Below are 57,671 nucleotides of genomic sequence, written 5' to 3'. Positions count from 1 at the left end.
CGCACGGCTGTGGAACAGCCGCTGGCTGCTTGCGGCCGGCGTCGTCGCGGTCGTCGCCGTTTATGCCTTGGCCGGGATTTCAGCCTATATCGTCCTCGCGGCGCTGCTGTTGCTGCTTGCAGCGGCAATACTGCCGGCCGCCGGCGCGCGCCAATCCACCGGCAGCGGAGCTGCCATCGAGGCCACCGGCCTACAGAGGCTCTCGGGTGAATATCTGGCCGCCGCCGTCGCCGATCCGCTGATCATCTTCGACCGGGCTGCCACCATCGTCCATGCCAACGCCGCCGCCTTCGCCGCTTTCGGCGGCATCGCGCCAGGCATGTCGCTGTCGCTGAAATTCCGGGCGCCGGAAATGCAGGCTCTGCTGGATGGCGTGCTATCGGGCGACGTCGCCTCCGATGTCGTCGACTACATGGAGAAGCTGCCGGTCGAACGGGCTTACCGGGTGAGCGTGTCCTCGGTCGGTCATGCCACCGATCTCTATGTGCTGGTGTTCAAGGACCAGAGCGAAACGCGCAGGATCGACCGCATGCGCGCCGACTTCATCGCCAATGCCAGCCACGAACTGCGCACCCCGCTTGCCTCCATCGCCGGCTTTATCGAAACGCTGCGCGGACCAGCCCGCAACGACGCGGCGGCGCGCGACCAGTTTCTGCAGATCATGCAGAGCCAGACCGGCCGCATGGCGCGTCTGATCGACGATTTGTTGTCGCTGTCGCGGCTCGAGATGAAACCCTATCTGAAGCCGGGAACCGAGGTGGACCTGCGCCAGACCGTCGACAGCGTCATCGACTCGCTCGGACCGCTGGCCAGCGAAAACGCCGTTGCCATCGAGCGGCGCTACGCCGACGGACCGCTTCATGTGCCTGGCGATCGCGATGAGCTTTTCCAGGTTTTCGAGAACCTCCTGGAAAACGCCTGCAAATACGGGCAGTCGGGTGGGCGCGTGGTTGTATCCATAGCGCATAGCGATGCCGGACCAGAGCCGGGCATCGACGTCACGATCAGGGACTTTGGCCCTGGCATTCCCGAGGAGCACATTCCGCGCATTACCGAGCGCTTCTACCGCGTCGATGTCGAGACCAGCCGGACCCAGAAAGGCACCGGCCTCGGCCTGTCGATCGTCAAGCATATCCTGACGCGCCACAACGCCCGGCTTTCGATCAAGTCCGAAGTCGGCAACGGCGCGGCATTCTCGGTTCATTTGCCGGCGCACTGATACCGCCCTAATTCAAGGGGACTGTTTCTTTTTTCTGTCATCCGGCTAGCGTATCAGCGGGGATTCGAGGAAACGACTCAAAATCAAAACACCCCGTGGGAAGGCATTTTGCCATGCAGTCCGTGCACATCGTCAGCGCTTATGACGAGGAGTTGAAATATCTGTCGAAGCGCATCGCCGCGATGGGTGGCCATGCCGAGCGCATGGTCGAACAGGCGGTCACCGCTCTCGTCAATGCCGACCCGGGCCTTGCCCAGAAGGTCATCCGCGACGATACCGTACTGGACGAGGGCCAGCGCGAAATCGACGACAAGGCGATCATCATCATTGCAAAGCGTCAGCCGATGGCGGCGGATTTGCGCGAGATCGTCGGGACCATCCGCATCTCCGCCGACCTCGAACGGGTTGGCGATCTCGCCAAGAATGTTGCCAAGCGGGTGGTCGCCGTCACCGACGGACGCCAGCCGACCAGCCTGTTCCGCGGCCTTGAGGCCCTCTCCAACCTGGCGTTGACCCAGCTCAAGGAAGTGCTCGACGTCTACGCGTCCCGTTCGGTGGAGAAGATCGGCTTCGTGCGCGATCGTGACGACCAGATCGACGCCATGTACACATCGCTGTTTCGCGAATTGCTGACCTACATGATGGAAGATCCGCGTAACATCACCCCCTGCACGCATCTGCTGTTTTGCGCCAAGAACATCGAGCGTATCGGTGATCACGCCACCAACATAGCCGAGACCATCTATTACATCGTCACCGGCGATCAGTTGCCGGCTGAGCGGCCCAAGGGCGACAAGACCGACAAAATCAGCCTTTCCGAGACGCAGCCGGTGAAGTGAACGCCGCCTCTCGAACCCTCACCCGATTTACGATAAGCTTTCCGGGCCTTGCCTCTATCCTCGTGCGTGGATTTGCTCCGGGAGGTCGTGATGGAAAATGTTCGGAACCTGACCCCGGCGCCTGCGCCGATATCCGGCATTATCGCTTGCGGCGTTTACACGGCGGGGCGCCGCATCGCCGACATTCCCATCGAGGAAGCCGGCGAATGGGCAAAAAAATCCGGTCATGTCGTCTGGATCGGCCTGTTGGAGCCCGACCGTAACCTGTTGCTGCGCGTCCAGGCGCAGTTTCACCTGCATGAGCTGGCGATCGAGGATGCCGAGCACCCGCACCAGCGACCGAAGATCGAGCAATATGGCGACGCCTTGTTCATCGTCGCCCGCACCGCGCAGCTGATCGAGGGCCGGGTCACCTTCGGCGAGACCCATTTGTTCGTCGGCTCAGGCTACATAGTCAGCGTCAGGCACGGTCCCTCGACGTCCTATGCCGCCGTTCGTCAGCACTGGGAAAGCTGCCCGCACTCGCTGGCCAAGGGCGAGGATTTCGTCCTCTATGCCATCCTCGATTTCATCGTCGACAATTACATGCCGGTGCTCGAGCAGATCGAGGACGAGGTCGAGGCGATCGAGGACAAGGTTCTGCTGAAGCCGATGACCGCTCCCGACATAGAGCGGCTCTATATGCTGCGCCGCGATCTCCTGCGCCTGCGCAATGCCGCGCTTCCGCTGGTCGAAGTCTGCCGAAGGCTGACCAGCGCCGAGCTGCCGCAGATCCACACCGCCATGCATCCGCTGTTCCGCGACGTCACCGATCACATCCGCACCGTTCAGGAGAAGATCGACAGCCTGCGCGAGGTGCTGGCATTCGCTTTCGAGGCGAGCTTGCTGGTCGGCCAGAGTCAGGAAACGGCCAACACCAAGAAGCTCGCTTCCTGGGCCGCAATCCTGGCGGTGCCGACGGCGCTCGCCGGCATTTACGGCATGAACTTCAGCGACATGCCGGAACTGAAGATGGAATACGGCTATCCGGTGGTTCTGGCCACGATCGCGCTGATCTGCGCGTTTCTGTATTGGCGGTTCAGGAAGAATGGCTGGTTGTGAAGTAGGGCAGTAGGGCAGTAGGGCAGTAGGGCAGTAGGGCAGTAGGGCAGTAGGGCAGTAGGGCAGTAGGGCAGTAGGGTGGCATTTCGTGAGCGCGACTTTCCGCGCACATACTGCCCTACTGCCCTATTCCCTTATCTACCTGCTCCGCCGCCGCTCCGATGCCGGCTGGAATGCCACGCGGGCGTGGTACTTGCAGTAGGGACCGGTTTCGGCGGCATCGTTGCCGCAGAAATGGAAGTCCTCTGAAAGCGGATCGCCGTTCGGCCATTTGCAGGTCCGCTCGGTCAGCTCGACCAGCTGCAGATGCCGCGAGATCGGCAGCACGACATTTTCGACCGGGCGGATGTAATGGCGTGCCACGGGTTCGGCGTCGAACTGCGTCTGCAAAGCCGTCGCGCCGACCGATGTGGTGACATGGCGTGCCGTGGTTGCGGCGCGTGATACCGATTTCTGGACGGTCGATCCTTGCGCTGCCTTCTTCTGGCGTGCCGGCGTGGCGGTCGAGCGACCGCGGCCCGACAGTTTCAGCCGATGCACCTTCCCGATGACCGCATTGCGGCTGACCCCTCCAAGCTGCGCAGCAATCTGGCTTGCGCTCAGACCCTCCGACCACAGTTTTCTCAAGAGTTCTACCCGCTCGTCAGTCCAGTTCATGAGACCGCGCTCCTCTAAGCGTGCGGCAATCGGAATCCTTCTCCCGACCCGGCAACATTTGCCAGGGCAGACACCACATATATCTGGTGATTAGGTCCGCCGCACGAAATCTAGTTATTTCTCGACTACAACTACTCTATGCGCTGACTCGGTGACAAGAGTCCCAAGTGCAACACGAATCGGTTTTTTCGGTTTTCCCCAACTTGCCCGGTCGCTTATGAGCCGGCGTCCCGTCGGGGGGCTTGCCGCGCGCCACTACGCGACGTTTTCGTTGACTTCATGGCCGAAAAACAGGATAAGCCGCACAGGCCGCCGCTTTGGCGGCTTTTTTGATTTTCCGGTACCGGAGACGCATATAATGAGCGGTTCGGCGCTTTACGAGACCTTTGCTCGCGCACCCCTGGTCTTCGACCACGGGGAAGGCACATGGCTGATTACCGACAAGGGCGAGCGATATCTCGATTTCGCCGGCGGCATCGCCGTCAATTCGCTGGGCCACAGCCATCCGCACCTAGTCGCCGCACTCACCGAGCAGGCAGCCAAGCTGTGGCATGTCTCCAACCTCTACGAGATCCCCGGGCAGAGCCGGCTTGGCGAACGGCTGGCCGACGCCACCTTCGCCGACAAGGTGTTCTTCACCAATTCCGGCGCCGAGGCGCTGGAATGCGCGATCAAGACGGCGCGGCGCTACCATTTCGTCAAAGGCCATCCCGAGCGCTTCCGCATCATCACCTTCGAAGGCGCCTTCCATGGCCGCACGCTGGCGACCATCGCGGCTGGCGGCCAGTACAAGTATCTCGAGGGCTTCGGCCCCAAGGTCGAAGGTTTCGACCAGGTCGGCTTCGACGACATTGACGCCGCCGAAAAGGCGATCACGCCGCAGACGGCCGCGATCCTGATCGAGCCGGTGCAGGGCGAGGGCGGTATCCGCCCGGTGCCGACGCAGTCGCTGAAGCGGCTCAGGCAATTGTGCGAGCAGCACGGCCTGCTGTTGATCTACGACGAGGTCCAGTGCGGCATCGGCCGCACCGGCAAGCTGTTCGCACATGAATGGTCGGGTGTAACGCCCGACATCATGGCGATTGCCAAGGGTATCGGCGGCGGCTTCCCGATGGGCGCCTGCCTTGCCACGGATGAAGCGGCGGTCGGCATGACCGCCGGCGTGCATGGCACCACGTTCGGCGGCAACCCGCTTGCCATGGCGGTCGGCAACGCCGTGCTCGATGTCGTGCTGGAAGACGGCTTCCTCGAAGATGTCCAGCGCAAGGCGCTGCTGATGAAGCAGGGTCTGGCGTCGGTCGCCGACGAGTTTCCCGAAATCATCGAGGACATCAGGGGTGCCGGGCTGATGCTCGGCCTCAAATGCGCCATGCCCAACACCAAGGTGAACATGGCCTTGCGCGACCAGCATCTGCTGGCGGTTCCGGCCGGCGACAACGTCATTCGCCTGTTGCCGCCGCTTACCGTCACCGACGCCGAGATCCATGACGCGCTCAACCGCATCCGCGCCGGCGCCAAGGGCCTGGCGGAGGCGATCGCTTCCGCCGCGGCGAAGTAATCCCGGAATCATTGCTGATGTCAGTTCGCCATTTCACCGATCTTTCCACCGTTTCCGAAGGCGACCTGCGCTTGATGCTGGACGACGCGGTGGTGCGAAAGGCGCGGCTCAAGGCCGGCGAGCGCACCAAACCGCTCGAAGGCAAGGTGCTGGCGATGATCTTCGACAAGCCGTCGACGCGCACGCGCGTCTCCTTCGACGTCGGCATGCGGCAGCTCGGCGGCGAGACCATCATGCTGACCGGCACCGAGATGCAGCTCGGCCGTTCCGAGACCATCGCTGACACCGCCAAGGTGCTGTCACGCTATGTCGATGCGATCATGATCCGCACCACCTCGCATGAGCGGCTGCTGGAATTGACCGAGAACGCCACCGTGCCGGTGATCAACGGACTGACCGACGATACCCATCCCTGCCAGCTGATGGCCGATATCATGACCTTCGAGGAACATCGCGGTCCGGTAGCCGGCAAGACCATCGCCTGGACCGGCGACGGCAACAATGTGCTGCATTCCCTGCTCGAGGCCTCGGCCCGGTTCCGCTTCAACCTCAACGTCGCCGTTCCCGAAGGCAGCGAGCCGGCGCAGAAGCATATCGACTGGTCGCAGGCGCATGGCGGCAAGCTGCACTTTACCCGCTCGCCCGAGGAAGCCGTCGATCAGGCCGACTGCATCGTCACCGATTGCTGGGTGTCGATGGGCCAGGAGCATCGCGCCCGCGGCCACAATGTGTTCTCGCCCTACCAGGTCAATGCCAAGCTGATGGCGAGAGCCAAGCCGGACGCGCTGTTCATGCACTGCCTGCCGGCGCATCGCGGCGAGGAAGTGACAGACGAGGTTATCGACGGACCGCATTCGGTGGTCTTCGACGAGGCCGAGAACCGGCTCCATGCCCAGAAGGCCGTGCTTGCCTGGTGTCTAGGCGCTTGAAGTGTCTGGGCGCTTGATCCCTGGGAGCTTGATCTGCGGGCGTGTGATGCCTATTTGCGCCGCATCACGCAAATCAAGCGCGTTTCGACGCATGCGCCCCGGAGGGCGGCATGGCCGCGCCCTGGAGCTTTGTCATGTTGGAAACCTATCAAGTGACTGAACATCACCCCAAACTCGGCGAATTCGGCTATGCCGGCGACGATCACGTCGTGCCGTTCGAGGTCGGCCCTCTCGACGTGCGCGGCCGCACGGTCCAACTCGGGCCGATGCTGGACGCCATCCTCAGCCGCCACGATTATCCCGAGCCGGTCGCCCGCCTGCTGGCGGAGGCCTGTGTGCTGACCGTGCTGCTCGGCACTTCGCTGAAGTTCGAGGGCAAGTTCATCCTGCAGACCCGCACCGACGGACCCGTCGACATGCTGGTTGCGGATTTTTCCACGCCCTCGGCGCTGCGCGCCTATGCGCGTTTCGATGCCGACCGGCTGGAAGCGCTGGTCGCGGCGGGCGAAATGTCCCAGCAGACGCTGCTCGGCAGTGGCGTGCTGGCGCTGACCATCGACCAGGGCGCCCATACGCAGCGCTATCAGGGTATCGTCCAGCTCGATGGCGAGACCCTGGAAGACGCGGCACGCACCTATTTCCGTCAGTCGGAGCAGATCCCGACGGATATCAGGCTGTCGGTGGCCAAGCTTTTGACGCCCGGTCCCGGCGGCGCCCGCGAGCAATGGCGCGCCGGCGGTATCCTGGCGCAGTTCCTGCCGCAGTCGCCCGAGCGCATGCGCGTCCCGGACCTGCCGGGCGGCGATGGCGATCCGCGTGAGGAGATCCACGATCCGGTCGACAATTCCTGGCAGGAGTTGCTGGCTCTGCTCGGCACCATCGAGCCGACCGAACTGATCGACCCGACGATCGGCGCCGAGCGGCTGCTCTACAGGCTGTTCCACGAGCATGGCGTGCGCGTCTTCGGCGGCGTTCCGGTCGCCGACCAGTGCTCGTGCTCCAGGGACAAGATCCGCGGCATCCTCGAGGGTTTTTCCGCCCAGGAGATCAAGGACAGCACCGAAGACGGCGGCATCCACGTCGCCTGCGAATTCTGTTCGAAGCAATATGATTTCGACCCGGCGGAATTCGCGGCCCAGTAGAGTAGAAACCACGCCTCACCGGTCGCTCCGCGGCCGGTGAGGCGAAATCAATTCACCGTCCGCCGCGTCCCCGGCAAGTCCAGCGAAAACGCCGGAATGGCGATGTCGAACGTCTCGCCCCGCTTGTTGCGCATCGTGTAATGCCCGACCATGATGCCGGACGGTGTCGAGAGCGGGCAACCGGATGTGTACTGGTAGCTGTCGCCGGGATTGAGTTCGGGCTGGTCGCCGACCACGCCGGGGCCGCGCACTTCCTCGACCCGGCCGGTGCCGTCGGTGATGTGCCAATAGCGCGACAGAAGCTGCACGAAATCGTCCGACTGATTGTCGATCGTTATCTGATAGCCCCAGACATAGCGGTTCTCAGAGGGATCCGAACGGTCCTCCAGATAGAACGGCCTGACCTGCACTTCGATGTTGCGCGTGACGGCGCTATACATAAGCGGCTCCAAAAAACGGTTCCAGCGGAACTTTCGGCGCTCCGTGCGGTTAGGTCAACCGATCGAAGCCTCCTCTGGCCGGCCTCGCGGGCAGGTGCCGACAAAGAATGTCATTTAAGTGACATATGACAATGATGGTGTGCGCGGACTGGTGACGCGCGACTCGGGCGCTCTGCTGAACTGTTGAAACCGGCCATCTTGCGGACCGGTTTTCCTGGAGTGACCGGATCTCGATGCAACTCACTCTCATAGCCGCCACGCTTTCAACCGTCCTCATCCTCTCGAATCTCGCCAGCATCGTGCTCGCCGCGTCGCGTCTGAGACGGCGTCGCACCATTGCGCCGCCGGCCGGCAAGCCGCGGCCGGTGTCGATCGTCGTGCCGTCGCGCGGCGTCGAGCCGTTCACGCAGGAGACGCTGGAGCGCGCCTTCTCGCTCGACTGGCCGCGCTATGAGCTGATTTTCTGCGTCGCCCATGCCGACGATCCGGTGGTCAAATTGATAAACAGGACGATCGTCCGGTTTCCGAAAGTGCCGGCCCGGCTGCTTGTCGGCGACGACCGCATCAGCGCCAATCCGAAACTCAACAATTGCGTCAAGGGCTGGGAAGCGGCGCGGCACGACTGGGTCGTCCTGGCCGATTCCAACGTGCTGATGCCGAGGGACTACATCCAGCACCTGATGGCTGCCTGGCGGCCCGGCACCGGCCTTGTCTGCTCGACGCCGATCGGCTCGCGGCCGGCCGGCTTCTGGGCCGAGGTCGAATGCGCTTTCCTCAACACGCTGCAGGCGCGCTGGCAGTATGCCGGCGAGGCGCTCGGCCTCGGCTTTGCCCAGGGCAAGAGCATGCTCTGGAACAAGCCGATGCTCGACGCCAATGGCGGCATCCGCGCGCTGGCCGCCGAGATCGCCGAGGATGCCGCTGCGACCAAGCTGGTGAACAGTCTCGGCCTGCGCGTCAATCTCGTCGCCGCCCCCTTCGAGCAGCCGCTTGGCCGGCGCTCGTTTGACGACATCTGGTCGCGTCAGGCCCGTTGGGCGCGCCTGCGCCGCGTCACTTTCCCGCTGTTCTTCGCACCCGAAATCCTGACCGGTGCCGTGGTGCCGCTGGTGCTTGCGCTGATTGCAGCGGCAAGCGCCGGCTTCAGCCTCTGGGCAACCGCCCTTGCCGTGCTGGCGGCCTTCTATCTTCCGGAGTGCGCCCTGGCCTGGTCCAAGGGCTGGTACCTGTCGCCACGCATGGTCGCCGCGATCATGGCGCGCGACCTGATCCTGCCGGCGATGTGGGGGCGCGGCTGGCTCGGCGGCGCCGTCGACTGGCGCGGCAATGCGATGACCATCGGCACCAAGACGGCCGAGCTGGAAGAGACGCCGTCCGGCGCCTGAAGGCCTCCTACCTGGCCTTCAGCGCCTGCGCGATGTCCTCGAGCAGATCGTCGGTATCCTCCAGGCCAACCGACAGCCTGAGCGTGCCCGGCCCGATGCCGAGCTCGGCGCGCGCCTCGTCGCTGAGGTTCTTGTGCGTCGTCGTCGCCGGGTGGGTGATCAGGCTCTTGGCGTCACCGAGATTGTTGGAGATCAGGACGATGTCGAGCGCGTTCTGCAAGGCGAAGGCCGCCTGCTTGCCGCCCTTGACGTCCAGGCAGATCAGCGTCGAGCCGCCCGACATCTGCTTCTTGACGATGTCGGCCTGCGGATGGTCGGCGCGGCCGGGATAGATGACGCGCGCGATTTCCGGCCGTTCGGCCAGAAAATCGGCGATCCGGCCGGCACTTTCCGTCTGCTGGTGTACGCGCAGCGGCAGCGTTTCCAGGCCCTTCAGCAGCGTCCAGGCGTTGAAAGGCGAAAGGCTTGGGCCGGTATGGCGGAAATAGTCGTGCAGGTTCTCGTCGATCCACTTCTTGTCCGACAGGATGACGCCGCCGAGACAGCGCCCCTGGCCGTCTATGTGCTTGGTCGCCGAATAGACGACGATATGGGCGCCGAGCTGCAAGGGCTTCTGCTGCAGGGGCGTGGCGAAGACATTGTCGACGATCAGCCTGGCGCCGATCGAATTGGCAAGCGAAGCGACAGCGGCGATATCGACCACTTCCAGCGTCGGATTGGTCGGGCTTTCCAGGAAGAACAGCTTGGTGTTCGGCTTGACCGCCTTTTCCCAGTTGGCGATGTCGGTGCCGTCGACCAGCGTCGCCTCGATGCCGTATCTCGGCGCCAGCGTCTCGACCACCCAGCGGCAGGAGCCGAACAGCGCGCGTGCCGCCACGATATGGTCGCCGGCCTTGGCGCTGCACAGAAGGGCGGCCGTTACCGCCGCCATGCCCGACGCGGTGGCGCGCGCGTCTTCCGCACCTTCCAGCGCGCACATGCGCTTCTCGAACATGTCGACGGTCGGATTGGCGTAGCGCGAATAGATGAAACCCGGCTCTTCGCCCTTGAAACGGGCTTCGGCGGCTTGCGCCGTTTCGTAGACATAGCCTTGGGTGAGATAGATCGCTTCTGACGTTTCGCCGAAACCGGAACGCAGCGTTCCGCTGTGCACGAGTGCCGTCTGAGGCTTCCAGTTGCGCTTCTTGGTGCTCATCGCTTTTCTTCCAGACACAAAAAAACCGGCCGCGAAAGTCGCAACCGGTCCATACGGCCTTGCGGCCCGACGGTCCTTTAGCGACTTGTTTAACGTGGCTGCAAGCCGACCGGCCAAATCACCACGGGATAACGACCCTTTAGACCCGCACCGCGCTTGCGTCAATTGCTGGCTTCATTAAGAGGTTTGTACCAAGCAGGAGTGGAGCCTTGCGGCAGACAGGCATTCTTCCCGACCAGGACATATCGGCGCTGTTCCAGTCCGGCGCGCTGAAGTCGGCGCGTGCGCTCGACACCGACCAGATCCAGCCGGCCAGCGTCGATCTCAGGCTCGGCGACAAGGCCTGGCGGGTGCGCGCCTCCTTCCTGCCCGGCCCCAATCACAAGGTCTCGGAAAAGCTCGACCGGCTGCAACTGCACGAGATCAATCTGGCCGAGGGCGCGGTGCTGGAGACCGGCTGCGTCTACATCGTGCCCCTGCTTGAAAGCCTGGCGCTGCCGGCGGACATTTCAGCCTCGGCCAATCCGAAGAGTTCGACCGGACGGCTCGACATCTTCACCCGCGTCATGACCGATCGCGGCCACGAGTTCGACAAGATCGCGGCCGGCTATCATGGCCCGCTCTTTCTGGAAGTCAGCCCGCGCACCTTCCCGATCGTCGTCCGCACCGGGTCGCGCCTGTCGCAGATCCGTTTCCGCACCGGCAATGCGCTGCTCTCCGAAGCCGAGTTGCACGACCTGCATCGCACGCAGATGCTGGTCGCCACCGAGCCGCCGAACATTTCCGGCGGCGGCATCGCGCTGTCGATCGACCTCAACGGCGATCAAAGCGGCTTGGTCGGCTATCGCGGCAAGCATCACACCGGCCTCGTCGATGTCGACAAGCGCGCGGCCCAGGAAGTCGTCGACTTCTGGGAACCGATCCACAAGAGCGGCGCCGGCGAACTGGTGCTCGACCCCGATGAATTCTACATCCTCGTCAGCCAGGAGGCGGTGCATGTGCCGCCGCTCTACGCCGCCGAGATGACGCCCTTCGATCCGCTGGTCGGCGAATTCCGCGTCCATTATGCCGGCTTCTTCGATCCGGGCTTCGGCCATTCCGCATCCGGCGGCACCGGCAGCCGGGCGGTGCTGGAAGTGCGCAGCCATGAAGTGCCGTTCATCCTCGACCACGGCCAGATCGTCGGCCGGCTGGTCTACGAGCATATGCTGAAGCGGCCGCAGGCGCTCTACGGCACCGATCTCGGCTCCAACTACCAGGCGCAGGGCCTGAAGCTGTCCAAGCATTTCCGCGCCGCGCGCTGACCCTCATTGCCCCAAGGCAAAATACTTGCCTGTACCGGCTCGCCATGCTTGGCTGCCTTGCCGCCCGTCAAGCTGGCGGCGTTCAAGGGGAACCAAGAAAATGCGATTTTCGAAATGGGTCATATCGGCGGCGGGCGCTGCCATGCTGGCAACACTGGCCGGCTCTCTGTCGGTGCAGGCAGCCGAAAAAATCAAGATCGGCACCGAGGGCGCCTATCCGCCGTTCAACACCATTACCGCCGACGGCAAGGTCGAAGGCTTCGACATCGACATCGCCAATGCGCTGTGCGCGCAGATGAAGGTCGAATGCGAGATCGTTACCCAGGACTGGGACGGCATCATTCCCGCTTTGCAGGCCAAGAAATTCGACGCCATCATCGCCTCGATGAGCATCACCGAGGAGCGCAAGAAGCAGGTCGCCTTCACCAACAAATATTATACGACACCGCTGGCTCTGGTGGCGCCGAAGGACACCGATCTCACCTCGACCGAACCGGCGGCCCTTGCCGGCAAGACGGTCGGTGCCCAGGCTTCGACCACGCAGGCCGACTATGCCCAGAATGAATATGGCAAGGCGGGCGCGGAGGCCAAACTCTATCCCACCCAGGAAGAGGCGATCACCGACCTGACCAACGGTCGTCTTGACGCCGTGATCTCGGACAAGTTCGTGCTGATGGACTGGCTGAAGAAAGCAAGCGACGGCTGCTGCAAGCTGGTCGGCGACGTCAAGGGCACCGAGACCCAGGCCGGCATCGCCGTGCGCCTGGACGACACGGCCCTGCGCGACAAGCTCAACGCGGCCATCGACGCGATCGTTGCCGACGGCACCTACAAGAAGATCCAGGCCAAGTATTTCGACTTCGATATTTATTGAGGCAGAGGCGCCTTTTTCCTTCTCCCCTTGTGGGAGAAGGTGTCGCCGGAGGCGACGGATGAGGGGTGTTCCAGGGAACGCCAACGTTTCACTCCGCTGGAACACCCCTCATCCGTCTCGGCGCTAACGCGCCGATCCACCTCCCACTTGGGGAGAAGGAAAAGGCGCGCTCTCAAAGCGCCTTCACAGCCACCTTCACCGGCTGCTCGATCTCGAGCGGGTTGCGTAGCGGCAGGCCGAAATCCCCGGCCTCGATCTCGAAGACATCGCCGGCCTCGGTCGTGATGCCGTCGGCGAAGGACAGCGTCGCCGTGCCGAACATGTGCACATGCACGTCACCCGGCTGGCGAAAAGCCGCGTATTTGAAATGATGATGTTCGAGATTGGCGATGGTGTGCGACATGTTCGCTTCGCCGGACAGGAACGGCTTTTCCCACAGCACCTCGCTGTCGCGCACGATGCGCGAGGTGCCGCGGATGTCGGACGGCAGGTCGCCGATCAGGATCTCCGGCCCGAACGAGGCGTTGCGCAGCTTGGAATGCGCGAGGAACAGATAGTTCACGCGCTCGGTGACGTGGTCGGAAAACTCGTTCGACAGCGTGAAGCCGACGCGGAAAGGTGCGCCGTCGTCGCCGATGACATAGATGCCGGCGACTTCGGGCTCTTCGCCGGCGTCCTTGGCAAAGGCCGGTGACAGGAGTGCGGCGCCTGGTGCCACCGCCATCGTGCCGTTGCCTTTGTAGAACCATTCCGGCTGCACGCCGATCTGGCCTTTCGCCGGCTTGCCGCCCTCCAGCCCCATGCGGAACATCTTCATGGAATCGGTGAGCTGCTCCTCGCCGTCGGCGCTCAGCTTCTTGTGCATGGAATCGCGCGTCGCGGCGGAGCCGAGATGCGTCAGCCCGGTGCCGGTCAGGTGCAGATGCGCCGGATCGGGGTGATTGATCGGCGACAGCAGCCGCCCCTTCTTGTAAGCGGCCTCGAGATCGACCGTCTCGCCAAGCCCCTTGCGTTCGATCAGCGCGACGAGGCCGACGCCGGTGCGGGCGGCCTCCATCGCCAGCGAATAGACGCTGCGGGCGCCATTGATGATCCGGGTCTTGCCGCCATTGCGGGCGACGACGCGGATGGTCTCGGCGTCGTCAAGGATCTGGGAGATCAGCATGATGAATCCTCTCTCATTTGCCTTGGCAGGGCTGCCAAAACGGCAAACCTTGCTCAGCGCGGCCGGGACCTCGTCCATGCCACGGTTTAAATTCTCAGTTCGGATTGCGCTCGCGGGCCTGGTCCCTCAGGGACTTCTGTTACCGGCGGGTTGCCGGCAGCGTCGCGATCGTATGCCTCCTGCTTTCCTCGACCAGAGCAGTTCACCGTTTCACGGAAACGGCGAACCGCTCTAACTCATTGTCTTGGCGCAATTCCGGGCGGAAAACCGTTTCACACTTTTCCTGGAATTGCTCTTAAGTCCGTTCAAGCCTTGTTCTTGTTGTAGACGTCGAAGATCACGGCGCCGAGCAGCACCAGGCCTTTGACCACCTGCTGCCAGTCGACATTGACGCCCATGATCGACATGCCGTTGTTCATCACGCCCATGATGAAGCCGCCGACCACCGCGCCGATGACCTGACCGACGCCGCCCATCGCCGAGGCGCCGCCGATGAAGACGGCGGCGATGACGTCGAGCTCGCTGCCGAGGCCCGCGGCCGGCACCGCCTGTCCCAGTCGCGCCGCGATGATCAGGCCGCCGAGCGCCGACAGCACGCCCATATTGATGAACACCATCAGCGTCAGCCGCTCGGTGTTGATGCCTGACAGCTGCGCGGCCTTGGCATTGCCGCCCATGGCGTAGATACGGCGGCCGATGGTCATGCGCTTGGTGACGAAGACGAACAGCGAGATCAGCACGCCCATGACGAGCAGCACGACCGGCAGGCCTCTGTAGCTGGCGAACTCATAGACCAGGAACAGCGCCAGGGCGCTGGCGACCAGCGTCTTGACGACGAACAGGGCAAAGGGCTCGGCCTCATAGCCATGGCGTTCGCGCTTGCGGCGCGTCCTCACCCCGAAATAGGCATAGGCCAGCACGGCGATCAGGCCCAGCACGATCGTCGTCATGTGCAGCGTCAGGCCGCTGCCCATGATGGTCTTGCCGGCCGCGTTCACTGTCGGCGGGATCAGCGTCAGCGGGCCGATGACATCCGGGATGAAGCCCGAACTGAGCATTTTGAAGTCGTCGGAAAGCGGACCGACCGAGGATCCGCCGCCCAGCAGCGCCTGGCAGATGCCGCGGAAGATCAGCATGCCGGCCAGTGTCACGATGAAGCTCGGTATTCTGTGATAGGCGATCCAGTAGCCTTGCGCCGCCCCGATCAGGCCGCCCACGACGAGGCAGATGATCGAAACCACCAGCGGATTGCTGAGCGGTCCAAGTTGCCAGATGACCATCATGTTTGCCGCCAGCGCGCCGATGAAACCGGCGACCGATCCGACGCTGAGGTCGATATAGCCGGAAACGATCACCAGCAGCATGCCCAGCGCCATCACGATGATGAACGAGTTCTGCTGCACCAGGTTGCTCAGGTTCACCGGCTTGAACAGCGTTCCCGACGTGGTGAACTGGAAGAACAGCATGATGACGATCAGCGCGATGATCAGGCCGTATTCGCGCAGGTTCGTCGCCAGCGCCGAGACGGCGATGCGTGGACGCTGCTCTTCGGCGACATTGCCGTGCGGGGCGGGGGCGCTTTCGGTGCTCATGCTGCTTTTCCTTCTCCACGAACGATGGCGCGCATTATTTTTTCCTGGCTTGCTTCCGCGGCGGGCATTTCGCCCACGATGCGCCCTTCGTTCATGACGTAGATGCGGTCGGTGATGCCGAGCAATTCCGGCATTTCCGACGAGATGACCACGATCGCCTTACCCTCCGAGGCAAGGCGCGCGATGATCGTGTAGATTTCGTACTTGGCGCCGACATCGATGCCGCGTGTCGGCTCGTCGAGGATCAGCACGTCCGGGTCGGCGAACAGCCATTTCGACAGCACCACCTTCTGCTGGTTGCCGCCGGAAAGATTGCCGGTCAACTGATAGACGCTGGAAGCGCGGATATTGGTCTTCTTGCGATAGTCGTTGGCAACGGCGAGCTCGCGCATGTCGTCGATCACGCTGTGGCGGGCCACGCCGCCGAGATTGGCCAGCGTGATGTTGTGCTTGATGTGGTCGATGAGGTTGAGCCCGTAGGTCTTGCGATCCTCGGTGACGTAGGCGATGCCGTGTTGGACCGCCTTGCTTACCGAGGACACATCGATCGGCTTGTCCTTGAGCAGCACCTCGCCTGTGATGCGGCGGCCGTAGGAGCGGCCGAACAGGCTCATGGCGAATTCGGTGCGGCCGGCGCCCATCAGCCCGGCAATGCCCACCACTTCGCCCTTGCGCACATTGATGTCGATACCCTTGATCACCTGCCGCTCGGCATGGAGCGGGTGATAGACCGACCAGTTCTTCACCTCGAACACGATCTCGCCGATATCAGGCTCGCGCGGCGGATAGCGGTCGTCGAGGGAACGACCGACCATCGAGGTGATGATGCGGTCTTCGGAGATGTCCTTCTTGGCCAGCGTCTCGATGGTGCGCCCGTCACGGATCACCGTCACCTTGTCGGCGACCCGGTTGATCTCGTTGAGCTTGTGCGAGATCAGGATCGAGGTCATGCCTTGCCGCTTGAATTCGAGCAGCAGGTCAAGCAGCGCCTGGCTGTCCTTTTCGCTGAGCGATGCCGTCGGCTCGTCGAGGATCAGGAGCTTGACCTCCTTGCTCAGCGCCTTGGCGATCTCGACCAGCTGCTGCTTGCCAACGCCGATATTGGTGATCAGCGTCTTGGGGTCCTCTTTGAGGCCCACCTTCTTCAACAGCGCACTGGTGCGCTCCTCGTTGGCGTCCCAGTCGATGACGCCGAATTTCGCGTGCTCGTTGCCGAGGAAGATGTTTTCGGCGATCGACAGCATCGGCACCAGCGCTAGCTCCTGGTGGATGATGACGATACCCTTGTGTTCGCTGTCCTGGATGCCCTTGAACTGGCATTCCTGGCCTTGGAAGATGATCTGGCCGTCATAGGTGCCGGAGGGATAGACGCCCGACAGCACCTTCATCAGCGTCGACTTGCCGGCGCCGTTTTCGCCGACCACGGCGTGGATCTCGCCTTCCTCGACGCTGAGGTTGACGTTCGACAGCGCCTTCACGCCGGGAAACGTCTTGGTGATGTCGCGCATCTCCAAAATCGTCGGGGCCATGGGGACTACCGCTCCTTGAGAGCTCGGCAAACATTGCCGGCGAGGTCGGTGACAATACCGGGCTCGCTGGTGAACGAAAAGGGGCCCTGCGTTGCGCAGGACCCCCTGACTTTGTAACCGGGATTACTTCAGTTCGTCGGCCTTGATGTAGCCGGAGTCGACGACCAGCGCCTGGTAGTTCGACTTGTCGACTTCATGCGGCGTCAACAGGATCGAGGGAACGACCTTGACGTCGTTGTTGTAGGTCTTTTCATCGAGGCCGTCCGGCTTGCCGCCCGAGAGCACCTTGTCGACGAGCTGGACGGTGGCCTTGGCCAGTTCGCGGGTGTCCTTGAACACGGTCGAGTACTGCTCGCCCGAGATGATCAGCTTGACCGAAGCGGTCTCGGCGTCCTGACCGGTCACGATTGGCCAAGGCTGAGCCTCGGTGCCGTAGCCGACGGCGCGCAGCGAGGCGGTGATGCCGCGCGACAGGCCGTCATAGGGCGAAAGAACGCCATCGACGCGGCTGCCATCCGAATAGTTGGCCGACAGCAGATTGTCCATGCGTGCCTGGGCGGTGGCGGCGAGCCAACGCAGCGTGCCGACCTTGTCCATGCCGGTCTGGCCGGACTTGATCTTGATCGAGCCGTCGTCGATCAGCGGCTGCAGGACGGAAATGGCGCCATTGTAGAAGAAGAAGGCGTTGTTGTCGTCGGGCGAGCCGCCGAACAGTTCGACGTTCCACGGCTTGGTGTTCGGGAAGCGTTCCTTGAGGCCCTTGACCAGCGAATTCGCCTGGATCACGCCGACGCCGAAATTGTCGAAGGTGGTGTAGTAGTCGACATTGGCGGTCTTCTTGATCAGGCGGTCATAGGCGACGACGACGACGCCCGCGTCAGCGGCCTTCTGCAGAGCATCCGACAGGGTGGTGCCGTCGATCGAAGCGATGATCAGCGCCTTCGGGCCTTTGGTGATTTCGTTTTCCAGCTGGCTGAGCTGGTTGGGGATGTCGTCCTGTGCGTATTGCAGGTCGACGGTGTAGCCGAGAGCCTCGAGCTGGGACTTGACGGCATCGCCGTCATTGATCCAGCGCTGCGAGGTCTTGGTCGGCATCAGCACGCCGACGAGACCCTTGTCGGCTGCGTGCGCCGAGTAGGTCATGGCAGCGATGCCAAGGGCCGCGACGGCGGCCAGTGTCTTGATGATTTTCACTTTAACTCTCCCTGTTTGATGGACGCGGCACCCCGGGGGTCGCGGGCCGCGCAATCGTGCAGAAGCGCCAAGGCACCGCTGCCGTCATATCGATCTCCGGTATCCTCCCATGGCCCCGAGACGCTGATTCAATCGATACGATTTTTCTCGTCGGCGACCGTCACGTCTTGGAACGCGCGGAGGGTGTGGGTCTTTGCCATAACTGTCAAATGCGATCTTTGATGGTTGCTATATCATGGTTGGTATATGTATTGCGACGTGACGGGCTGACCCCGATGTCGGTCGTACACGAGCAGAAGGCAGGGAAAGCGATGGCGCGGCCAGCGAATCCGACAACAGCTTCAGACGGTTACAGAGAAGCACCGGGCGATGGCGAAACCCTGCTGCGCAGCGGTCTCAGTCTGCGTCATATGCGCATGATCGTCGCGCTCGACGACCATGGCCGCGTCAGCGCGGCAGCCCAGGTTCTGAACATTTCGCAGCCGGCGGCCTCGCGCATGATCGCGGAGATGGAGGCGGTGCTGGAGGTCAGGCTGTGCGAGAGGCTGCCGCGCGGCATCACCTTGACGCCATACGGCAAGGCTTTGGCCAGGCGCGCGCGCTCGATCCTGCTGGAGATGCGCGAGGTCGACCGCGAGATTTCCGAGCTCAAGGCGGGCAAGGGTGGTTCGGTTTTCCTGGGTGCCGTGACCGCGCCGGCAATCGAGCTGGCGGTGCCGGCAATTCGTGAAATCCGCCGCATCTATCCGCGCATCGAGATCACCATGCAGGTCGAGACCTCCAATGTGCTGGCACGCGAGCTGATCGCCACGCGCCATGACTTCATCATCGCGCGCATCCCGGACGATCTCAATCCGCGGCTGTTCGAGTCGCGCGTCATCGGCGTCGAGAAGGCCTGCCTGATCGTGCGCCGTGGCCACCCGCTCACCAGGGGCAGCGTGGTGCGGCTGGAAGACACCGCCGCCTATGACTGGGTCTTCCAGTCTGGCGGCTCGCCCTTGCGCCAGGCCATGGAGAGCAACTTCCTCAACCGCAACATCGCTTTGCCGGACCGTATCCTGAACACCAGTTCGCTGCTCCTGACCCTGGTCATGGTCGCGCAATCCGATGCCATCGCACCGGTCTCTGTCCAGGTGGCGAAATTCATCCAGAACCCTGACGGGCTGGCCGGCGCCATCGACGTCGTCCAGACCGAATTCGACATCGAGGTCAGGCCCTACAGCCTGATCACGGTGAGGAATCGCGCGCTGTCGCCGGCCGCCAAGATGCTGCACGACTTCATTCTGAGGGAAGTGGGATGATGGCTGGATCAGGTAAGCTTCTCCGGCGAAAGCGCCGCCAGGCCGAGGCCAGCGAAAGCGCACTGGGAACATTATTTCCCGCCGATGCGTTCATGATCTTGCAAGGGACGATTTCTTCTGGAGGCTGAACATGCGCAGCTTCGAAATCATCGACCTGCTTTGCGTGATCGAGGCCTGCAAGCACGATCGATCGGTCGGCAATTTCGTGTCCATGGCTGAAGGCGTGGAAGAATTGCGGGTGTTGACCGGCGATTTCGTTTCATCGGATGACGCGGCGGCAAACGCCCTCGCAACGGTGGCGCTGGCGAGAGGCTGCTCGGTTGTGTTCGACGAACAGGCAGGCGCTGAAATGGTTCTGACGCCTTAGGCTGGAGCGGGTAGAGGGAATCGAACCCTCGCGTTCAGCTTGGGAAGCTGACAAGCTACCATTACATCATACCCGCGTTTGGCCTCGTTACCATGAGGGTTGGCCTTCGGGCAATCGCAAAGCGGTCCGTTTCGGCACGACGCCGTCGTGCTGCGGATCAGGGCGCGCCTGCGGCCGTGAATTGCCGGTTTGCCTTCGCGACCTTGTCGCTGGTGGCGAAACTTGGCCAGTATTTCGAGATGGCCAGCGTCGCGCCGGCGGAAGAGAAGTGGCCATAGTCGAAGTAGAGAAATTCATTGGTCTTGGCGTCGGCGTATGAACAACCGGCCGAGTCGCACAGATACGTCAGCGGATCTATGAAATCAGCCCCTTTGGTGAACGGCAGAACCCGTGCGTTGATGCCCGGATCCATAGCCATAGGCCAGGATGTGGTTGCGGCATGCTCCCGCTTCACGAAAAAAGCGATCTTCTGGACGTCGGCGATGAATTCCGGAGACTGGCCGACTGTATAGATCTTGACCCCCATCTCGCGAAGCCGGTCGATCGTCTTCTGCAGGCCGTCGAAGCCCCTGGCCTGGTAGTCGGTCCATCGGCCGCTCAGGATCACCGCCTGGATGTTTGCGTCGCGAATGATCGACAAGGCCCGTTCGTTGAAGCGGGTGCAGGCGGGCCGAGCATAGGAAAAATAGGTCAGGTCGGGCGGACAGCCGGCATAGGTGTATTGGATGACATTGGCCTGGATTTTCTGGGCGTTGGGCTCAAGTCCCGATACATAATGGGCAGCGAAAGAATCGCCCCACAGCAGCACATTGGTGGCAAAGCCCGTTGTACGGGTGCAGTCGGCGAGATTCCAGTCTTCGATGCGGGTCCCGTTTTCGTTGAAGCAGATGCCGTTGCGCCAGTCGCCGACCCGGATACGTTCGGTCGAGAAGTCCGGGAACCGTTGCGGGAAACCGTTGCCCAGTGCACCGGCCAAACCACCGGCGCACAGCAGCGCGATGGCCGTCGCCGAAAAGGCGAAGATAGGCAGCGGTGCGGTATAGGCTCGTTTCTGGCGGAAGGGCTGCTCGATATATTTCCAGGAGAATGCCGCCAGGGCGAAACTGGCCACCGTCATCGCGACAATCGTTGGCACACCGACGGTCTTCAGCGAGAGATAATGGACGAACGAGTTGATCGGCCAGTGGACGAGGTAAAGCGAATAGGAAATGAGGCCGACCCAGACCAGCGGCGCCAACCGAAGCACGCGAGTGGCGACAGGTGCCGGCCTGTCGGCGTTATCCTGGCCAGCATAGATCAGCAGTGCTGTTCCGATGCAGGGGAATAGGGCATTGTAGCCGGGAAACGGATCGCTGTCCGAAATCATCACAAAGCCAAACGCAATCAGGGCAAAGCCGGCGAGGCCGATCAGTTCCACCGCCAGCCGACCGGCTGGGACCGGAGGCTTCCGCAACATCAGCATGGCGCCCAGCGCCAGCTCCCATATGCGCGTCGGCAAGAGATAGAAGCCTGCCGTCGGTGCCAGCGAGGTTGCTATGACTGCCAGGGCAAAGCTGCCGACGGCCATCGGCAGAAGTACCGTCAGCCAGCGCTTCGAGACGTATCGGTGGATCAGATAAAGCAGGATCGGCGCGAAGATATAATACTGCTCTTCCACCGAAAGCGACCATGTGTGCAGGAGCGGCCGCAGTTCTGCGTCGATTGAGAAATAGTTCGTCGTTTTCCAGAAATAGATATTCGACCAGAAGGTCGAGGCGGCGATCACGCTAAGGCTGAATTCGTGGAGATCCGAAGGCAGAAGGATGAACCAGGCGGCAATGCTCGCGAGCAGGATGACGAAGGTCAGCGCCGGCAGGATACGCCGGGCGCGGCGCCAGTAGAAGCGGCCGATCGAGAACTGGCCCCGCTCAAGATCATCGAGCAGGCTGCCGCTGATCAGATAGCCCGATATGACGAAGAAGATGTCGACACCGGTGAAGCCGCCGGGAATGGCGGACACGCCGAAATGGAAGAGCACGACGGGCAGCACCGCAACGGCCCGCAGGCCGTCGATGTCGCGCCGGTAGTTCATCCGGCCGGCTCGCGCGCGACCAACATGATCCGTGCGGCCGCACCCGACACGCTCATGCGGCGATGCCTTCGGTCGTGCTGAAAATCCCGGCTCGTCGGTCTCACAGGCTTACCCTCAGGCAGCAATTTTGCTGCGCTGCAACATGGGTGTCAAGGCATATATTGGCTGTCGCGAAATCCGCCAGGAACGCACAGGATCAGGCGCCGGGCAGATAGATTACCGCGTAATCGTCCGAGTAGGCCCGTTTCCAGCCCAACTGGTCGAAGAAGGGAATGCGGCTGTCGTCGGCCGACAGCAGCGCCCAATCTATTGCGTATTTCTTCAGGCGGGCTTCGAGGAGCGGCTTGCCGTCGCCGCGTCCGGTGTCGTTGTCGCTCTTTGTGAAACCGCCCAGGAACAGCTGGTCCGTCCGTCCGTCGATATAGGTCTTGAACCCATGGAAAATCAGCGTGCCGCCGAAATTGTAGGAATTCAGCAAATTGCCGGATAGATGATGGCTTTGCGCGAATGCCAGCGCCCCACTGGCCGACGTCTTCGGGCTCGGCGCAACCTGATAGGTGCTGCCGAGCACGGCGACCCCGCCGATCAGCAGAACGGCTGCCGTGCCGCAGATGGCGTAGAACCGCCTGGCGAAGAATCTTTCCAGTCCGTCGCGCTTTTCGGCCAGCCATGCGGTGGCTGAAAGCGAGGGATATTGCTGTGCGACCTCGGCCGCCATCACCAGCGGAATCAGCAGGAAGAACAGATACATGAAGCGCACATGGGCGAGATAGACATGCAAGGTGAAGACGACGAACAAGGCCTTGGCCCAGCCAATTCGCAATCGGGACACCGGCAACCCGAAAAGCGCCAGCAGCATCGCCGCTTCCTGGACGGGACTGTCCGGCGGATTGAACGGTTTCCATTCCATGATCAGCGACACTGCCTCATTGCCGTAAGCCACGGCGAGCGTCGCCAGGATGGCCTGGACGCCGTAGGGGTGGATCAGGCTGACCAGCGGGCAAAGCAGGCCGAACGCGATCCACTTCGCCAGCAGGGCCGGTTTTGACAGGCCCGAGCGCGCCAGCAGATCGAGACCGGCGAAAGCCGCGATGACGAAGCTCAAGGTGAAGGTGGCGTGCAGGTTCGCCCATAACACGACCAGCACAAGCAGCCACCAGGGCGGCGCCCGTTCTTCCCTCGCCGCACCGAAGAGGACCGCCGTCCAGATGACGATGATCGGGAAGGTGAAGACATGCGGACGCGCCGTGAAGATCGGGTTGATCAGGAACACCGCCGCGAAGGCCAGTGTAATCGCCAGGATCGGTTTCAGCCATGCGCTGAGAAACCACCCCATGAGGAAAACCGTCAGGGAGATCGAGGCGATGATCGCGGTGACGACCCCGTTCCAGCCGCCCGCCCGGTAGGCAAGAGCCAGCAGGACCTGTCCCAGCCATTCCTTGGCAATCCAGGGCTGGCCTGCAAACGTGTAGGAATAGGGATCGACGGTCGGAAATGTCCGGTTAGTCAGGAAATCCAGACCGACCTTCACTTGCCACCAGCTGTCGGGATCCTGCAGGGTGGCGCCTGCCTGGGCACCCAACGCACCCGCCATCGCCAAGGCCGCGAGCAGGCAGAAGATCAGCCTGTTCCGCTCGTTGTATGTCGCGGCCTCCGCACTGGCCTGAGCGTCGTTCATGGTGCGCCGCCTCTAATCGGTTCCGGTGACAATTGGGTTCAAGGTGTTGGATTGGCGGGCTGCCGCCGAGGCTTGTCGGCCACCCGAACTGTGCGGTCGGTGCTGTCGTCCCCACGCCCCACAAACACGAAGCGAGCCGAGCCAAGATAGAAAACAACCGAATAGACGCAGATGCCCGCGAGGTGGACCAGCGGGTTTTCGACGATGCCTGCTGAACGGGCGGCGATCACGACGGCCAGATTGATGCTGTAGGCGACCAGAAAGACACCCCCGTAGCGCAGCGCGGTCCCGGGCTGGAAGCCATCGGCTCTGCTGAAGGTCCATTGGCGGTTGAGGAAGAATCCGAGGACAAGGCCGGCGGCATAGCCCGTGGCGTTGGCAAGGATGTCGCCCAGACCAAGCGCAAGCCCGGCCAGGATGACCGCGTATCCCAGCGCCGTGTTCAACAGACCGACGGCGCCAAATCGCAGCATCCTCGGGAAGTCAAACGGCAGGCTTGACCACATGCGCAAAATATTGGGCTCCGACAGGTACCTTGGTGAGGAAGCGCTCGAACGGCCTCAGTCTCGCAAGCATCCGAGGAAAGAAGATCCGGTAGACGATCCTCGTATTGGCAAGGCCCGCCTCGGCCATGCGCCCGCGCATCTCGCGCGAATTTATCAAAACCGCGTTTTCGTCGAAGGCACAGTTTCTCACCGCGTGCGTGGTCAGCGGGTTCCAGGGATTGTGTTCGAAGACGAAGAAGCTGCCGCCATCGGCCAGGACCCTGCCGATCTCGGCGAACAGCCCGATCTGCAGATTCTCGGGGATATGGTGGAAGACGCAGGCCGCGAAGGCCAGGTCGAAGCTGCCGTCGGCAAAAGGAATTGTCTTGCCGTCGAAATGCGTGAAGGCGGCCTGATCGGGAAAGCGCTTGCTGGCGATGTCGAGCGATTCACGCGAAGGATCGAGCAAGGTGATCTCGGCGCCGGGAAACGCGCTCCGCATATGGCCGAGCGAATTGCCGACGCCGGCGCCGAAATCCAGTATCCGTCGCGGTTCGACACCAGCCCGCCGCAGCGTCGCGGCGACGTCGTCGATCTTGTACCTGGCGAAGAAATCCGGGTTTTCGCCGCTCAGCCTTATGCTTGCGGCATGCTGCTCCTGATATTCCCGCGCAAACTGGTCGAATTCCGCCTCAAGCACGTGCGGCCCTCTTTGCCATCTCCTGCAGGCGATGGACCGGCAATTCGCCGTCCTCCACCGCCTGGCTGCGCGAAACGATCTCGTTGACGAAGTAGAGCGGCCGCCGCTTTGTCTCCATGTACATGCGCCCGAGATACTCGCCGAAGATTCCGAGCACCATAAGCTGGACGCTGCCGAGGATCAGCACGATCGCGGCAAGGCTGGTCCAGCCGGGCAACACGTTTCCGACCGACCATTCGAGCAGCGTGTAGCCGAGCACGACCAGCCCCAGAAGCCCGAACATCATTCCGAGCAGCGAGGCGAACCGCAAGGGCACGATGGAGAAGCTGGTCATCGCGTCGACCGCCAGAAGAAGCATTTTCTTCAGCGGATAGTGGGTGGTGCCGGCAAAGCGGCGGTGCCGCTCATAGGGAAAGGCCACCTGTCTCAGCCCGATCCAGCTCACCATGCCGCGAATGAACCTGTAACGCTCTGGCATCGCGTTCAGATGGTCGAGCGCGCGACGGTTCATCAATCGGAAATCACCGGTATTCGGGGCTATATCGACGTCGACCATGCGGCGCAGCAAACGATAGAACATGGACGCGGAGGCGAGCTTGAACCAGCTTTCGCCATCGCGCGTCAGCCTCTGGCCGTAGACCACATCGAAGCCTTCGTTCATCTTCGTCATCATCGCGCCGAGCAGTTCAGGCGGATCCTGCAGGTCGGCATCGAGAATGAGAATGCGCTGGCCGCGACAGAATTCGAGCCCGGCGCTCAACGCGATCTGGTGGCCGTAATTGCGGGCGAGGTCGATGGCGACGACATGGTCGTCCTTTTCGGCCAGCTGCAGAATGGCCTCGCGCGTACCGTCGGTCGCGCCATCGATGACAAGGACGATCTCGTAGGAAGGGCCTTGTTCAAGGCATGCGGCCGTTACCCGCCGATGCAGTTCGGCCACGCCATCCAGCTCGTTGTAGCATGGGATGACCACCGACAGCATGACGCCGCGTCGCGCGGTGTTTTTCTCCGTCTCCACCAAAGCCTTGCTCCCGCTATTCGATTGGGAATAGCGGCAATTGGTTAGAAAACAGATAAGCCAGTGGGATCGGCCGCAACCGTCGGTCGGCCATCATTTCTGTCGCACGCGGCCACCGGCCGAACCGGCAACTCCATGCGGAGGCGGGCGCCTTGCCAGGAGCCCGCCACTATCCGGATCGAGCCGTCGTGCAGCAGTGCGATCTGCCGGGCAAGGTTCAATCCCAGGCCCGCGCCGCGCGATTGCGGCTGCAGGCGGTAGAAGGGCTCGAAAACATTCTCGTGCTCATCGGCAGGAATGCCTGGGCCTTCGTCGCGGATTTCGACGCCGCCGGTTTCATCGATCGCTATGGTGATCGTGCCGGAACCGCCGCCATGATCGATGGCGTTGCGCACGAGATTTGCCAGCGCCCGATCGATCTGCAGCACGTTGATCTCGACATGGACCTTGTTGGCTGGCGGCTCGAAGGCGAGATCGTAGCCTGCTTCGATGGCAAGCGGGGCGAAGTCGGCAGCAACCCGGCTGGCAAGATCGCAGAGGTCGATGATCTGGCGCTGGTCCGCCGGGCGGTCGAGCAGTTGATGGTCGAGCAGCTGCTGCGCAAGATGCGACAGGCGCTCGATGTCATGCAGCAGGCGCGCGCTTTGCGGTTCCTGTTTCAGCAATTCGGCGCGCGTGCGCAGGATGGCGATCGGCGTGCGCAGTTCGTGCGCGGCGTCGGTGAGGAAGCGGTTGTGCCGGTCATAGCCCTGGGCGAGGCGGGCCAGCGTCTGGTTGAAGGCATGCACCAGCGGCGCGATCTCCTGCGGCACATTCTTGACCGGCAGTTGCATCGCACGGGTGCCGATGTGGATGCGCGCGGCCTGCTGGACGGTGTCGACGAGGCCGGCAAACGACCGGCGCACGACGGCTGGCGTCGTCACCAGGGTCGTGGCTCCCATGACGAGGACGATCGGCAGCAGCAGGATGACGATGATGGCCGCGAGAGCGGGAAGCGCCTTCTCCCAGTTCCTGCTGCCGTCCGGGTTCTTGGCGACGTCGATGGTGGCCGAAATGGTGACTTCGAGGCCGTCGGTCTCTTCCCGCGACGATCGCGTCGCGGCAATGATCTGAACCGTGCCAGCCTTGGTCGAAACCCTTTCGAGATAGGCCTCCGGCCTCAAATCATCTTCGGAAAAACCGACGGTGGCGTGATCGACCTGGCCCAGCAGATCGCCAAAATTCCTGGTGTAGACGTCGGGTATGCTGCCGAAGCGGATGCTCTGACCGCTGTTGTCGCGGATGATGTACCAGACATTGGGGAAACCCTCACGAAACGAACGCAACCCATCGGTCTCATGGACGATCAATCTGCCGTTGCCGTCACGATCGACGGCATCCTTGAGGGCGGCGACGGCAGCCTCGTTGTCGACAAGAAGCCGTGGATCGGCGATCCACAGCGCGGCCGCGCACAGCACGATGAAGACAAGAAGCGTCGCCGCCTGCAGCAGGATCATCCGCCGCACCAGCACCCATTGCAGCGATCGCGTGCGCGGCTTCTTCACGAGGCGGCCCGCAAGAGATAACCGAGGTTGCGGATCGCCCTGATCTCGATGCCGGCAGCGACGTCGTCGAGCTTGCGACGCAGCCGCGAAATGTGCGCATCCAATGCATTGGAGCCGATCTCGTCGTCGAGAGCATAGACGGCTTCTTCCAGCGCCCCGCGCATGATCGTCCGCCCCGGCCTGCGGATGAGCGTTTCGAGCACCAGCCGCTCGCGCCGCGGCAGTTCCAGCGCCTGATCCTCGACAAGCGCCTCTCGATGGCGGAAGTCATAGGTGAGGCGGCCGACCATCACCTGATTGGCACGCGTGGTGAACGAACGCCGGTGCAAGGCATTGAGCCTGGCGACCAGTTCCACCGTGGCGAACGGTTTGACCATGTAGTCGTCGGCGCCGGCGTCGAGCCCCGCCACGCGATCGTCGAGCCCGCTGAGCGCCGTCAACGCGATCACCGGCACGTCCAGATGCAAGGCCCGCAGGCGCGGGATCAGGCTGAGGCCATCGCCATCCGGCAGCCGGCGGTCCAGCACCACCGCGTCATGGTGGCCGAGCCGCGCCACGGCTTCGGCATCCGCCAGTGTCGCGGCATGGTCGACGATGATGTCCTGGCGCTCGAGCGCGGTCTTCAGCACCGAGGCCATTTCCGGCTCGTCCTCGATCAGCAGGATGCGCATGCGCACTCTCCGTCACAGGCAGCCGGCACGCTGTGGCAATTCATTCGCATTCCAGCTTCGGTTGACGAAAATTGGTGATGAACCATCGGCCGCCCGAGGCGCGGGCATAGAACGTATAGAAGCATTCCTGGCGCTCGATATAGCCAGGCGTTTCGGTTTCTTCGTAGACGGTTCCGTGTTTTGTATGGCGAACTTCGCCGCTGGAGCTTCCGGAAACCGCATTGGTGGATATTTTCCGCCATTGATAGGCCCGCTCGCCCCGGCCGAGATCAACGACGGCGGTCGGCGGCCCGTAGTCCAGAATGACCGATTCGACCGGTTGCCCGATGTAGTTCTTCATGATGTCGGAGGCGCATCCCGTCAGCGCCAGCACGATGGCGACGAAGAACGCCTTGGAGATCCACACCAGATGGTTCGCGTTGCGTTTGGACATATCCGATTCCCGTCATCAAGGTCATCCGCGGCACCGAATGCATGTCGCCCAAAAGCGGTCCCGGTTTTGGGACAACGACATGCACAAAACAAAACCTGAAGCGGGCCGCATGATCCGTTTCGATGCGACGCGCTTTAGGACGTGAAGATTGCATCGGCATTACGCAGGACCTGGCACACAAATGCGGTCTGCCGACACGCGTCGATGACGGTGCGGATGGAGGCAAAGCAATCGCGCGGCCCCGTTGCATCCGGGCGCCGCGCAAGGTCGTTCGAGCAAAATACAAAACAGGTTCGACGGAACCCATGGCCTGCCCTAGAACCGGTAGTTGATGCCGGCCTTCAGTTCATGGCTGCCGATCGTCGCCTTGGATTTGCCCAGGGCGGACGTCGTTTCGACGCCTGGGGTGCGCACATAGTCATATTCGACCTTGGCCGAGAGGCCGCCGGCAAAACCCTGCTCGATGCCGCCGCCGACCAGATAGCCGAGTTTCCATCCGTCGATATCGTTCACCTTGTCGCCCTTGTCGAATTTGGTCATGGCGACGCCGCCGGTTCCAAACAGCAGCGTCTGGTCGAAGCTCAAGCCGGCCTTGGCCTTGGCGGCACCGCGCCATTTTTCCTTGATCTTGCCGCCCCGGACGTCGTGCTCGGCGCCGCCCAGATAGGAGCCCTCGATCTCGGCACCGAGAACCGCTGGACCCATCTGCTGGTTGTAGCCGGCCTGAACGCCGCCGCTGAGACCATTCCTGCCGGCAAACGGGTTCGGCATCCCGGTGAACGCCGTGCCGCCATGCACGCCGACATAGGCGCCGCTCCACTGGAACGCGGGGGGATCATTGTAGGCGGGCGAAAGGTCGGCGGCCATCGCCGGCCCCAGGAGGCACATGGCAAGGGCACTTGCCGTCAGGATGATCTTTGCTTGAGAGAACACTGCATTACTCCAACACACGCGCGCATCCGGCAATCGATGCGCAGGTTTCCCGAAGAACTCGACCGTTGAGGCGGTCGGGCTCCGATTTGGTGTCTTTCAGGGATGGTTGCGCGGTCCTGGGACTGGCTTTCGCCAGTTGTGGTAGGGGGTCAGATCGCCCGCGCGGCCAATCGCCTGAAAGACGCCGACCGTCTCGCAGGCGAAAATTGCACGCACATTGCGGGAAATCAAAAAATGAAGGTTTTTCGCTTTGTTTTCAATAAATTAAAGCGATGTTGTTTACGCAAATTTAACAGTCTGGCGCGGGTTTAGTCCGTTTGGCAGCACAAGCCTGCCATGCAATCGCGCGGTGCAGGCCGTTGGCATCCCCGCAAAACTCCCGGCTTGAAGCGGGCAAGCCAAGTGCGTATGTCTGGCCGACGCCCTCGAGCCTGGGTGCCTCAATCGGGAGACGAGCCTTGTCCGCACTGACGCGCTTTCTTGGCGACTCGCCGCTCAAGGTGATCCTGAAACTGCTGGTCGTGTCTTTCCTCGTCGGCCTGGTCATGAATGCCTTCGGCTGGTCGCCGATGGATGTGCTCTCCGGCATCCGGAAGTTCTTCATGGACCTGTGGAATCTCGGCTTCCACGCCATCGACCGCTTCCTCGGCTATATCCTGCTGGGCGCGGCTATCGTCGTGCCGGCCTTCATCCTGCTCAGGCTTGCCAACTACCGGAAGTAGAGCATGATCCCGAAAAGTGGGAACCGGTTTTCTCGGACAAACGGAAACCGTTTGTCCCGAGATCATGCTTGAAGAACTACCGGGCGTGGCCCGCGGCGACCTCGAACAGGATGGCGTGGCGCGCGGCAAGAGCGGGTACATCGGTGGAATAGCCACCGCCGATGACGCCGCAGACCGGAACGCCCCGCGCGCGAAAATGGCTGATGACCATGTCGTCACGGGCGCGCAGGCCGTCATCCGACAGAGACAGCCTGCCAAGCCGGTCATCTGCATGGACGTCGACGCCGGCATTGTAGAACACGATGTCCCAATGCGCCTGTGCGGACAGCTCCGGCAGGATGGCGGCGAGCCTCTCGAGATAGGCAGCGTCACCCGTGCCGTCGGGCAGCGCGACATCGAGGCCGGAGGCGATCTTGCGCACTGGGTAGTTGCGGTCGCCATGCATGGAAAAGGTGAACACGCGCGGGTCATCGGCGAGAATATCCGCCGTGCCGTCGCCCTGGTGCACGTCGAGATCGACGACCAGGATGTTTCGTGCCGCGCCTTCGGCGAGCAGCACCAATGCGGCGACGGCGACATCGTTGAAGGTGCAGAAGCCCGCGCCTTGCGCGCGCCGCGCATGGTGGCTGCCGCCGGCGGTGTTGCAGGCGATACCGTGGCGCAAGGCCAGCCGCGCCGCCAGCACCGTGCCGCCGGTGGCAAGCTGCGCGCGCAGCGAGACGCGGGGTCCGATCGGAAAACCGATCTCGCGTTCGATCTTTTCGGGCACGCGGCAGTTGATGACCTGGTCGACATAGTCCGCCGCATGGGCAAGCTCCAGCCATGAAGCCGGCGCCGGTTCGGCGGTGCTGAGCGCCTCGGGGCCGGCGAGGCCGCGTGTCCGCAGCGCCTCCATCAGCAAGGGATATTTGCTCATCGGAAAGCGATGGTTGACGGCGAAGCCGGCGTCGTAGTCGGGATGATGGACGATCTGCAGAGGCATGAACTCGTATCCGGCTGGCTCACGCCAGACCGGGATTTCGGTTGGCCGTCAAGGGATAGGTGATTGCGCGGTGGCCGGAAAATGGGGCACATCGACGGTTCCATCAAGCCGCAATCAGCAAGGCAGCAATCCTTGGACAAAGGTGCAACCCCAGCCGACGCCGGATCCCCGATCCTCTCGGGATCGCCGATTCACTCCGGATCATTTGTCGTCACCAACCGCTCCGTGCTCGCCATCGCGGTGCCGATGACGCTAGCCTATCTGACGACGCCGATGCTCGGCCTGGTCGACACGGCTGTCGTCGGCCAGTTCGGCGATGCCGCCTTGCTTGGCGGCCTGGCGGCCGGCGCATTGATCTTCGACGTCGTCTTCACCTCTTTCAATTTCCTGCGCTCGGGCACCACCGGCCTTGTCGCACAGGCATTTGGGCGTGGCGATGCCCTGGAGGAACAGGCGGTGTTCTGGCGCGCCGTGCTGATCGCGGTTATCGCCGGCATCGCGCTCGCTGCCCTTGCGCCGCTGGTCGCCATCGCCGGGCAAAAATTCATGGGCGCCGAACCGCGCGTCAGCGAGGCAATGGGCGTCTACATCAGGATCAGGCTGCTTGCAGCCCCCTTTTCGCTGATCAACTACGCCATCCTCGGCTACGTGCTGGGGCGCGGCGAGGGCGGGCTTGGACTGGTGCTGCAATTGGTGCTGAACGGCATCAACATCGCGCTGTGCTTCCTGCTTGGGCTGGAACTTGGCTGGGGCGTCGCCGGCGTTGCCTGGGCGACCGTCACCGGTGAGTTCCTGGCCATGCTGCTCGGCCTGGCCATCGTTATCCGCCGGTTTCGCGCGGTCCCGCCCTTGCCGCGCCATCGCCTGCTCGACATGACCGCCTTCCTGCGCATGCTGTCGCTCAACCGCGACATCATGATCCGTTCGTTCTCGCTGCTCGCCGCCTTTGCATTGTTCACCCGCCAGGGCGCGCAGTTCGGCACGGTGACGCTGGCCGCCAACGCCGTGCTGATGAATTTCTTCCTCGTCGCCGGCTATTTCCTCGATGGCTTTGCCACCGCCGCCGAACAGCTGGCGGGCCGTGCCGTCGGCGCACGTGCCGCCGCACCGTTCCGCCAGGCCGTGCGGCTGACGCTGTTCTGGGGTTTCGGGCTGGCGGGAGCCGCGACGCTGGTAATGCTGTCTGGTGGCGCCAATCTGGTCGCCCTCGTGACGACATCGGAGGACGTCCGTTCGGTGGCCGACATCTACCTGCCATGGGCGGCATTCACGGCGCTGAGCGGTGTGCTGGCGTTCCAGATGGATGGCGTCTTCATCGGTGCGACCTGGTCCCGCGACATGCGCAACATGATGCTGCTGTCGTTCCTGGTTTTCGCGGCCGCGCTGCTGACCCTTGCGCCGGCCTTCGGCAACAATGGACTGTGGGCGGCGCTGCACGTCTTCCTGCTGGTGCGAGGCTTCAGCCTGCTGACGATCCTGCGGCTCAGGGTGCGGACGGCGTTTTAGACGGTGCCGCCCGGAAGGCCCTGCGCCCTCCAGGACACCGAGCGGCTGCTTCGCGATAGGAATTTTTTCTTGACTCGGTGATCTCAGCTATGGTAGATTTTTGCCCATGGTGCTGATTTGCGCCAATGACCCGCCGCACTGGCGGGTTTTTTGTTTGATGCGCCGTCAGCCAACGCCCGGCGAAAGCTCCGAAGGAACCCGTCGACCCGAGTTCGTTGCACCATCTGCGAGCGGGCCGTCAGCCGCGACCTGCGCTCCTGAGAGCAGTTCAGAGTTGCCTGGACGCCCAGAAGTCGAGGCGGCTGTCGCGCAACTCGCAAATCGACTTCAGCCGTTCTTTTTCGACGAAACGGGCCATTCCGGAAAGAATACGGCCTGGCAGCGAAGGCCCGGCATAGATCATGCCGGTGTAGAGCTGCACCAGATCGGCACCCGCACGGATCTTGTCCAGCGCCGTATCGGCGGAATCGACGCCGCCGACGCCGACGATGGCAAGCTCCGGCCCGAGCAGTTTGCGCATCTTCGCCAGCACGATGGTCGAACGCTCGAACAGCGGCTTGCCGGAGAGCCCCCCGCTCTCGCGCGCGGTGTCGCCGCTGCGCAGTGGCGGCCGGGAGATGGTGGTGTTGGAGACGATGACGCCGTCCACCCGCTTTTCCGTGACTTCGGCGGCGATGTCCTCCAGCTCTGCCTCGACCAGATCCGGCGCGATCTTCAGGAACACCGGCGGCTGGGCGGTTGCCGCGGCGCGCGCGGCCATGACCCGCGACAAGAGCTCGCCAAGCTGCTCACGCGCCTGCATATTGCGCAGGCCCGGCGTGTTGGGCGAGGAGATGTTGACGGTCAGATAGCTGGCGTATTGCGCAAACCGGGCGACGCCGCGCTCATAGTCGCCGATGCGGTCGCTGCTGTCCTTGTTGGCGCCGATGTTGACGCCGACGATGCCGCCACGCCCCTTGCGCGCGGCAAGGCGCTTTTCGGCCGCCGCATGGCCTTCATTGTTGAAGCCCAATCGGTTGATCACCGCATCGTCGGCCGTCAGCCGGAAAATGCGCGGCTTCGGATTGCCGGCCTGCGCCAGCGGCGTGATCGTGCCGACCTCGGCAAAGCCGAAGCCCAGGCCAAGCAGCGCGTCGGGCACTTCGGCGTTCTTGTCATAGCCGGCCGCCATGCCGAGCGGATTGGGGAAATCGAGGCCGCAGATGCTGACCGTCAGCCTGTGGTCGCGGATCGCTGGTGCACCAACCGGAACGCCGCATCGCAAGGCCGCGATCGACAGGCCATGCGCGGTTTCCGGATCGAAGGCGAACAGCAGCTTCTGGCCGAGCCGGTCGAGCACGCTCATTGCCCCTCCAGTGCCGGGAACTGGTGCACACCATCGGAGCCAAGCGGCAGTGGCCGGACCCACAGCACAGCCTTGAGGCCGAGCGGACCATAAAGATGCGGAAACAGCGCACCACCGCGCGAGACCTCGTATCTCAGCGCAGCACCCAGGCTGGCGCCGTCGATGGCGACCAGCAGAAGGTCGGTCTGGCCGGCAAAGTGCTTTGCCGCCGTTTCCTTGACCTGCGCCGCCGTGGAGAAGTGGATGAAGCCGTCTGCGACATCAATCGGCGCGCCGGTGAAGCGGCCATGCGTTTCGGCCTCGCGCCAAAGCGCCTGCGGGGTTATCTTGTAGATAATCTGAGACATGGTTGCGCTATAGAGCAGTTCCAGGAAAAGTGTGAAACGGTTTTCCCGGGAAAAGCGCATAGCGCTTTCCCTTGGCAATTGCTTCAAAAGATTCCGACCAGCCATTCGGGAAAGGCCACGCCAAGGGTCTTCCCCATTTCCGGCGCAAACATGCGATATCTGAGGCCTTTGCCATGGAGGACAACATGCGTCTGCAGCACATCTTGATCCCCGCCGCGCTCGTTTCGCTGGTCGCGGCTTCAGCTTATTCGGAAGAAACCGACCGCTACCGGCTGGAAAAGTCGGCCACCGGCTATATCCGCATGGACACCCAGACCGGCGCCATGTCGATCTGCGACGAACGCTCCGGCCAGCTCGTCTGCAAGATGGCGGCCGACGAACGCGCCGCTTTCCAGGACGAGGTCGACCGCTTGCAGACCTCGATGAAGGCGATGGACGAGCGCGTCACCAAGCTCGAGAATTCGCTCTCCGCCCGCCTCGAATCGAAACTGCCGAGCGAAGAGGATTTCAACAAGACGATGGGCTACATGGAGCGCTTCCTGCGCGGCTTCATGGGCATCGTCAGGGATATGGACAAGGACAACGGCGCCCAGCCCAATTCGCAGAAGACCTGAGCGTTTCAACCACGAGAGGCGGCGCACTGGCTTTGCCGCTTGAAAACAGCGCGCAGCCGCTCATAATCGTCCAGTTGAACCCGAAAAGCCAAAAATCATCGGGGATTCGGGGAGGGACATTTGCCGGCAGGCTATTCTTTCGTCATCGCCGACGATCACCCGCTGTTTCGCGGTGCGCTGCGCGAAGCGCTCGCCGGCATCGGCAATGTCGCCGCCATCCATGAAGCCGGCGATTTCGAGAGCGCCAAGGCGCTGGTCGTTGCCAACGAGGACGTCGACCTGGTGCTGCTCGACCTGTCGATGCCGGGCGCCAGCGGCCTCTCCGGCCTGATCTCGCTGCGTGGCATCCATCCGGCGGTGCCGCTGGTCGTGGTGTCAGCGCATGACGATCCGGCGACCATCAGGCGGGCGCTCGACCTCGGCGCTTCCGGCTTCATCTCCAAATCGGCCAGCATGGAAGAAATCCGCAGCGCCGTGCAATCGGTGCTTGCCGGCGATATTGCAGCACCCGTCGGCGTCGATCTCGGCATCGAGCGCGACCCTGAAATATCCGACCTGATCAAGCGGCTGCAGGCGTTGACGCCGCAGCAGACCCGGGTGCTCGGCATGCTGGCCGAGGGCCTGCTCAACAAGCAGATCGCCTATGAACTCGGCGTCTCCGAGGCCACCATCAAGGCGCATGTCTCCGCCATCCTGCAGAAGCTCGGCGTCGACAGCCGCACCCAGGCGGTGATCCTGCTGTCCAAGATCGGCAGCGACCCGCTGCAGCCGGCGGGTTAGACCGCTATTCCGCCGCCGGCGCCAGCGGCCTGACCCTGGCCATCATCGAGCGCAGTACCGCTGGTTTGAGCGGTTTGTTGATCACCGCAATCTCGAGCCCGCCGGCGGCCGTGCGCACCTCGTTGGAGCGGTCGGCGGTGACCAGCACGGCCGGCAGGGTGTCGCCATGGATCGCACGCAGCCTGACGACGAGTTCGAGACCGGTTTCGCCGTCGAGATGGTAGTCGGCAAGGACGATGTCCGGGCGGTGTATCTTCGCGGTCTCCAGATCCTTTGAACCGGACGCGGTGTCGACGTTGCAACCCCAGCCTTCGAGCAGGAGCCGCATGCCTTCGAGGATGCGGGCGTCGTTGTCGATGCACAGCACGTGCAGACCGGCCAGCGAGGCCGTCGCGCGGGCGGGAGCCCTGGCTTCGATCTCGCGTCGTGCCTGCACGGCCGCGACGGGCAGGATAACGGAGAATCGCGTGCCCTTGCCCGGACTGGAAAAGATGCGGATCTCCAGGCGCAACACCCGGGCGATGCGGTCGACGATGGAGAGGCCGAGACCGAGGCCCTCGGCCTCGCGCGCGCCCTCGTCGAGCCGGGTGAATTCGCGAAAGACGGTGTTCAGCTTGTCGCCGGCGATGCCGATGCCGGTGTCGATCACCTGGATCTCGGCCAATTCGCCGCGCCGCCTGACGCCAACCAGGACGCGGCCGTGGCGCGTGTATTTGATGGCGTTGGAGACGAGATTCTGGATCAGGCGGCGCAGCAAATTGCGGTCCGTCGTCACCGTCAACGATGACGGCATGATGGTCAGCTCGAGCTTCTTTTCGGCGGCCAGCGGCCGGAAGTCGTTGCCGATCTGGCGCAGCAATCCGTCGAGGTTGAAGGCGGTGTCATCCGGCTTCATCGCGCCGGCATCGAGGCGGGAGATGTCGAGCACGGCGCCGAGAATGGTCTCGACGGATTCCAGCGAGGATTCGATGTTCACGGCCGCCTTGCCGGCAGGCCCCTTGCCGGCCTTCTCGATCAGCGAGGAGCAATAGAGCCGGGCGGCGTTCAGCGGCTGCAGGATGTCGTGGCCGGCGGCGGCGAGGAAGCGCGTCTTGCCGAGATTGGCCTCCTCGGCCAGCATCTGTGCCTGCGCCAGTTCCTCATTGACCCGGGTCAGCTCGATGGTGCGCGTCTTGACGCGCTGCTCCAGCGATTCATTGGCACGCTTCAGTGCCAGGTCCTGCTCGACGCGCCCGGAAATGTCGGCATAGGTGGCGACGATGCCGCCGTCCGGCATCGGGTTGGAACGCAGTTCCAGGATGCGGCCCGAGGTTTTCAGCTCCATCTGCCATGGGCTGACGAAGCTGGTCAGCCGGTTGAGCATGGCCACACGCTGATCGGCAGGGATGTCGCCGCGCTCGGCGAGATGGCGCAGGATGCGGTCGAGCGAGACGCCGACCTGGCCCATCTCGTCGGGCAGGTCGAACAGCGCCCGGTACTGGCGGTTCCAGCAGATCAGGCGGAAATCGCGATCGAAGACGGTGATGCCCTGTTCCATCTGGTCGAGCGCGATCTGCAAGAGGTCGCGGTTGTGCTGCAGCGCCTCGGTGGCGTCGTCGAGCAAGCGGAAGGCATCTCGGGATTCGCGGTCGTGGCGCCGAAACAGCAGCGACAGGATCAGCCGTGCCGAGGAGGAGCCGACGGCGCTGGCCAGCAGCTGCTCGGAAAAGCGGATGACGTCCATGCTCGCCTGTTCGTTGCCGTGCAGCGAGGTTCCGTTGGTCTTTTCGAACGACTGGAAAGAGCGCTCGGTGCGCTCGACGCCGAGATAGCGCCCGATCGTGTCCTTCAGGTCGTTGACGGTGATGGCGGTGCGGAAACGGCGCAGGCTGGGCATCGGGCCGGCATCGCGCGGCACGAAGATCGACGCCTGGATGCGTTCCAGCGGCACCGACGCGCGCGACAGCGAGCCGAGCACGAAAAACACCGCATTGATCGACAGGCTCCATAACACGCCGTGGTTCAGCGGTTCGGCGACGGTGCCGAACAGGGCCTGCGGCCGCAGCGCCTCGAAGCCGAACAGCCCGTGCACGATGATGCCGGTATCGGCCGCGGCAAGCGACGGCAGGAGCAGTGTGTAGCCCCATACGAGGATGCCGGCGACCATGCCGAGTGCCGCACCCCGGCCGTTGGCGCCGCGCCAGATCAGCCCGCCGATCAGGGCGGGGGCGAACTGGGCGATGGCCGCGAACGACATCAGGCCGATCGACGACAGGCGCGCGCTGTTGGTGCTCTCGCGGTAGTAGAGGAAGGCGATGAACAACAGGATGAAGATCGCCCCGCGCCGCACATTGAGGATCAGCGTCGACCAATCCTCGGTCTCGGAGGTCGAGGTCTTGAGCAGGCGGCGCACGAACAGCGGAATGACGAGATCGTTGGAGATCATGATCGACAGCGCCACGCTTTCGACGATCACCATCGCCGTCGCCGCCGACAGGCCGCCGATGAAAGCCGCCATCGCCAGCACATCATGGCCGCTGAACAGGGGCAGCGACAGCACATAGAGATCGCTGCTGGTTCCGGTGCCGACCAGCGACAGGCCGGCGAAGGCGATCGGCAGCACGAACAGGTTGATCGCCACGAGGTAGAGCGGGAACACCCATGTCGCGGTGCGCAGTTCGGCCTCGCCGCGGTTTTCGACGATGGTGACGTAGAACTGCCGCGGCAGCATGATGATGGCAAAGCCGCTGAGGCACGTCAGCACCAGCCAGGTGGCGAGCGAGGTGTTGTAGCTCATCGCCTGCCGGACCTGCGCGTTCTCGGCGAGCTTGTCGAACATGTCGCCTGGGCCGCCGAAGATCAGGAAGGTGACCATCAGGCCGATCGCCAGGAAGGCGGCGAGCTTGACGACGGTTTCGACCGCCACCGCCAGCACCAGCCCGTCCTGGTGTTCGGTGGCGTCGGCGTGACGGGTTCCAAACAGCACCGCGAACAGCGCCAACAGCATGGCGACGACCAGCGAGATGTCGCTGACGAAGGGATCGAACGAAGGCGGCGATCCCGTATAGTGCTCGACCATCAGGCTGACCGAACCGGATATCGCCTTCAACTGCAGCGCGATATAGGGCACCGCGCCGATGGTGGCGATCAGCGTGGCGATCGCCGCGACGGTGAAACTCTTGCCGTAGCGTGCGCCGAGGAAATCCGCGATCGAGGTGATCTTCTCGGTCTTGGCCAGCCGCACGATACGGTTGAGCAGCGGGAAGCCGAAGACGAAGACGAGCACCGGGCCCGTATAGATGCCGAGGAATTCGAGGCCGCGTTCGGAAGAGAGACCGACCGAGCCGAAGAAAGTCCAGGATGTGCAGTAGATCGCGAGGCTGAGCGCATAGATGAAAGGCCGCCCCCGGCTCGGCTCGGAGATGGCCGAGCGGCGGTCGCCGAGGCTGGCGATGGCAAACAGCAGCGTCACATAGGCGACCGCGATGATGACGATGAACAAGCCCTGCACGCTTGGACTTTCCTCCTCTGCCGTCTTTCTATCCGGCTTGCCCGGACGCAACCACAGCTTGGCGTCCGAGTCCATTGCAGAGCTGTGCAGGACGGCTATCAGGGCGGCGCGTCGGTGTCGTTATGGTGAAGATCGCCGCTGAGCGCCGTGGAAAATACGGCCAATGACGACCTCCTCCAAACCCATGCGATAGAGGATGATGTGCTTGCCGTGGACGAACTGACGGGTCCTGCCTTCATAGAGCCGGCCCATACTCGGATAGTCGCCGAGCAACTCAAACACCGCGTCGAGTTCGCGCAGTTACTTTTCGGCCTGAGTGTGGCCGAAGTTTTCGAAGGTGTGTCGGTAAATGTCTTTCAGATCGCGTTCGGCGCGATGCGTTATCCTATGGCGCATGCGGGAGTTCGGCACGCGCTTCCCGAATAATGTCGTCGATCGACTTTTCGCTGACCGGGCTCTCAAAACCTTCGTTGATCGCCGCCTGAATCGCTTTCCGCTTCTCGTCGGGCGAAAGCGCGTCAAACCAAGCGCGCTGCTCCTTTGTTGGAGCCGCCCACGGATAAACATCAATGCTGATGGTTTCGAGCATGTTCATGAGAACATTATAGGCGAAAACGCCTATAATTTCCAGAAATTCAATGCTGGCTTTGCCGTGCCGTCAATGCGGGAAACCTTGCAAAGAGCGATTGATCGCTCGCGTCAACAACCAGGGGCCCATGCCGTGCTCGGCGGCAATCTGGTCCAGCGTGGTCGTTTTGCAGTGATTCGGCGGCATCTGTGTCGATTTGCATCGCGGGGATATGAAATTTCACGCCCTTGTACGCAACGCGTCAAATTCGGCAGAGCTGCCGCCCAAAGTGCCGTAAGGTAAGGAGAAAGCGGTTGTTTTCTCCCTTTTACCCATGTTGCGTCAGGAGGTTTTTGTTATGTTGCCTCAGGTCGATGCCGCAAGGACGGAAACGGCAGCTCGGCCAGTCACGACAAGGAGGGTCGAATGCTGAAAGAATTCCAGGAATTTATTTCCAAGGGCAATGTGATGGACCTTGCGGTCGGCGTCATCATCGGCGCGGCCTTCGGCAAGATCGTCGATTCCCTTGTTAACGATATCATCATGCCGATCGTCGGCGCGATTTTCGGCGGCTTGGACTTCAACAATTATTTCCTTGGCCTCTCCTCGGCCGTCAACGCCACCTCGCTGGCCGACGCCAAGAAGCAAGGCGCGGTCTTTGCCTACGGCAGCTTCATCACTGTCGCGTTGAACTTCCTCATCCTCGCTTTCATCATTTTCCTGATGGTCAAGGCGGTGAACAACATGCGCAAGCGGCTTGAGCGCGAGAAGCCCGCTGCACCGGCCGCTCCGCCGCCCGCCGACGTCGCGCTGCTCACCGAAATTCGCGATCTGCTCGCCAGGCGCTGACCACGGGCAGCATTTGCTGGACCAAAACCCCGGTCGTTGGCGGCCGGGGTTTTCTGTTTTCGCATCTGGTAAGGACCGCTGACGAAAACCGCAGACCAAAAACGGATCCGCCCATGACCCTGATCGACAGCTTGCGCACCGAGGCCCGTGCGGCACCCGAAAGTGGCATTGTCGCCGTCGTCAACTACGGCCGCCTGCGCGAAGGCATGATTCCGCTCTGGGCCGGCGAGGGCGACCTGCCGACGCCAGCCTTCATCACCGATGCCGCGTCGAAGGCGCTGGCCGGCGGCGAGACATTCTACACCTGGCAACGGGGCATCCCCGATCTCAGGCAGGCACTCTCCCGCTACTATGCCAGGCATTTCGGCAAGAATTTTCCGGAGGAAGAATTCATCGTCACCGGCTCCGGCATGCATGCCATCCAGCTGGCGCTCGACGCGCTCGCCGGCGCGGGCGACGAGGTGGTCTACCTGTCGCCGGCCTGGCCGAATTTCGATGCCGCAGCAGGGATAGCGGGAGCCGTTCCAGTCGCGGTCACGCTCGATCATTCCGGCAATGGCTGGTCCTGCGACGTCGAGAAGATCGCCGCTTCGATCACGCCGCGCACAAAGGCGCTGTTCATCAACACGCCGTCGAATCCGACCGGCTGGACCGCCGATCACGAGACCTTGCAGGCGATCCTCGCTCTGGCGCGCGCGAAGAACCTCTGGATCATCGCCGACGAGATCTATTCACTGTTCCACTATGGCCACGGCCGCGCGCCGTCCTTCCTGGACATAGCGTCGGCGGAAGACCGTATCCTGTACGTCAACTCCTTTTCCAAGAATTGGGCGATGACCGGCTGGCGCGTCGGCTGGATCAAGACGCATCCGAGCTTGCAGCAGGTGTTCGAGAACCTGATCCAGTATTCGAGCTCCGGCGTCGCCCAGTTCATGCAGCGCGGTGCGGTCGCCGCCCTTGACGAGGGCGACGCCTTCGTCGCCGAACAGGTGGAGCGGGCGCGCAAGGCGCGCGACCTTGTCTGCGGCATCCTCGGCGCCACCGGCCGCGCTGGGTTTACGGTGCCGCAGGGCGCGTTCTATCTGTTTTTCACAGTCGATGGCATCACCGATTCACGCACTGCTGCCTTCGACATCGTTGACAAGGCCAATGTCGGCCTGGCGCCAGGCACCGCTTTCGGCCCCGGCGGCGAGGCGTTTTTGCGGCTGTGCTTCCACCGCCGTCTCGACCAGATCGAGGAAGCGGCGCACCGGCTGGCGAAGTGGATGAAGAACGCCTGAGCCGCTGACGAAGCCCGAATTGAAATCGCTCCGGCGAGCCAGATGGCGGCCGGAGTAGAGTTCCAAACGGCATCAGCCGCCTGACTTGGGCACCAGCAGGGGAATGATGCGGTCGCTCTTGGCCACCGAAGGCCGACCTGCCGAACCATAGGGGATGCCGAGCGCATCCCAGGTCTCGACCAGCGCATCCTGCAATTCGGCGATCAGCGCATCGGAATGGAACGGCGTTGGCGTGATGCGCAGCCGCTCGGTGCCGCGCGGCACGGTCGGGTAGTTGATCGGCTGGATGTAGATGCCGTGCACGCCGAGCAGGCGGTCGCTGGCCATCTTGCAGGCCTCGGGATCGCCGACCAGCAGCGGCACGATGTGCGTCGGCGAATCCATCACCGGCAGGCCGGCGGCCGACAGGATGTGTTTGGTTCTCGCGGCCTGCTGCTGCTGGGCGTCACGCTCGGCCTGCGAGCGCTTGAGATGGCGGATCGACGCGGTCGCGGCGGCAGCGATCGCCGGCGGCAGTGCCGTGGTGAAGATGAAGCCCGGCGCATAGGAGCGCACGGCGTCGATCACAGCGCTGGTGCCGGTGATGTAGCCGCCCAGCGTGCCGAATGCCTTGGCCAGCGTGCCTTCGATGATGTCGATGCGGTCGGCCAGGCCTTCGCGCTCGGTGATGCCGCCGCCGCGCGGCCCGTACATACCGACGGCATGGACCTCGTCGATATAGGTCATGGCGTTGTAGCGCTCGGCGAGTTCGACGATCTCTTTGATCGGCGCGATGTCGCCATCCATCGAATAGACGCTTTCGAAGACGATCAGCTTGGCGCGTTCGCGCCCCGCCGCCTGCAAAAGGCTTTCCAGATGCGCCACGTCATTGTGGCGGAAGATCTTCTTTTCGGCGCCGGAACGCCGCACGCCTTCGATCATCGAGGCGTGGTTCAATTCGTCCGAGATGATCAGGCAGTTGGGCAAAAGCTTCGCGATGGTCGAGATCGAGGCTTCGTTGGAGACGAAACCGGAGGTGAAGACCAGTGCCGCTTCCTTGTCGTGCAGGTCGGCAAGCTCCACCTCGAGCTCTACCAGCGGGTTCGAGGTGCCGGAAATGTTGCGGGTGCCGCCGGCGCCCGAACCCATCTTGCCAGCGGTATTCTGGAACGCGGCGATGACGTCGGGATGCTGGCCCATGCCGAGATAGTCGTTGGAGCACCAGACGGTGATTTCCTCGGCGCGGCCATTGGAACGCCAGATGGCGCGCGGGAACTTGCCCGCGATCCGCTCGAGGTCGGCGAAAACGCGGTAGCGACGCTCGGCATGGAGCTGGTCGATCGCTTCCTCGAAGAACCGCTGATAGTTCATGTCGACTTCCCAATTTTTGCGCGGGATCATAATCATTGGCCCGTTGGTCGTCCACCTGGCCTTTTTGGTCAAAATGCCACGCCCCGGACCTGTTCCTAACGACCGCGGATCGTGGCCTATTCCCTTGATGTGGATGAACTTTGTTTCAGGACAATGCCACTGGCCGGCAATGCCGGTTACCAGGGGGTTCCAATGGCCATGCGGCGGGCTTTCCAGTAGAGCGGGGTTGAGACAGTTTCCGATAAATCTTGGATAAGCGAGGACGCGGATGACAGTTTTGGTGACAGGCGGCGCCGGTTACATCGGCAGCCATATGGTCTGGGAGCTGCTGGATGCAGGCGAAAGCGTGGTCGTTCTCGACCGTCTTTCCACCGGTTTCGAATGGGCAGTGGCGCCGGAGGCCAAGCTGGTCGTCGGTGATGTCGCCGACAAGGAATTGGTCGGCGCGGTCATCAGGGAGAACAAGGTCGACGCGATCATTCATTTCGCCGGCTCGATCGTGGTTCCGGAATCGGTCGCCGACCCGCTCGGCTATTATGAGAACAACACCTCGAAGACGCGCACGCTGATCGAAACCGCGGTGCGCGAAGGCGTGCCCAATTTCATCTTTTCCTCGACCGCCGCCGTCTACGGCGGCGCCGGGCTGGAGCCGGTGCGCGAGGACGCCCGCCTGGCGCCGGAATCGCCCTATGGCCTGTCCAAGCTGATGAGTGAGTGGATGCTGCGCGACGCGTCGATCGCGCATGGCCTGCGCTATACGGCGCTGCGCTACTTCAACGTCGCCGGCGCCGACCCGAAGGGCCGCACCGGCCAGTCGACGCCGGGCGCAACCCATCTGATCAAGGTCGCCTGCGAGACGGCACTTGGCAAGCGGCCGTTCATGCAGGTGTTCGGCACCGATTATCCGACGCCGGACGGCACCTGCATACGCGACTACATCCATGTCAGCGACCTGGCGGCGGCGCATCGCCTGGCTTTGCAGCGGCTGCGCGCCGGGGGACAGAGCCTCGTCGCCAATTGCGGCTACAGCCATGGCTATTCGGTGCTGGAGGTCATCGACAGCGTGCGCCGCGCCTTTGGCCATGATTTCGAGGTGAAGATGGGTGATCGCCGCCCTGGCGACGCCGCGGCGGTGGTTGCCAATTCGGATCTCGCCCGCGCCGAGCTCGGCTGGACCCCGCAACGCGACGATCTCGACCAGATCGTCGCCGACGCGCTCGCCTGGGAGCGCATCCTGACCGGCAAGAACTCCGCGCGCGGCTGAGCCGGGTTCTCCCAAGGGCTCGCAAGCCGGGCAGCGAAGCGCTATTGAAGGCGTTCGCGGCACGGCGCGGAGGCGCGGCGCCGCGAGGAGATCTTGGGGGAATGGCATGAAAATAACGGTGCTCGGGGCCGGTGTCGTCGGTACGGCGGCCGCCTATTATCTGGCCAGCGACGGCCATGAGGTGACGGTGATCGAGCGCCATCCGGCGGCGGCACAAGGCACCAGCCAGTCCAATGCCGGCCTGGTGTCACCGGGTGACGCCACCGCCTGGGCCTCGCCGGCGGCTTTGAAGACCTTCCTGCGCGGGCTCTACAACCATGATCTCGGCATCAAGGTCAGGCTGCGCCTTGATCCCTATTTCCTCGCCTGGAGCCTGCGTTTCCTGCGCCAGTGCACGGTGGCGCGCCTGCGCGCCAACACCGACATCAAGCTCAGGCTCGCGCTCTATTCGCGCGACTGCATCAATGCGCTTTCGGAAGCGACCGGCATCCATTACGACGAGCGCAAGAAGGGCATTCTCTATTTCTTCCGCTCGCAAAAGAGCCTCGACACCGGCACCGACAATTACCGTTATCTTGCCAAGCACGGCCTGCCGATCGAAATCGTCGGCCGCGACCGGCTGGTCGAGCTGGAACCGGGCCTTGCCGGCGTCAAGGACAAGATTGCCGGCGGCGTCTATTCGCCAACCGACCAGACCGGAGATTCCAAGCAGTTTGTCGACAGGCTGGCCGCCTATGCGGCCGAGAAGCTCGGCGTCAAATTCCTGTTCGGCACGACAGTCGAAGGCCTCGACATCGAGGGCGACCGGGTGCGCGCGGTGATGACTTCGGCCGGCCCGGTCGCCGGCGATGCGGTTGTCATCTCGATGGGGCCGGAAAGCGGCCTGCTCGGGCGCCGTTACGGCATCGACCTGCCCGTCTATCCGGTAAAAGGCTATACCGCGACGATTCCCCTGGAGGACGAAAGCAGGGGACCGACCATGGGCGGCGCCGACGAGGACCGGCTGATCGGCTATTCCAGGCTGGGCAACCGCTTGCGGATGTCCTCGACGGCCGAATTCACCGGCTTCGACCGCACTTTCAAGCCCGCCGATTTCAAGACGATCATCAGCACCGGCAAAGATCTTTTCCCGGGTGCCTTCGACGAGAAGAAGGCTGTGTTCTGGGCGGGTCTGCGCCCGATGATGCCGAACTCGGTGCCGGTCATCGGCCAGGCGCGCTACAAGAATCTCTATCTCGACACCGGCCACGGCCATGTCGGCTGGACCATGGCCTGCGGTTCGGGAAAATTCCTCGCCGACCTCGTTTCGGGCCGCAAGCCGGAGATCGACCCGCAGGGGCTGGTCTACGGGGGCTAGGATGTCGGGACCGCAAGTCGCCATCGACCTTGGCCGCATCGAGCGCAACGCGCGCACCATCGTCGAGCGCTGCGCGCTGTCGGGCATAAAAGTGTTCGGCGTCACCAAGGGCACTTGCGGCATGCCGCAAGTGGCACGCGCCATGCTGCGCGGCGGCGTCGCCGGCATCGCCGAATCGCGTTTCGAGAACATCCGCCGGCTGCGCGACAGCGGCATCAACGCACCGATCATGCTGCTGCGCAGCCCGCCGATGGCGCGGGTCGAGGAGGTGGTGCGCACCGTCGACATCAGCCTGCAATCGGAACTCGCCACCATCCGCGAAATTTCGCGCATCGCCGAGCGCATGGGCCGCGTCCACGACATCATGCTGATGATCGATCTCGGCGATCTCCGCGAAGGCATCTGGCCGAACGACCTGATCCCCACGGTTGAGCAGATCCTGCAGTTCAAGGGCGTGCGCATCGCCGGCATCGGCACCAATCTCGGCTGCTTCGGCGCCATCATGCCGACGCCGGAAAACCTTGGGCAGCTCGTCGCCCATGCCTACAAGACCGAGCGCCTGTCCGGCAAAAGCCTCGACGTGATTTCCGGCGGCGCCTCGTCGTCGCTGCCGCTGCTGCTCGAAGGCAGGCTGCCGGCCGGCATCAACAATCTGCGCGTCGGCGAGGCGATCCTGCAAGGTGGCGTCGAGACCTTCCGCGATGCGCCGTGGGCCGAGCTCGAACCCGATGCCTGCCGGCTGACCAGCGACATTATCGAGGTCAAGCTCAAGCCGTCACGGCCGATCGGCCAATCGGGCTACGACGCCTTCGGCAACCAGCCGGTCTTCCCCGACGAAGGCGACAGGCTGCGCGCCATCGCCAATATCGGCCGCGAGGACGTGCTGGTCGAGGGGCTGACGCCGATCGCCAGGGGGATCCGGGTGCTGGGCGCCTCCAGCGACCATCTGCTTTTGGACGTCGCCGATGCCGACCCGCCGCTGGCCGTCGGCGACCGCGTCGCCTTCCGCATGAGCTATGGCGCCATGCTTTTGGCAATGACCTCGGAATATGTCGAGAAGGCCCCGATGCACGACGTCGAGGATTTTTCCGGCCGCAAGATGGTGCAGATCACGGCCGAACCTGGAGCCGCCGGCATCCTGGCCCGGGAAGGCACCGGCGCGCGGCTGGAGGCGATGAATTTCGACGTCGTCGAATTGGCCGATATCGAGCGGCCGCCATCGGGACTGGTCCGGCTGACCGCCGGCGCCGATCGTCGCGTCGCGCACAAGGCGCTGACCGCGACGGCGCGAGCCACGCATTCCTTCGGCCTGATCTGGATCGATTCCATCGCCGCCCTGATGCCGGAGGACGAGGACGGCATCGACCTGCCGGAAGGCTCGGTCCTGGCGCGCACCCTCGGCCTCGATCACAAGGCGGGCGCGCTGCAGCCGCAGCTGTCGCCGGAGAATGTCGTCATCGTCGGCCTGCGCCACGCCGATCCGGCCGAGGCGCGGGTGCTGAAGGATTCGCGCGTCTCCGCCTTCACCATGACCGACATCGACGCCATGGGCATGCGCGACCTGATGCATGAAGCGATCCGTATCGCCACATCAGGCACGCAAGGCTTTCATGTCAGCTATTCGCCGACCGCGACCGAATTCGCCGGCTGGGCTGCGGGCTCCGGTGGGCTGACCGTGCGCGAAACACATCAGGCGATGGAGGCGATCGCGCTCTCCGGCGGCTTGCTGTCGATGGATGTTTCGGGCCTGACGGCGGATCTGGAGCCGCGGATCGGCACCGACGCGGTCAACTTCGTCATGTCTGCCTTCGGCAAACGGATTCTCTGATCAGCCCTGCACTTCCACTGCCGCCCGCCATGCGCTGACATAGTCGACCCAGGCTGGGTCTATAGGCCGTTCTATTCTTTCGCCCTTGCCCTGTGCCATCAGTTGATCGGATGCCAGCAGCGCCGCGCCGATGCTGGTGCCGGTGGCGGCCTCGGACGCAACCACGGCGCGCGCCGTGGCTGCCGCCAGCATGCCGACAAAGAGCCGGTTGCGGGCAAAGGGGCCTTCGACAGTGGTCGGGCCGTCGGCGCCGATCAGGTCGAGGCAGGTCGCCGTCATCAGCGCCAGATAGAACGAGATAGCGGCAAAGCGCTGGCCATTGTTGATGCCGTCGGCGTTGAGCCATGCCGCGGCATGGTGCGGGAACGGCCCCGAACCTTGCTGGGTCGACGGCAGCAGCAGCGTCTTTCGCGCCAGCACGGCGCCGACATCGGCTTCGGTCCACGGCTCCGGCTGGTCCTTTGTCAGCACCGAAAACTCGCGGCCGCCCATGAAGCGCGCCGAGGGAACGGGATCACCGAGCGCGTTGACATTGACCAGCGTGTCGCGCGCGGCATCCAGCGCAATCTGTTTGCCGCCGACCGCCATCGATACCACCCAGGTGCCGGTCGAGACGACGGAGAAAGGCGGCTTGTCGGAGAGAAGATGCGGCAGCAGCGAGGCGTTGGAATCATGCAGGCCGCAGAACACCGGCGTGTGCGGATCCAGTCCGGTTCGCACAGCAACGGTGGGCAGGATCGGGCCGAGGCGATCGCTGGCCGGCCGCACCGGCGCCATCAGGCTCCGCCACTCCAGCCTGTCGACCAGGGATGAAAAATCCGCCGTCCACGGGTTCCACAGGTCGGTGTGGCAGCCGAGCGAGGTGACCTCGTTGGCGGCGATGCCGGTCAGGCGCAAGGCCCAGTATTGCGGGTACATCAGCAGCGCCGCGGCCCTGGCGAATTCCGCCGGGAAGCTCTTCTGCTGCCAGAAGAATTGTGCTCCGAGATTGAGGCCGAGCGGCAGGCGCGGCGTGCCGGTCTCGGCAAAAGGCGGGCGGATCGCGTCGTAATCCTCGGCCATCCCGTCGGGGCCGTCGAACTCATAGTCGAGCACCGGCAGCACCAGTTCACCCGCCGCGTCGACCAGCACGCCGGTCGCGCCATGGGTGGTGATCGAAATGGCGTCGATGCGCTGTTCGCGGTTGAGGCCGGCAAGGCTTTCGAGGATGAATGCCCACAGTGCCTCGACATCGTGATGTGGGTAAGGCGCCTGCCGCACCGGCGCATTCGCCATGCGGCGCAGCGCCACCTCGCTCAACGCAGCGAGGTCGACCAGCGCCACCTTGGCGTTGGTCTTGCCTATGTCGATGACGGCGATGTGGCGCATCGCAGTCATGCCATATGGAACATTGTTTCCAGCTTCACGGCCACCGGCTCGTTGTCCGGCCTGGTTTCCATGATGTCGGCCATGTGGGCCCACCAGCGCTGCATCACCGAATGCCCGGGCAATTCGTCCATGCGGTGGTCGTCTTGCCGCCACAGCACACCGAACAGGATATTGGTCTCCTCGTCGAGATGGATGGAATAATCGGAGACGCCGGCCTGCTTCAGCAGCGCGACCAGCGACGGCCAGATCTCGTCATGGCGCTTCTTGTACTCTGCCTTCATGCCGGGCTTCAGCTTCATCTTGAACGCGTATTTCTCGGCCATCAACGCCCTCCGCGCAGCCGCCGCCAGACGATCGGCAAGGCGATGACGATGATCAGCAGCAGGCCGATGAAGATCGACATGACGATGCCCGGCACATTGAGCAGGCCGAGCCCGAAGGTCACCAGCCCCATGATGAAGGCGGCGAGCACGACGCCCAGAATGCTGCCGGCGCCACCGAGGATACTGACGCCGCCGAGCACCACCATGGTGATGACTTCCAGCTCGTAGCCCTGTGCGATCGAGGGCCGCGTCGAACCGAGGCGCGAGGTGATCAGCACCGAGGCGATGCCCGACATCAGCCCGGTCAGGCAAAACAGGATGAACTTGGTGCGGCCGACGCGCACGCCGGAAAATTGCGCAGCGACCGGATTGTTGCCGATGGCGAAGACGCGTCGGCCGAAACTCGTGCGGTGCAAGAGGAACCAGTAGACGACAGCCGCGATCAGGAACAGCACCAGCTCGAACGACACCACCCACCAGACATAGCCCTGGCCGAAGAAGGCGAAGCTTGAGGGATAGCCTTTGTAGGCCTGGTCGCCGAGGATGATGAAGGCGATGCCGCGAAACAGGCTCATCGTGCCGATGGTGACGACGATCGAGGGCAGGCCGAGCCTTGTCACCAGCAGACCGTTGAAGGCGCCGCAGCCGAGCCCGACAACGATGCCGATTGCCACCAGCACTGGCGTGCCGGCGCCGGCCTGCACCGCCATGCCCATCATGGTCGACGCCAGCGCAATGATGGCGGCCACCGACAGATCGATCTCGCCCGAGATGATCAGCAGCGCCATGGCGAAGGCGATCAGGCCCTTCTCGGTGAAATTGAAGGTCAGATCGGACAGCGAGTACGGGTCGAGGAAATAGGGCGAGGCGAAGCTGTTGATGGCGAAGATGGCGACGGCCACCACGACCAGCAGCGCTTCCCAGGAAAAGATCGCCGAACGCAGCGGCTTGTCGAGCCGGTCGGGAATGTGGCGCGGGGCAGGGATGTCGGTCACGCCTCCACCTTTCTGAGGATGATGCGGCCTTGCTGGCGCTCGCCGCGCGCATTGAGCACGACGGCCAGAATGATTGCGCTGCCCGAAATCGCCATCTGCCAGAAAGGCGAGATGTTGATGACCGGCAGCGCATTGGAGATGATGCCGAGGAACAGTGCGCCTAATACCGCGCCGCCGACCGAGCCGATGCCGCCGGCGATCGAGATGCCGCCGATGACGCAGGCGGCGATGATGTTGAGCTCATAGCCATTGGCGACCTCGACCGAGGCGATCACGTAGCGCGAGATCCAGAGATAGCCTGACAGGCCGCCAATCATGCCGGAGATGCAGAAGACGATGAATTTCGTCCGGCCGACATCGATGCCGGCATAGACGGACGCCGTCGGGTTGACGCCGATCGCGTAGATCGAGCGGCCGAGCGCGGTGCGTGTCATCACAACGAAGAACAGCGCAATGACCAGGATGGCGATCCACGACAGCACCGGAATGCCGAGGAAGGCCGCGCGCTGGAAGCCGATGAACTCCGGGCTCATCTTGTCGGCATTGACCCAGGCACCGCCGGACAGGACGAAGGTGGCGCCGCGATAGATGGTCAGTGTGCCCAAAGTCACCACGATCGAGGGAATGTTCAGCCGCCAGACCAAAAGGCCGTTGATGGCGCCGAGCACCAGGCCGACGACCAGCGCAATGACGATCAGCAGCGGGATCGGGATCGCCGGATGCGCGGCGTTCAGCATCGCCACCACCATGCCGGTGAAGCAGAGGTTGGACGCCATCGACAGGTCGATCGACCGGGTCAGGATGACCACCATCTGGCCAAGCGCCAGGATCATCAGGATCGAGGTGTCGTTGAACACCTGGCGCAGATTGGCCGGATCGGCGAAGGCCGGAAAACGTGTCGAGATCAGCCCGATCAAGACGATGATGGCAGCAGCCAGCCAGATTTCGCGGTATTTGAGGAAAGCCTTCATGCCGCGATCCCTGCTGCCGTCCGAACCAGCGTCTCGGCGTCCAGCTCCTTGTTGTCGTAGACCGCCGCGACAAGCCCCTCGCGCATGACCACGACACGGTCGGACATGCCGAGGATTTCGGGCAGCTCGGACGACACCATGATCACCGACAGGCCTTGCGCCACCAACTCGGCCATGAAGCCGTGCACGGCGGCCTTCGAGCCGATGTCGATGCCCTTGGTCGGCTCGTCCAGGATGATCACCTTGGGCGACGTCGCCAGCCATTTGGCGATGACGATCTTCTGCTGGTTGCCGCCCGACAGCGTGCCGACATCCTGGCTGAGCGAAGAGGCCCTGAGGTCGAGTCGCTCGGTGTAGGAGCGGGCCAGATCGAACTCCTCCGACAGCCGCAGCAGGCCGGACTTCGACGTGCGCTTGAGCGAAGGCAGCGAGACGTTCTGGAAGATCGGCAGGCCGATCACCACGCCTTGCTTGCCGCGTTCTTCCGGTACGTAGACGATGCCGGCATCGATCGAATCCGCAGCCGATTTCGGCGCGATCGTCTTGCCTTCCAGCGTGATCGTGCCGGCTGAGGTGCGGGTGATGCCCGATATCGCCTGCATCACCTCGCTGCGGCCGGCGCCGACAAGGCCGTAAAAGCCGAGGATCTCGCCCTTGTGCAGTTCGAAGCCGATATCGTTGAATTCGGTCGGATGCGACAGGCCGGAAACGGAGAGCACCGGTGCGCCGATCTCGGCCTTGCGCTGCGGGAAGATGTGATCGACCGCGCGGCCGACCATCAGGCGCACGATCTGGCTCTGGCCGGCATCCTTGATCAGGCCTTCGCCGACCATCTCGCCATCGCGGAACACCGTGTAGCGGTCGGCGATACGGTAGATCTCGTCGAACTTGTGGCTGATGAACAGGATCGCCTTGCCATCGCTCTTGAGGAATTCGATCAGCAAAAAGAGCTCCTCGATCTCCTTCATGGAAAGCGCCGCGGTCGGCTCATCCATGATGACGATCTGCGCGTCGATCGACATGGCACGCGCAACCGCGACCAGATGCTTGTTGGCGATGCCGAGGTCCTTCAGCCGCGCGTCGGCGTCGATATGGCCGGCATGCATGGTGTCCAGCACTTCGCGCGCATTCTTGCGCATCGTGCGCCAGTCGATGGTGCCGAAACGCGTGCGTGGCGCGTGGCCGAGAAAGATGTTTTCGGCGACGCTCAGATCGTCGAACAGCACGGTTTCCTGGTGGATGGCGGTGACGCCATGGCCGAAGGCGGCATGCGCGCTGGGCAGGGTGACGGCGTGGCCGTCTATGCTGATCGTGCCCCCGTCGGGCTGGTAGATGCCGGTCATGATCTTGACCAGCGTCGACTTGCCGGCGCCGTTCTCGCCGATCAGCGCCGTCACCTGGCCCGGATAGAGCGACAGGCTGACATTGTGCAACGCGCGCACGCCGGGAAAGCTCTTGGAGATGCCGGACAGCGTCAGGCGTGGAGCCGGGGCCGGAGGCCGCTCCTTCACCGCGCCGTGTTGGGCTGTCGTGTCCATAGTCGTATCAAGCCCTGAAACAAGGTTCGTTTAAAGCCGCGGCGGGACGTGAGCCCCGCCGCGTCAGCTCTAGAGAACTCCAGATCAATAAATCTTGGAGAACTTTTCGATGTTCGACTTGTCGAACTGGAAGGGCGGAGCCATTGCAGCCGAGTTGGTGTCGTCGAGCGTGACCTTGCCGACGCGGCCGATCGACAGCGTGGCGCCGGGCTTGGCCTCTTCCTTCTTCACCGCCAGATCATGGGCGAGGTAGACGGCCGAGTAGCCGAGGTCGATCGGGTTCCACAGCGCAACCGCCTGGCTGGAACCGTTGTCGATGAACTTCTTGAACTCGGACGGCAGTGCGAGACCGGTGACATTGACCTTGCCGATCAGGTTCTCGTCGGTGACGACCTGGGCGGCGGCAACGACGCCGACGGTGGTCGGCGCGATGATCGCCTTCAGGTTCGGATAGGACTTCAACAGGCCCTTGGCTTCGTCGGTGCTCTTGGCCGAATCGTCATCGCCGTAGACGGTGGCGACGAGTTTGATCTTGGGGAACTTCTCCGGCAGGATCTTCTTGGCCGCGTCGATCCAGGCGTTCTGGTTGGTCGCGGTCGAGGAGGCCGACAGGATGGCGACCTCGCCGCCTTCCGGCAGGTGGTCGGCGGCGAGCTTGATGATGGTCTCGCCGATCAGGCCGGTGTCGGACGGGTTGAGGTGAAGCTGGCGACCTTCCTTGGCGACGCCCGAATCCCACGAGATGACAGTGATACCGCGTTCCATGGCCTTCTTCAGCACCGGCACCAGAGCATCGGCGTCATTGGCCGAAATGGCGATGGCGTTGACCTTCTGCGCGATCAGCGAATTGACCACTTCGATCTGCGCTTCGGCGGTCGCCTTGGTCGGGCCGGTGTAGATGATGTCGACATCGCCGAGTTCCTTGGCCGCCTCTTCGGCGCCCTTGTTGGCGGCATCGAAGAAGCCGTTGCCGAGCGACTTCACCACCAGCGCGATCTTGACGTTTTCGGCATAGGCGGCATTCACGAACATGGCGGCTGAGAATGCAGCCGTCACCATCAATTTCTTCAAGAAGCTCATCGAATTTCCTCCCTTGAGCGTTGCATTCCATCGCCGCTGCGAGCGCGAGTTGGCCTCAGGCCTGCAGTGAAGATTCTTCCTTGTTGGTTGCGGATGTGCGGGCGACGATCAGCGTCACGCCGGCGGTTTCCAGCATCTTGGCTTCGCGATCCTCGATGCCGTCATCGGTGATGACGGTGGCGATGCGCGACAGGCCGCACAGGATCAGGCTGGAGCGTTTGCGGAATTTCGAGGAATCGACCAGCACCACCAACTCGTCGGCCTGGTCGATCAGTTTCTGCTCCGCCTGGATCAAGAGCGGATCGCCTTCCATGAGGCCGAGCGGCCCCAGACCCTGCGCACCCATGAACATGCGGCGCGCATAGAAATTGCGCGTCACGTCGTTGTCGAAGGGCGACAGGATGATGTTCTGCTCGCGATAAATGGTGCCGCCCGACAGCATCACCGTATTCTTGGAGTGCTTGAGCAGGTGCTCGGCGATGGGGAACGAATTGGTGAAGATCGGCATGCGGCGGCCGGTCAGGAAATGCACCATCTGGAAGGTGGTGGTGCCGCCATTGATGATGATCGGTTCGCCGTCGTTGCACAGCTCGACCGCTTCACGCGCAATCGCCCGCTTCTGCGAGGCGTTGATGGTTTCATTGACGGAAAAGGGCCGGCCGGCCAGCCCGATGAACTGCGGCGGCGAGATTGCCTCGGCGCCGCCGCGCACGCGGCGCAGGCGCTTCTGGACGTGGAGAGCCGCGATATCGCGCCGGATCGTCGCCTCGGAGGACTCCGTCAGGTCGACCATCTCCTGCACCGTCACCACAGGCTTTTCCTGGACGGCGGACAGAATGATCCTGTGGCGCTCTTTTTCGTGCATGGTTCCTCCCTGCCCAGGCATCTAGGCACCCAAAACGCGCAGTGTCAATCATTTCCGATCATATAATTTCATTGTGCAGTGCAATATGATCGATATTGATCGTTTGTGATTGACAAGCCGACCGCTTCCGTGGAAATTCGGGGCCAAATGGCCGCGCCTTCTGCGTGCCTTCGGGAGGATTTCTTATGCTCGACAAGCGCACCGGCGCGCGCCTCGCCAATCTGTGGGACGAGGCCAAGGCTCACGCCATGAGCGGGCCGGAACTTCTGGTCTACCGTTCGAACACACTTGGTTCCGACAAGCGGGTCACCAACTATGGCGGCGGCAACACGTCGTCGAAGATCTGGCAGAAAGACCCGCTCACCGGCGAGGATGTCGAAGTGCTGTGGGTCAAGGGATCGGGCGGCGACAGCGCCTCGATCAAGCTGGACGGCTTTGCCACGCTCTACATGGACAAGCTGCGCGCGCTCAAAGGCCTCTATCGCGGCGTCGAGCACGAAGACGAGATGGTCGGCTTCCTGCCGCACTGCACCTTCAACCTCAATCCGCGTGCGGCTTCGATCGACACGCCGCTGCATGCCTACGTGCCGAAGCCCTTTGTCGACCACATGCATCCCGATGCCATCATCGCCATTGCCGCGGCGAAGGATTCGAAGGCGCTGACGAAAGAAATCTTCGGCGAGGCCATCGGCTGGCTGCCGTGGAAGCGCCCTGGCTTCGAACTTGGCCTGTGGCTGGAGAAATTCTGCCTCGAACACCCAGCCGCCAAGGGCGTCATCCTGGAAAGCCACGGCCTGTTCACCTGGGGCGACACCCCCAGGGAATGCTACGAGATGACGATCTCGGTGATCAACCAGGCGATCGAATGGTTCGAGCGCCGCTCCGAGGGTGTCGCTATCTTCGGCGGTGAAGCGGTCAAGTCGCTCGACGCCACTGAGCGCCGTGCCATCGCGGCCAAACTGATGCCGAGGATTCGCGGCCTGATCTCGGAAAGGAGCCACAAAGCAGGCCATTTCGACGATTCCACTGCTGTGCTCGAATTCGTCAACTCCAGGGATCTGCGCCCGCTGGCGGCACTCGGCACCTCATGCCCCGACCATTTCCTGCGCACCAAGATCCGCCCGCTGGTCATCGAATTCGATCCGGCAAAGCCCGATGTCGATGCCGTCATCGCGCGTCTTGCCGACGACATCGCCGAATATCGCGTTGGCTACCAGGCCTATTACGACAGCTGCAAGCATCCGGACTCGCCCGCCATCCGCGATCCCAATGCCGTCGTCTACCTGATGCCCGGCGTCGGCATGTTCACCTTCGCCGGCGACAAGGCGACGGCGCGCATTTCGGGCGAATTCTATGTCAACGCCATCAACGTCATGCGCGGCGCCTCCACCGTGTCGTCTTATGTCGGCCTGCCTGCACAGGAAGCCTTCGACATCGAGTACTGGCTGCTCGAAGACCTGAAGCTGCAGCGTATGCCGAAGCCGAAGTCGCTTGCCGGCCAGATCGCCCTGGTCACGGGTGGCGCCGGCGGCATCGGCCGCGCCACGGCCAACCGCCTGCTGCGCGAAGGCGCCTGCGTGGTGCTGGCCGACATCGACGAGACAGCACTGGCCAGCGCCAATGACGAACTGGCGAAAGTCTACGGCAGGGACTTCGTGCGGCCGGTGCTGATCAATGTCACCTCGGAGGAGCAGGTCATTTCGGGCTTTGCCGAGACAGCGGTCGAGTTCGGCGGCATCGACATTCTGGTGTCGAATGCAGGGCTGGCCTCCTCGGCGCCGATCGAGGAGACGACGCTGGCGCTGTGGAACAAGAACATGGACATCCTGTCGACCGGTTATTTCCTGGTCTCGCGGGAAGCGTTCCGGCTGTTCCGCGCGCAGAAGATTGGCGGCAACGTCGTCTTCGTCGCCTCCAAGAACGGCCTTGCCGCATCGCCGAACGCCGCCGCCTATTGCACCGCCAAGGCTGCCGAGATCCATCTCGCCCGCTGCCTGGCGCTGGAGGGCGCGGAGGCGCAGATCAGGGTCAATGTCGTCAACCCGGACGCGGTGCTGCGCGGCTCGAAGATCTGGACCGGCGAGTGGAAGGAACAGCGCGCCGCCGCCTACAAGATGTCGACCGACGATCTGGAGGAGCACTATCGCTCGCGTTCGATGCTGAAGCGCTCTGTCTTCCCGGAAGACATCGCAGAGGCGATCTATTTCCTGGCGTCCGACATGTCGGCCAAGTCGACCGGCAACATCATCAATGTCGACGCGGGCAACGCCCAGTCGTTCACGCGCTGAGCGGAGGGGACGATGGAACATATCATCTCCGCCGACCTCGTCGACAAGGACAACGCCGCGCGCAAGGCAAACCTCGAGCGCGACTACGCCTCGCTCGGCGAGCGGCTCGACCGTCGCGGCATCGCCATCGACGCTATCAGAGACAAGGTCGAGAAATTCGCGGTGGCGATCCCGTCCTGGGGCGTCGGCACCGGCGGCACGCGCTTTGCCCGCTTTCCCGGTGCCGGCGAGCCACGCGACATCTTCGACAAGATCGAGGATTGCGCCGTCATCCAGCAATTGACGCAGGCGACGCCGACCGTTTCCCTGCACATTCCGTGGGACAAGGCCGATCCGAACCGGCTGAAGCAAGCGGCCTCGCGCTTTGGCCTCGGCTTCGACGCCATGAACTCCAACACCTTTTCCGACGCCAAGGACCAGAAGCTCTCCTACAAATTCGGCTCGCTGGCGCATGCCGACGCCGGCACGCGCCGGCAAGCGGTCGAGCACAATCTCGAATGCATCGAGATCGGCAAGACGCTCGGCTCCAAGGCGCTGACGGTGTGGATCGGCGACGGTTCGAACTTTCCCGGCCAGGTCAATTTCGCCAAGGCATTCGAGCGCTATCTCGACGCCATGAAAGAGGTCTACGCCGGAC

51 protein-coding genes, 1 tRNA gene, 1 pseudogene and 1 riboswitch (1 of these 54 running past the window's edge) are annotated in these 57,671 nt (G+C 63.1%); of the genes and pseudogenes, 23 read left to right on the top strand and 30 right to left on the bottom strand.

Annotated features, from left to right (window positions below):
• The 3 genes from EN955_RS00270 to EN955_RS00260 all read left to right on the top strand — a co-directional run.
• Nucleotides 1-1,219 carry the 3' portion of an ATP-binding protein gene (locus EN955_RS00270; RefSeq protein WP_024503163.1) on the top strand. 47 nt of this gene lie to the left of the window's left edge, so 1,219 of the gene's 1,266 nt are visible here — the last part of the coding sequence; its start codon lies off the left edge, out of view; its stop codon occupies nt 1,217-1,219.
• Between the two features lie 113 nt (nt 1,220-1,332).
• Nucleotides 1,333-2,058, top strand: coding sequence for a phosphate signaling complex protein PhoU (gene phoU, locus EN955_RS00265; RefSeq protein WP_013533646.1), 726 nt, complete (start codon nt 1,333-1,335; stop codon nt 2,056-2,058).
• A gap of 90 nt (nt 2,059-2,148) precedes the next feature.
• Complete coding sequence (locus tag EN955_RS00260) at nt 2,149-3,159, top strand: magnesium and cobalt transport protein CorA (protein WP_013533645.1); 1,011 nt, start codon at nt 2,149-2,151, stop codon at nt 3,157-3,159.
• 138 nt (nt 3,160-3,297) lie between these two features.
• On the opposite strand, the gene EN955_RS00255 is transcribed toward EN955_RS00260, so the two are convergent.
• Entirely contained in the window at nt 3,298-3,816 is a 519-nt protein-coding gene (locus EN955_RS00255) for a GcrA family cell cycle regulator (protein ID WP_013533644.1), read from the bottom strand.
• Between the two features lie 358 nt (nt 3,817-4,174).
• Between EN955_RS00255 and EN955_RS00250 the strand changes: the two genes are divergently transcribed.
• The 3 genes from EN955_RS00250 (at nt 4,175) to EN955_RS00240 (ending at nt 7,445) form a co-directional block, all read left to right on the top strand.
• Complete coding sequence (locus tag EN955_RS00250; RefSeq protein WP_024503162.1) at nt 4,175-5,374, top strand: aspartate aminotransferase family protein; 1,200 nt, start codon at nt 4,175-4,177, stop codon at nt 5,372-5,374.
• A gap of 17 nt (nt 5,375-5,391) precedes the next feature.
• Nucleotides 5,392-6,303, top strand: coding sequence for an ornithine carbamoyltransferase (gene argF, locus EN955_RS00245; protein WP_013533642.1), 912 nt, complete (start codon nt 5,392-5,394; stop codon nt 6,301-6,303).
• A gap of 110 nt (nt 6,304-6,413) precedes the next feature.
• Entirely contained in the window at nt 6,414-7,445 is a 1,032-nt protein-coding gene (locus EN955_RS00240) for an Hsp33 family molecular chaperone (RefSeq protein ID WP_024503161.1), read from the top strand.
• A 47-nt stretch (nt 7,446-7,492) separates the two neighbouring features.
• Here EN955_RS00240 and apaG read toward each other — a convergent pair whose 3' ends face one another.
• A complete protein-coding gene (gene apaG / locus EN955_RS00235; RefSeq protein ID WP_013533640.1) occupies nt 7,493-7,885 on the bottom strand; it encodes a Co2+/Mg2+ efflux protein ApaG in 393 nt (130 codons plus the stop codon).
• 233 nt (nt 7,886-8,118) lie between these two features.
• Here apaG and EN955_RS00230 point away from each other — a divergent pair, with 233 nt between their 5' ends.
• A complete protein-coding gene (locus EN955_RS00230; RefSeq protein WP_024503160.1) occupies nt 8,119-9,270 on the top strand; it encodes a ceramide glucosyltransferase in 1,152 nt (383 codons plus the stop codon).
• 7 nt (nt 9,271-9,277) lie between these two features.
• Here the strand turns inward: EN955_RS00230 and EN955_RS00225 are convergent, their stop codons facing one another.
• Complete coding sequence (locus EN955_RS00225) at nt 9,278-10,465, bottom strand: O-succinylhomoserine sulfhydrylase (protein WP_024503159.1); 1,188 nt, start codon at nt 10,463-10,465, stop codon at nt 9,278-9,280.
• Nucleotides 10,466-10,522: 57 nt separating this feature from the next.
• A riboswitch (SAM riboswitch) is annotated at nt 10,523-10,600 on the bottom strand.
• Between the two features lie 74 nt (nt 10,601-10,674).
• Between EN955_RS00225 and EN955_RS00220 the strand changes: the two genes are divergently transcribed.
• Complete coding sequence (locus tag EN955_RS00220; protein ID WP_024503158.1) at nt 10,675-11,769, top strand: 2'-deoxycytidine 5'-triphosphate deaminase; 1,095 nt, start codon at nt 10,675-10,677, stop codon at nt 11,767-11,769.
• 100 nt (nt 11,770-11,869) lie between these two features.
• Nucleotides 11,870-12,643, top strand: a complete 774-nt coding sequence (locus EN955_RS00215; protein ID WP_024503157.1) for an ABC transporter substrate-binding protein — start codon at nt 11,870-11,872, stop codon at nt 12,641-12,643.
• Between the two features lie 172 nt (nt 12,644-12,815).
• On the opposite strand, the gene araD1 is transcribed toward EN955_RS00215, so the two are convergent.
• The 4 genes from araD1 to chvE form a co-directional block, all read right to left on the bottom strand.
• Nucleotides 12,816-13,808, bottom strand: coding sequence for an AraD1 family protein (araD1, locus tag EN955_RS00210; RefSeq protein WP_013533635.1), 993 nt, complete (start codon nt 13,806-13,808; stop codon nt 12,816-12,818).
• A gap of 305 nt (nt 13,809-14,113) precedes the next feature.
• Complete coding sequence (gene mmsB, locus EN955_RS00200) at nt 14,114-15,400, bottom strand: multiple monosaccharide ABC transporter permease (protein WP_024503156.1); 1,287 nt, start codon at nt 15,398-15,400, stop codon at nt 14,114-14,116.
• A complete protein-coding gene (mmsA, locus tag EN955_RS00195; protein ID WP_024503155.1) occupies nt 15,397-16,929 on the bottom strand; it encodes a multiple monosaccharide ABC transporter ATP-binding protein in 1,533 nt (510 codons plus the stop codon). The genes mmsB and mmsA overlap by 4 nt, the downstream gene beginning before the upstream one ends.
• A 123-nt stretch (nt 16,930-17,052) precedes the next feature.
• A complete protein-coding gene (gene chvE, locus EN955_RS00190; protein ID WP_024503154.1) occupies nt 17,053-18,123 on the bottom strand; it encodes a multiple monosaccharide ABC transporter substrate-binding protein in 1,071 nt (356 codons plus the stop codon).
• 311 nt (nt 18,124-18,434) lie between these two features.
• Here chvE and EN955_RS00185 point away from each other — a divergent pair, with 311 nt between their 5' ends.
• Nucleotides 18,435-19,424, top strand: coding sequence for a LysR family transcriptional regulator (locus EN955_RS00185; RefSeq protein ID WP_013533631.1), 990 nt, complete (start codon nt 18,435-18,437; stop codon nt 19,422-19,424).
• A gap of 130 nt (nt 19,425-19,554) precedes the next feature.
• The gene (locus EN955_RS00180; RefSeq protein ID WP_024503153.1) at nt 19,555-19,791 is read left to right on the top strand and encodes a hypothetical protein; all 237 of its coding nucleotides are present in this window, start codon (nt 19,555-19,557) and stop codon (nt 19,789-19,791) included.
• Nucleotides 19,792-19,793: 2 nt separating this feature from the next.
• On the opposite strand, the gene EN955_RS00175 is transcribed toward EN955_RS00180, so the two are convergent.
• From EN955_RS00175 to EN955_RS00130, 10 genes are all read right to left on the bottom strand, one after another.
• Nucleotides 19,794-19,867, bottom strand: a tRNA-Gly gene (locus tag EN955_RS00175).
• An 81-nt stretch (nt 19,868-19,948) separates the two neighbouring features.
• Complete coding sequence (locus tag EN955_RS00170; protein WP_024503152.1) at nt 19,949-21,862, bottom strand: acyltransferase family protein; 1,914 nt, start codon at nt 21,860-21,862, stop codon at nt 19,949-19,951.
• A 196-nt stretch (nt 21,863-22,058) separates the two neighbouring features.
• Nucleotides 22,059-23,540, bottom strand: a complete 1,482-nt coding sequence (locus EN955_RS00165; protein ID WP_024503151.1) for a hypothetical protein — start codon at nt 23,538-23,540, stop codon at nt 22,059-22,061.
• Nucleotides 23,541-23,578: 38 nt separating this feature from the next.
• Nucleotides 23,579-24,046: a GtrA family protein gene (locus tag EN955_RS00160; protein WP_032899145.1), complete on the bottom strand. Its 468-nt coding sequence runs from the start codon at nt 24,044-24,046 to the stop codon at nt 23,579-23,581.
• Nucleotides 24,024-24,725, bottom strand: a complete 702-nt coding sequence (locus tag EN955_RS00155; RefSeq protein WP_024503149.1) for a class I SAM-dependent methyltransferase — start codon at nt 24,723-24,725, stop codon at nt 24,024-24,026. The genes EN955_RS00160 and EN955_RS00155 overlap by 23 nt, the downstream gene beginning before the upstream one ends.
• Nucleotides 24,718-25,707, bottom strand: coding sequence for a glycosyltransferase family 2 protein (locus EN955_RS00150; protein ID WP_196815397.1), 990 nt, complete (start codon nt 25,705-25,707; stop codon nt 24,718-24,720). The genes EN955_RS00155 and EN955_RS00150 overlap by 8 nt, the downstream gene beginning before the upstream one ends.
• 80 nt (nt 25,708-25,787) lie before the next feature.
• Complete coding sequence (locus tag EN955_RS00145) at nt 25,788-27,287, bottom strand: HAMP domain-containing sensor histidine kinase (protein ID WP_024503147.1); 1,500 nt, start codon at nt 27,285-27,287, stop codon at nt 25,788-25,790.
• Nucleotides 27,284-27,958 (bottom strand): response regulator transcription factor, encoded by a 675-nt coding sequence (locus EN955_RS00140; RefSeq protein ID WP_013533623.1) that lies wholly within the window; start codon nt 27,956-27,958, stop codon nt 27,284-27,286. Before EN955_RS00140 ends, EN955_RS00145 begins: the two co-directional genes overlap by 4 nt.
• A 40-nt stretch (nt 27,959-27,998) precedes the next feature.
• The gene (locus tag EN955_RS00135; RefSeq protein ID WP_024503146.1) at nt 27,999-28,391 is read right to left on the bottom strand and encodes a hypothetical protein; all 393 of its coding nucleotides are present in this window, start codon (nt 28,389-28,391) and stop codon (nt 27,999-28,001) included.
• 315 nt (nt 28,392-28,706) lie between these two features.
• Nucleotides 28,707-29,324 (bottom strand): outer membrane protein, encoded by a 618-nt coding sequence (locus tag EN955_RS00130; RefSeq protein WP_024503145.1) that lies wholly within the window; start codon nt 29,322-29,324, stop codon nt 28,707-28,709.
• Between the two features lie 458 nt (nt 29,325-29,782).
• Between EN955_RS00130 and EN955_RS00125 the strand changes: the two genes are divergently transcribed.
• A complete protein-coding gene (locus tag EN955_RS00125) occupies nt 29,783-30,046 on the top strand; it encodes a DUF6460 domain-containing protein (RefSeq protein ID WP_024503144.1) in 264 nt (87 codons plus the stop codon).
• A gap of 76 nt (nt 30,047-30,122) precedes the next feature.
• Here EN955_RS00125 and EN955_RS00120 read toward each other — a convergent pair whose 3' ends face one another.
• Nucleotides 30,123-31,028, bottom strand: coding sequence for a histone deacetylase (locus tag EN955_RS00120; RefSeq protein WP_024503143.1), 906 nt, complete (start codon nt 31,026-31,028; stop codon nt 30,123-30,125).
• Between the two features lie 171 nt (nt 31,029-31,199).
• Here EN955_RS00120 and EN955_RS00115 point away from each other — a divergent pair, with 171 nt between their 5' ends.
• Complete coding sequence (locus EN955_RS00115; RefSeq protein ID WP_032899172.1) at nt 31,200-32,534, top strand: MATE family efflux transporter; 1,335 nt, start codon at nt 31,200-31,202, stop codon at nt 32,532-32,534.
• A 268-nt stretch (nt 32,535-32,802) separates the two neighbouring features.
• Here the strand turns inward: EN955_RS00115 and EN955_RS00110 are convergent, their stop codons facing one another.
• Nucleotides 32,803-33,879 carry a quinone-dependent dihydroorotate dehydrogenase gene (locus tag EN955_RS00110; protein WP_024503141.1) on the bottom strand — a complete coding sequence of 359 codons (1,077 nt, stop codon included), beginning with the start codon at nt 33,877-33,879 and terminating at the stop codon, nt 32,803-32,805.
• Nucleotides 33,876-34,226, bottom strand: coding sequence for a DUF952 domain-containing protein (locus EN955_RS00105; protein ID WP_024503140.1), 351 nt, complete (start codon nt 34,224-34,226; stop codon nt 33,876-33,878). Before EN955_RS00105 ends, EN955_RS00110 begins: the two co-directional genes overlap by 4 nt.
• 185 nt (nt 34,227-34,411) lie before the next feature.
• On the opposite strand from EN955_RS00105, the gene EN955_RS00100 reads away from it, so the two are divergent.
• Together EN955_RS00100 and EN955_RS00095 are read left to right on the top strand one after the other, a co-directional pair.
• A complete protein-coding gene (locus EN955_RS00100; protein ID WP_013533615.1) occupies nt 34,412-34,840 on the top strand; it encodes a hypothetical protein in 429 nt (142 codons plus the stop codon).
• Nucleotides 34,841-34,960: 120 nt separating this feature from the next.
• The gene (locus EN955_RS00095) at nt 34,961-35,620 is read left to right on the top strand and encodes a response regulator transcription factor (RefSeq protein ID WP_024503139.1); all 660 of its coding nucleotides are present in this window, start codon (nt 34,961-34,963) and stop codon (nt 35,618-35,620) included.
• A gap of 4 nt (nt 35,621-35,624) precedes the next feature.
• On the opposite strand, the gene EN955_RS00090 is transcribed toward EN955_RS00095, so the two are convergent.
• Nucleotides 35,625-39,110, bottom strand: a complete 3,486-nt coding sequence (locus EN955_RS00090) for a PAS domain-containing hybrid sensor histidine kinase/response regulator (RefSeq protein WP_024503138.1) — start codon at nt 39,108-39,110, stop codon at nt 35,625-35,627.
• Between the two features lie 147 nt (nt 39,111-39,257).
• Here EN955_RS00090 and EN955_RS35215 point away from each other — a divergent pair, with 147 nt between their 5' ends.
• Nucleotides 39,258-39,536, top strand: a complete 279-nt coding sequence (locus tag EN955_RS35215) for a hypothetical protein (RefSeq protein WP_245462102.1) — start codon at nt 39,258-39,260, stop codon at nt 39,534-39,536.
• Here EN955_RS35215 and EN955_RS00080 read toward each other — a convergent pair.
• A complete protein-coding gene (locus tag EN955_RS00080; protein WP_024503137.1) occupies nt 39,496-39,705 on the bottom strand; it encodes a hypothetical protein in 210 nt (69 codons plus the stop codon). The two genes, EN955_RS35215 and EN955_RS00080, sit on opposite strands and share 41 nt — an antisense overlap.
• Before the next feature lie 399 nt (nt 39,706-40,104).
• On the opposite strand from EN955_RS00080, the gene mscL reads away from it, so the two are divergent.
• Nucleotides 40,105-40,527 carry a large conductance mechanosensitive channel protein MscL gene (gene mscL / locus EN955_RS00075; RefSeq protein ID WP_013533610.1) on the top strand — a complete coding sequence of 141 codons (423 nt, stop codon included), beginning with the start codon at nt 40,105-40,107 and terminating at the stop codon, nt 40,525-40,527.
• Nucleotides 40,528-40,640: 113 nt separating this feature from the next.
• The gene (locus EN955_RS00070; RefSeq protein WP_024503136.1) at nt 40,641-41,807 is read left to right on the top strand and encodes a pyridoxal phosphate-dependent aminotransferase; all 1,167 of its coding nucleotides are present in this window, start codon (nt 40,641-40,643) and stop codon (nt 41,805-41,807) included.
• Between the two features lie 72 nt (nt 41,808-41,879).
• Here the strand turns inward: EN955_RS00070 and hemA are convergent, their stop codons facing one another.
• Nucleotides 41,880-43,157 (bottom strand): 5-aminolevulinate synthase, encoded by a 1,278-nt coding sequence (gene hemA / locus EN955_RS00065; RefSeq protein ID WP_024503135.1) that lies wholly within the window; start codon nt 43,155-43,157, stop codon nt 41,880-41,882.
• 268 nt (nt 43,158-43,425) lie between these two features.
• Between hemA and galE the strand changes: the two genes are divergently transcribed.
• From galE to EN955_RS00050, 3 genes are all read left to right on the top strand, one after another.
• A complete protein-coding gene (gene galE / locus EN955_RS00060) occupies nt 43,426-44,421 on the top strand; it encodes a UDP-glucose 4-epimerase GalE (protein WP_024503134.1) in 996 nt (331 codons plus the stop codon).
• A gap of 106 nt (nt 44,422-44,527) precedes the next feature.
• Complete coding sequence (locus tag EN955_RS00055; protein WP_024503133.1) at nt 44,528-45,778, top strand: D-amino acid dehydrogenase; 1,251 nt, start codon at nt 44,528-44,530, stop codon at nt 45,776-45,778.
• Nucleotide 45,779: 1 nt separating this feature from the next.
• Nucleotides 45,780-47,606: an alanine racemase gene (locus EN955_RS00050; protein ID WP_024503132.1), complete on the top strand. Its 1,827-nt coding sequence runs from the start codon at nt 45,780-45,782 to the stop codon at nt 47,604-47,606.
• Here the strand turns inward: EN955_RS00050 and EN955_RS00045 are convergent, their stop codons facing one another.
• The 7 genes from EN955_RS00045 to EN955_RS00015 form a co-directional block, all read right to left on the bottom strand.
• A complete protein-coding gene (locus EN955_RS00045; RefSeq protein ID WP_024503131.1) occupies nt 47,607-48,983 on the bottom strand; it encodes an FGGY-family carbohydrate kinase in 1,377 nt (458 codons plus the stop codon).
• A complete protein-coding gene (rhaM, locus tag EN955_RS00040; RefSeq protein WP_024503130.1) occupies nt 48,980-49,297 on the bottom strand; it encodes an L-rhamnose mutarotase in 318 nt (105 codons plus the stop codon). The genes EN955_RS00045 and rhaM overlap by 4 nt, the downstream gene beginning before the upstream one ends.
• Nucleotides 49,297-50,292 (bottom strand): ABC transporter permease, encoded by a 996-nt coding sequence (locus EN955_RS00035; RefSeq protein WP_024503129.1) that lies wholly within the window; start codon nt 50,290-50,292, stop codon nt 49,297-49,299. Before EN955_RS00035 ends, rhaM begins: the two co-directional genes overlap by 1 nt.
• Nucleotides 50,289-51,263 (bottom strand): ABC transporter permease, encoded by a 975-nt coding sequence (locus tag EN955_RS00030; protein ID WP_013533601.1) that lies wholly within the window; start codon nt 51,261-51,263, stop codon nt 50,289-50,291. The genes EN955_RS00035 and EN955_RS00030 overlap by 4 nt, the downstream gene beginning before the upstream one ends.
• Nucleotides 51,260-52,801 carry a sugar ABC transporter ATP-binding protein gene (locus tag EN955_RS00025; RefSeq protein WP_024503128.1) on the bottom strand — a complete coding sequence of 514 codons (1,542 nt, stop codon included), beginning with the start codon at nt 52,799-52,801 and terminating at the stop codon, nt 51,260-51,262. The genes EN955_RS00030 and EN955_RS00025 overlap by 4 nt, the downstream gene beginning before the upstream one ends.
• A gap of 84 nt (nt 52,802-52,885) precedes the next feature.
• Nucleotides 52,886-53,881 (bottom strand): rhamnose ABC transporter substrate-binding protein, encoded by a 996-nt coding sequence (gene rhaS / locus EN955_RS00020; RefSeq protein WP_013533599.1) that lies wholly within the window; start codon nt 53,879-53,881, stop codon nt 52,886-52,888.
• 55 nt (nt 53,882-53,936) lie between these two features.
• A complete protein-coding gene (locus EN955_RS00015) occupies nt 53,937-54,746 on the bottom strand; it encodes a DeoR/GlpR family DNA-binding transcription regulator (protein ID WP_013533598.1) in 810 nt (269 codons plus the stop codon).
• A 185-nt stretch (nt 54,747-54,931) separates the two neighbouring features.
• On the opposite strand from EN955_RS00015, the gene EN955_RS00010 reads away from it, so the two are divergent.
• The gene (locus EN955_RS00010) at nt 54,932-57,034 is read left to right on the top strand and encodes a bifunctional rhamnulose-1-phosphate aldolase/short-chain dehydrogenase (RefSeq protein ID WP_024503127.1); all 2,103 of its coding nucleotides are present in this window, start codon (nt 54,932-54,934) and stop codon (nt 57,032-57,034) included.
• A 12-nt stretch (nt 57,035-57,046) separates the two neighbouring features.
• Nucleotides 57,047-57,671, top strand: a pseudogene (locus tag EN955_RS00005) (sugar isomerase); the annotation flags it as partial.

This window comes from Mesorhizobium sp. M7A.F.Ca.CA.001.04.2.1 (genome assembly GCF_003998485.1).
In the GTDB taxonomy this organism is placed as follows: domain Bacteria; phylum Pseudomonadota; class Alphaproteobacteria; order Rhizobiales; family Rhizobiaceae; genus Mesorhizobium; species Mesorhizobium ciceri.
Note: the sequence above shows the minus strand (reverse complement) of the source record. Positions and strands in the feature narration are given on the sequence as shown.

Excerpts from the sequence above, each read along its gene's own strand:
- phoU (WP_013533646.1), top strand. The coding sequence starts at position 1,333 with ATGCAGTCCGTGCACATCGTCAGCGCTTATGACGAGGAGTTGAAATAT.
- EN955_RS00260 (WP_013533645.1), top strand. The coding sequence starts at position 2,149 with ATGGAAAATGTTCGGAACCTGACCCCGGCGCCTGCGCCGATATCCGGC.
- EN955_RS00255 (WP_013533644.1), bottom strand. The coding sequence starts at position 3,816 with ATGAACTGGACTGACGAGCGGGTAGAACTCTTGAGAAAACTGTGGTCG.
- EN955_RS00250 (WP_024503162.1), top strand. The coding sequence starts at position 4,175 with ATGAGCGGTTCGGCGCTTTACGAGACCTTTGCTCGCGCACCCCTGGTC.
- argF (WP_013533642.1), top strand. The coding sequence starts at position 5,392 with ATGTCAGTTCGCCATTTCACCGATCTTTCCACCGTTTCCGAAGGCGAC.
- EN955_RS00240 (WP_024503161.1), top strand. The coding sequence starts at position 6,414 with ATGGCCGCGCCCTGGAGCTTTGTCATGTTGGAAACCTATCAAGTGACT.
- apaG (WP_013533640.1), bottom strand. The coding sequence starts at position 7,885 with ATGTATAGCGCCGTCACGCGCAACATCGAAGTGCAGGTCAGGCCGTTC.
- EN955_RS00230 (WP_024503160.1), top strand. The coding sequence starts at position 8,119 with ATGCAACTCACTCTCATAGCCGCCACGCTTTCAACCGTCCTCATCCTC.
- EN955_RS00225 (WP_024503159.1), bottom strand. The coding sequence starts at position 10,465 with ATGAGCACCAAGAAGCGCAACTGGAAGCCTCAGACGGCACTCGTGCAC.
- EN955_RS00215 (WP_024503157.1), top strand. The coding sequence starts at position 11,870 with ATGCGATTTTCGAAATGGGTCATATCGGCGGCGGGCGCTGCCATGCTG.
- araD1 (WP_013533635.1), bottom strand. The coding sequence starts at position 13,808 with ATGCTGATCTCCCAGATCCTTGACGACGCCGAGACCATCCGCGTCGTC.
- mmsB (WP_024503156.1), bottom strand. The coding sequence starts at position 15,400 with ATGAGCACCGAAAGCGCCCCCGCCCCGCACGGCAATGTCGCCGAAGAG.
- mmsA (WP_024503155.1), bottom strand. The coding sequence starts at position 16,929 with ATGGCCCCGACGATTTTGGAGATGCGCGACATCACCAAGACGTTTCCC.
- EN955_RS00185 (WP_013533631.1), top strand. The coding sequence starts at position 18,435 with ATGGCGCGGCCAGCGAATCCGACAACAGCTTCAGACGGTTACAGAGAA.
- EN955_RS00180 (WP_024503153.1), top strand. The coding sequence starts at position 19,555 with ATGCGCAGCTTCGAAATCATCGACCTGCTTTGCGTGATCGAGGCCTGC.
- EN955_RS00170 (WP_024503152.1), bottom strand. The coding sequence starts at position 21,862 with ATGAACTACCGGCGCGACATCGACGGCCTGCGGGCCGTTGCGGTGCTG.
- EN955_RS00165 (WP_024503151.1), bottom strand. The coding sequence starts at position 23,540 with ATGAACGACGCTCAGGCCAGTGCGGAGGCCGCGACATACAACGAGCGG.
- EN955_RS00160 (WP_032899145.1), bottom strand. The coding sequence starts at position 24,046 with ATGTGGTCAAGCCTGCCGTTTGACTTCCCGAGGATGCTGCGATTTGGC.
- EN955_RS00150 (WP_196815397.1), bottom strand. The coding sequence starts at position 25,707 with ATGCTGTCGGTGGTCATCCCATGCTACAACGAGCTGGATGGCGTGGCC.
- EN955_RS00140 (WP_013533623.1), bottom strand. The coding sequence starts at position 27,958 with ATGCGCATCCTGCTGATCGAGGACGAGCCGGAAATGGCCTCGGTGCTG.
- EN955_RS00135 (WP_024503146.1), bottom strand. The coding sequence starts at position 28,391 with ATGTCCAAACGCAACGCGAACCATCTGGTGTGGATCTCCAAGGCGTTC.
- EN955_RS00120 (WP_024503143.1), bottom strand. The coding sequence starts at position 31,028 with ATGCCTCTGCAGATCGTCCATCATCCCGACTACGACGCCGGCTTCGCC.
- EN955_RS00110 (WP_024503141.1), bottom strand. The coding sequence starts at position 33,879 with ATGAGCGTGCTCGACCGGCTCGGCCAGAAGCTGCTGTTCGCCTTCGAT.
- EN955_RS00105 (WP_024503140.1), bottom strand. The coding sequence starts at position 34,226 with ATGTCTCAGATTATCTACAAGATAACCCCGCAGGCGCTTTGGCGCGAG.
- EN955_RS00100 (WP_013533615.1), top strand. The coding sequence starts at position 34,412 with ATGCGTCTGCAGCACATCTTGATCCCCGCCGCGCTCGTTTCGCTGGTC.
- EN955_RS00080 (WP_024503137.1), bottom strand. The coding sequence starts at position 39,705 with ATGAACATGCTCGAAACCATCAGCATTGATGTTTATCCGTGGGCGGCT.
- mscL (WP_013533610.1), top strand. The coding sequence starts at position 40,105 with ATGCTGAAAGAATTCCAGGAATTTATTTCCAAGGGCAATGTGATGGAC.
- EN955_RS00070 (WP_024503136.1), top strand. The coding sequence starts at position 40,641 with ATGACCCTGATCGACAGCTTGCGCACCGAGGCCCGTGCGGCACCCGAA.
- hemA (WP_024503135.1), bottom strand. The coding sequence starts at position 43,157 with ATGAACTATCAGCGGTTCTTCGAGGAAGCGATCGACCAGCTCCATGCC.
- galE (WP_024503134.1), top strand. The coding sequence starts at position 43,426 with ATGACAGTTTTGGTGACAGGCGGCGCCGGTTACATCGGCAGCCATATG.
- EN955_RS00055 (WP_024503133.1), top strand. The coding sequence starts at position 44,528 with ATGAAAATAACGGTGCTCGGGGCCGGTGTCGTCGGTACGGCGGCCGCC.
- EN955_RS00050 (WP_024503132.1), top strand. The coding sequence starts at position 45,780 with ATGTCGGGACCGCAAGTCGCCATCGACCTTGGCCGCATCGAGCGCAAC.
- EN955_RS00045 (WP_024503131.1), bottom strand. The coding sequence starts at position 48,983 with ATGACTGCGATGCGCCACATCGCCGTCATCGACATAGGCAAGACCAAC.
- rhaM (WP_024503130.1), bottom strand. The coding sequence starts at position 49,297 with ATGGCCGAGAAATACGCGTTCAAGATGAAGCTGAAGCCCGGCATGAAG.
- EN955_RS00030 (WP_013533601.1), bottom strand. The coding sequence starts at position 51,263 with ATGAAGGCTTTCCTCAAATACCGCGAAATCTGGCTGGCTGCTGCCATC.
- EN955_RS00025 (WP_024503128.1), bottom strand. The coding sequence starts at position 52,801 with ATGGACACGACAGCCCAACACGGCGCGGTGAAGGAGCGGCCTCCGGCC.
- rhaS (WP_013533599.1), bottom strand. The coding sequence starts at position 53,881 with ATGAGCTTCTTGAAGAAATTGATGGTGACGGCTGCATTCTCAGCCGCC.
- EN955_RS00015 (WP_013533598.1), bottom strand. The coding sequence starts at position 54,746 with ATGCACGAAAAAGAGCGCCACAGGATCATTCTGTCCGCCGTCCAGGAA.
- EN955_RS00010 (WP_024503127.1), top strand. The coding sequence starts at position 54,932 with ATGCTCGACAAGCGCACCGGCGCGCGCCTCGCCAATCTGTGGGACGAG.